This window comes from Streptomyces sp. NPDC051219 (assembly GCF_040682335.1).
Taxonomy (GTDB): domain Bacteria; phylum Actinomycetota; class Actinomycetes; order Streptomycetales; family Streptomycetaceae; genus Streptomyces.
This window is the reverse complement of the sequence record NZ_JBFBAS010000026.1, coordinates 55657-103663: the sequence shown is the minus strand read 5'-3', so window position 1 is coordinate 103663 and position 48007 is coordinate 55657. Positions and strand designations below refer to the sequence as shown.

Below are 48007 nucleotides of genomic sequence, written 5' to 3'. Positions count from 1 at the left end.
AGACGCAGAGCACTCCGGCGCTCCGCGCCTCCGGGCCAAGGACGGCCTTCACCCCCGCCCTGAAGGGCGGAGCACTGGCCAAGATCAGAGGTAGAATCGGTCCAGCGGGATCGATGAGCCCTGCGGAGCGCCACTGCCCCACGATGCGACGGGCCTCGGGCCTGCGGTGGTCAGCCGGGGGCCTCCCCCGTGACCGCCAGCCTGCGGCCGGTCAGCGCGGCCGGCGCCTCGGTGTCCGGGGTGGAGACGTCCGGGCCGTCCGCAGGGCGCCGTCCACCGTACGCGAAGAAGTCCGCCAGCGGGAGAGTGGCCGCGCCCACCGTGACCGCGTCCAGGCCGAGCCTGCCCAGTTCGATGACGGTGCGCTCGACGGGGTGGCGCAGGGAGTACGCCGCCGCGTACCGCCGTACGGCGGGCAGCAGGTGAGGGCCGAGCTGTAGTCCCGCCCACCCGCCGATGAGGATGCGCTCCGGAGCGCAGAGGTTGACCAGATCCGAAATGCCCGCTCCGAGGTACTCGGCGGTCTCGTCCAGCAGGTCCAGCGCAGTGCGGTCGGGGGTGCCGTCCTCGCCGGGGAACGCTGCCGCGATCAGAGCCGCGATGCCGGCCTCCTCGTCCGAGTCGCCGTCCCCGGGCCCGCCCGCCTCACGCCAGCGGGCGAGCATGGCCTCGGCGCCGACGTAGGCCTCCAGGCAGCCGCGGGCGCCGCAGCGACAGGTGCGGCCGCGTACGGCGACGGTGGTGTGGCCCCACTCCGCCGCGCTGCTGCGTGCCCCGCCGTAGAGCGTTCCGTCGGTGACGATGCAGGCGCCGACGCCCGACCCGAACAGCACGATCACCGCGTCGCGGGCGCCGCGTCCGCCGCCGAACCACATCTCCGCCTGGCCGAGCGTCCGGGCGCCGTTGTCGATGAAGTAAGGGGTGGAGGAGGGGAGTTCGACAGAGGTGCGCAGCAGCGACTCCAGCGGTACCGCGTCCCAGCCCATGGTCTGGCCGTGCACCACGGCGCCTTGGGCGGAGCTGCGGTCGACGATGCCGGGGACACCGACTCCGACGCCGAGCAGTCGGTCCGGGGGGACGTCCGCGGCGGCCAGCACACCGGCGATTCCATGCCGGATGTCGTCAACGACGCGAGCTACGTCGTACGTCCGCGGCGGCAACGGACGCTCGGAGCGGGCGAGTTCGGTAAGAGCGAGGTCGAAGAGCTCGACCCTGACCCGGGTTTCGCCGACGTCGACCCCGATCAGGCAGCCACTGCCCGGGGCCAGGCGCAGCAGGGTACGGGGCCGGCCGCCGTCGGAGTCGACGACACCGGCCTCCTCGAGGAGGCCCTCGCCGAGGAGTTCGGCGACGACGTTGCTGACGGAACCCGAACTGAGGCCGGTGGCCGGCCCAAGCTCCTGGCGGCTCTGCGGCCCGCCGAAATACAACTGTTGCAGTACGGCGCTCCGGCTCCCGCGCCGCAGGTCGCGCACGGTACGTCGGTTCGGCTTGGCCATGTGGCTCCCTTCCGTACGCAACATACCCTTGCGCCAGCCCTTGACGCGACCTTCTCTCACCTCTTAACTCACACTCTAAATTAAGCCGTGAGGTTGTTCAGGGACCGAACAGAGCCTCGGCGGCCAGTCCGGAAAGGGGCCCCGCGCCATGCGCAGAACCAGAGCCGCAGCCGTCGTCGCCGCAGTCACCGCCCTCGCCGCAGTCACCGGCTGCGGAGGCGGCAGCGATCCCAAGGGCGGGGACAACAGCTCGCCCGGAACGCTCACGTACTGGGCCTCCAACCAGGGACCGAACATCGAGGCGGACAAGAAGATCCTCACCCCCGAGCTGAAGAAGTTCGAGGAGAGGACCGGCATCAAGGTCAAACTCGAGGTCATCCCCTGGTCGGACCTGCTCAACCGTATCCTCGCCGCCACCACCTCCGGACAGGGCCCCGACGTTCTCAACATCGGCAACACCTGGTCCGCCTCGCTCCAGGCCACCGGAGCTCTGCTGCCCTGGGACGCGGGCAACTTCGGCAGTATCGGGGGCAAGGACCGGTTCGTGGAATCGGCTCTCGGCTCGGCCGGTGTGCCGGGCCAGGACCCGGCCGCCGTACCGCTGTACTCCATGGCGTACGCCCTCTACTACAACAAGCAGATGTTCAAGGACGCGGGCGTCGCCAAGCCGCCCGCCACCTGGGACGAGCTGGTGGTCACCGGTAAGAAGCTGTCCAGGAACGGGACATGGGCCCTCGGCGCCGAGGGCGCGAACACCTCCAACAACATCCACCAGGCCTTCGTCCTGGCCAAGCAGCACGGCACCGACTTCTTCGACGCATCCGGCAAACCGGCCTTCGACAGCCCCGGCGCCGTCGCCGCCGTGAAGCAGTACGTCGACTTCATGGCCAAGGACAAGATCATCGCGCCCGGCAACGCCGAGTACGCGCAGAACCAGTCCCTCCAGGACTTCGCCAGGAACAAGACGGCCATGGTCCTCTGGCAGAGCGCCGCCACCACCTTCAAGGCCCACGGCATGAGTGACGACGACTGGGGAGTGGCACCCGTACCCGTCCCCTCCGGCACTCCGGGCACCGGCCGGAACGTCAATTCCATGGTCGCCGGCATCAACATGGCCGTCTTCAAGAACACCAAGAACATCGACGGAGCCCTGAAGTTCGTGGAGTTCATGACCAGCGACGAGGAGAACAAGCTCCTCAACAAGACCTACGGCTCCATCCCGCCGGTCAAGGCCGCCCAGCAGGACCCCGCGTTCGCCACTCCCGACCTCGCCGTGCTCCGCGACACTCTCGCCAGGAGCGCCGCACCACTGCCCCAGGTGCCCGCCGAGTCGCAGTTCGAGACCGCCGTGGGCACCGCCATCAAGGAGCTGTTCGCCGCGGCCGCCGCCGGACGGCCGGTCACCGACGCCTCGGTCAAGGAGGCCCTGACCAAGGCCCAGCAGCAGATGCCGAAGTGAGACCGCACGCCATGACCGCAACGCCTGCCACCACCGCCGCGGACAACGAGCCGTCCCCCGGCCCTCGTGCACCGCGGTCCGGAGCGGAGAAGTCCACAGACCCGCGGCGGCCACAACCCGCCGGACGGCCGCGACGTCCCGGCCGGCTGCGCAGCGCCGGACTGCCCTACCTCCTGCTGCTGCCCGCCCTCCTCCTCGAACTCCTCATCCACCTGGTGCCGATAGCCGTCGGCGTGATGATGAGCTTCAAGGAACTCACCCAGTTCTACATCCGGGACTGGGGCCAGGCCCCCTGGTCGGGCCTCGACAACTACCGCGTCTCGGTGGACCTCGACGCCCCGGTCGGCGAGGCCCTGCTCCACTCGTTCCTCGTCACCTGTGCGTTCAGCGTGCTCACCGTCGGCCTCTGCTGGCTGCTCGGCACGGCCGGCGCCGTCTTCATGCAGGAGAACTTCCGCGGCCGGGGCCTGCTGCGCGCGGTGTTCCTCACGCCATACGCGCTGCCGGTCTACGCGGCCGTGATCACCTGGGCGTTCATGTTCCAGCGCGACAACGGCCTGGTGAACCACGTCCTCCACGACCAGTTGGGCCTGACCGGAGAACGGACCTTCTGGCTGCTCGGCGACAACAGCTTCACCGCCCTGGTCGTCGTGGCCGTCTGGAAGACCTGGCCCTTCGCGTTCCTGATCGTGATGGCAGCGCTGCAGAACATCCCCAGGGAGCTGTACGAGGCGGCTGCCATCGACGGCGCCGGAATTCTCCAGCAGATCCGCCGGATCACCCTGCCCTCACTGCGTCCCGTCAACCAGGTGCTCGTCCTGGTCCTCTTCCTGTGGACCTTCAACGACTTCAACACGCCGTACCTGCTCTTCGGCAAGTCCGCCCCCGAACCCGCGGACCTCGTCTCCATCCACATCTACCAGTCCTCCTTCGTCACCTGGAACTTCGGCACCGGGTCGGCCATGTCCGTCCTGCTGGTGCTCTTCCTCCTCGTGGTGACGGCCGGCTATCTGCTGGCCACCTCGCGCGGAAGGAAGCACGCCGATGGCTAGTACCGCCGCCCCGGACCGCACCCCGGTCCGCCGCTCGCCGACAGCTCCGCCCCGCTCCTTCCTCTGCGCTCGGCGGGTCTTCCTCAGCCTGCTCGCCGGATTCGTCCTGCTGCCCGTGTACGTGATGGCCAGCAGCTCACTGAAGCCGCTTCAGGACGTGTCGGGGGAGTTCCGCTGGATCCCCAGCGGGCTCACCTTCCGCCCGTACCTCGACATCTGGGAGACCGTCCCGCTCGCCCGGTACTTCCTCAACTCTCTGCTGGTGGCGGGCGCGGCGACGGTCTGCTCGGTGACCGTCGCGGTCTTCGCCGCCTACGCCGTCAGCCGCTACCGCTTCCGCGGCAAGCGCGTCTTCACCGTGACCGTGCTGTCCACCCAGATGTTCCCGGGCATCCTCTTCCTGCTGCCGCTCTTCCTGATCTTCGTCAACATCGGCAACACCACCGGGGTCGCCCTGTACGGCTCACGCGGCGGCCTCATCCTCACCTACCTCACCTTCTCGCTGCCGTTCTCCATCTGGATGCTCATCGGCTACTTCGACTCGGTGCCGCGGGAACTGGACGAGGCCGCGATGGTCGACGGCTGCGGGCCCCTCGGCGCGCTGTTCCGCGTCGTCGTCCCGGCCGCGATCCCCGGCATCGTCGCCGTCGCCGTCTACGCCTTCATGACGGCGTGGGGCGAGGTGCTCTTCGCGTCCGTGATGACGAACGACACCACCCGCACCCTCGCCGTCGGCCTCCAGGGTTACGCCACGCAGAACGACATCTACTGGAACCAGGTCATGGCCGCGTCCCTCGTGGTGAGCGTCCCCGTGGTCGCGGGCTTCCTGCTCCTCCAGCGCTATCTCGTCGCCGGCCTCACCGCCGGGGCCGTCAAGTGACCCCCGAGACCCATCCGGAAAGGAACCCCGTGTCCGACCCGATCGACCTCGGCGCCCTTCCCCAGGACTTCGCCTGGGGTGTGGCCACCTCCGCGTACCAGATCGAGGGCGCCGTCGCGGAGGACGGCCGCTCTCCCTCAATCTGGGACACGTTCTCTCACACACCGGGCAAGATCGCGGGCGACGAGACCGGCGACCTCGCCTGCGACCATTACCACCGATGGCGCGAGGACATCGCCCTCATGAAGGAACTGGGAGTCAGCGCCTACCGTTTCTCCGTCGCCTGGCCGCGCGTCGTGCCCGGCGGCGACGGCCCGGTCAACCGCCGCGGCCTCGACTTCTACGAACGCCTCACCGACGCCCTCCTGGAAGCCGGCATCACCCCGCACGCCACCCTCTACCACTGGGACCTGCCCCAGGTGCTCCAGGACCGCGGCGGATGGCCGCTGCGCGAGACCGCCGAGCACTTCGCCGCCTATGCCTCCGCAGTCGCCGGAGCACTCGGCGACCGGATCGAGGACTGGGCCACCCTCAACGAACCGCTCTGCTCCGCCTGGATCGGCCATCTCGAGGGGATGATGGCCCCCGGACTCACCGACATCGCCGCCGCCGTACCCGCCTCGTACCACCTCCTCCTCGGGCACGGCCTCGCCACCCAGGCGATACGGGCGGTGTCACCGGGCGCCCGCGTCGGCATCGTGAACAACCTCAGTACGGTCGAGCCCGCCACCTCCTCCGAGGCGGACGCGGACGCCGCCCGACGGATGGACGGCCACACCAACCGCTGGTGGCTCGACCCCGTCCACGGTCGCGGTTTCCCGGCGGACATGCGGGAGGTCTACGGGGTGGACCTGCCGGAACGTACCGGCGACCTGGACACCATCGCCGAGCCTCTGGACTGGCTGGGGCTGAACTACTACTTCCCCATGGTGGTGACCGCCGACCTGGCAGGGCCGGCCCCCCACGTACGCCGGGTCCGCCGGCTGCACATGCCGCGCACCGCAATGGACTGGGAGATCGACGCGGACGGCCTGGAAGACCTGCTGGTCCGGCTCACTCAGCAGTACGGAGCCCAGAAGCTCTTCGTCACCGAGAACGGCTCCGCGTACCCGGACCTGGTGGGTCCCGACGGCCAGGTGCACGACCCCGAACGGACCGCATACCTGGAGCGGCACCTCGCCGCATGCTCGCGGGCGGTCCGCAGAGGGGTGCCGCTCGCCGGGTACTTCGCCTGGTCGCTGCTGGACAACTTCGAGTGGGCGTACGGCTACGACAAGAGATTCGGCCTCGTCCATGTCGACTACCGCACCCAGACCCGCACCATCAAGAGCAGTGGCAGGCGCTACGCGGACATCGCCCGCGCCCACCGCCGGTCGGTGTCCCGCCGTGCGGCCTGAAGGCGAGATCGCGAGACGGCTCCTTCGCTCACGTGCGGTCCGGATGCACCGCGCACAGTGCCCAGATGATGAACACGTAGAGAGCGATCGCGACGACCGACCAGACCGGGTAGTAGGGCAGGGACAAGAAGTTGACGATCACCAGAAGTCCGGCGATAGCGATGCCGGCTATCCGCGCCCAGAGGGCGCCCTTGAGCAGGCCGAGACCGACCAGGATGGCCACCACGCCGAGAATCAGATGGATCCAGCCCCATCCGGTGACATCGAACCGGAAGACATAGCTGGGCGTCAGGACGAAGATGTCGTCCTGGGCAATGGCCATGATTCCCCGCAGGACATCGAGAATTCCTACGATGACCAGCAGCACTCCGGCGAAGGTCACCGCCCCTCCTGCCAGATGATCCTGCCGTCCGGTGTGTGTATGCATTTTCTGCTCCATGCCGTTCATCTCCATTGGGCTGGACGGGACTCAGGACGATGAATGCGCAGCGGGCCGCAATCGGTTCGCCGGGTCGGCCGCCCTCGGCGGGCCGGCCCGTCGCGCGTCCTCAGCCGCGCAGGATCTTCTGCTTGGCCTGCTGGAACTCTTCCTCTGTCAGGTCTCCCCGGGCCTTGAGCTCGGACAGTTTGACCAGATCGTCCCCGGTTGCGGCAGAGGTCCCCGCAGTCATGTACGCCTTGAATGCCTCCTGCTGTGCCTGCGCATGCTCGATCTCGCGCTTGCCCATTTCCCTGCCGCGCGCGATCACATAGACAAGGACACCAAGGAATGGAATCAGGACCAGGAACAGCAGCCACGCGGCCTTGACCCACCCGTTCATTTTGTGGTCACGGAAGATGTCGACGATGACCCGGAACAGCAGCAGCAGCCACATGACCCAGAGGAATATCCACATCACTGTCCAGAAAGCGCCCAGCACCGGATAGTCGTACGCCAGGTAAGAAGTGCCGTCCATCGCCGTCCTCCTGCCCTTTCTCCGCTACGGACGCAGATGTCCGTTCGCCGTCAGTCTCCGCCGGGCTTCCGGGGAAATCCTCACCCGGCAGGGGTGATAAACGCACCGCCGGCGAGGGCACCTGCCCGGCGGCCCACGCCGCCGTGTCGGTGCCGGGTATGGGCGACGGATGGCATCACGATGAGCGGGCCGTGACGTCTCGTGTACTGGTCGGTGATGCATGTTGGGCAGAGGAGACGTGACCGGAAGCAGCAAGAAGGGGACCCCATGAGCGGCGGCGGGGCTTGGACGGGTGCGGCGGTGGCGGCCGTCACCGCGGGGTACGCGCTGGTATCGCGGCGGCTGTCGCGCACCGTCGTCACCGCGTCGCTGGCATTCACCGCTTGCGGCGTGCTCATCGGTCCGGCCGGGCTCGACATCCTGGACCTCGAGCGCGACAGGGGACCGGTCCTCACCTTGGTCGAGGCTGCGCTGACCGTGGTGCTGTTCACGGACGCGATGGCCGTCCGCGGCCGGGACCTGCACCGTGGCGGCTTCCTCCCCCTCCGGTTGCTGGTGATCGCGCTGCCGCTCACGATCGCGGCCGAATGGCTCCTCGGCCGGTCGCTGCTGCCGGGCCTGGCGGGGTGGCAACTGGCACTCATCGCCGTCATCCTGGCCCCGACCGACGTCGCGGTGTCCAGAACCGCCATGACCAACCGCCGTGTCCCGGCTCTGGTGCGCCACGGGCTCAATGTCGAGGCCGGGCTCAATGACGGCCTGGTGCTGCCGCTGTTCCTGCTCATCCTCGCCGCACTGCCCGGTACCGAGGCCTCGGAGGAGGGCGTGACGGGCATCCTCTGGCGCTCGCTGGTGCTCAGTACGCTGCTGGGCCTGGCCGTGGGCGGAGGCGGCGGGCGGCTGCTGCACCTGTCGAGAGCGGCCGGCTGGATCACCCGCGAGTGGAGCCAGGTCATGCCCCTGGCCGTTGCCGGGGCGGCGTACACACTCGCCCACCTCACGGGGGGCAGCGGGTTCATCGCCGCGTGGGCAGCCGGGTTCGCCTTCGCCTACTTCATGCGCAGGGGCGCGGCCGACGAGAAGGCGGAAGACGAACCGCCGCTCGACTTCGCCGAGAACGTCGCGGGGCTGCTGACTGCCCTGAGTTTCCTGGTGTTCGGCGCTGTACTGCTCGGCCCGGCGCTCCAGCACCTGGACTGGCGGATCATCACCTACGCGCTGCTCAGTGTCACCGTCTTGCGGCTGGTAGTGGTGGCGCTCGCGTTGGCCGGGAGCGGGCTGCGGATGCCCACGGTGGCCTACGTCGGGTGGTTCGGGCCCCGGGGCCTTGCTTCTCTCGTCCTGGGCCTGCTCGTGGTGGAGGAGCACGTCCCCGGCGCCCAGCTGATGGGCCGAGTGGTGGCGTGCACTGTGGCGCTGAGCATTCTGCTGCACGGCATGTCGGCCGTGTGGCTCTCCGAGCGGTACGGGGACTGGTACGAGAGGGCCGCGACGGAACGGCCGGGACTGCGGGAGGGCCGGCCCGATTCCGAGGTCCGGGCCGGTCCGCCCGAGGGATCCGGGGGCCGGGCGGCCGACGGCGAGGAACGCCCCGGCGACTGAACGGACGGCCGCGGCAGCGTCGGCCTGCGTCTGCGGCAGGCCGACGGGCCCGGATCAGGCCGAATCGGCGGTGACACGTCCGGCACGCACAGCCTCACCCAGCGCCTGGAAGTCCTTTTCGTTCTGGTCGGCGTACGCCTCCGCGAACTCGGCGATGGCCCGGTCGAAAACATCGCTGCTGCCGAGGTACGCAGCGATGGCGATCCGGTCGCCGGAACGGGCGTGCGCACGCGCGAGGGTCTGGCCGCACAGGACGCCGAACACCTCGAGTTGCGCCGGACTCCACAGCTCCGGTCTGCCGATTCCCTTCCAGTCCCGCAACTGCCGGACGTAGAAATCACGCTGCCGGTCGTCGATGCCCGTGGCACGCTGCCAGCCGAGGAAGATGTCGCTCGCGGCCTGCATGAGCCGCTGCCCGGAGACGACCCGCTCACCCTCGTTCTCGTACGCCGCGGCACCGGAGTAGGGCTCGAGCACGGATGGGCCCGCCTCCTTGGCCTGGAGGATGAGGGGGTCTGAATCATCCCTGCCGAGCAGCAGCAGGATCCAGCAGCGGGTGCCGACGCTGCCGACGCCGACCACCTTGCGGGCGATGTCGACCAGTTGGAACTGCTGGAGCAGGTGTCGGCGTTCGGAGGAGAGACTGCGTCCGTAGCCCGCGATGAGCCTGCGGATCTGCTCTACCAGCTGGTCGCGCTCGACGGCGGGGAGCAGATCGGTCAGGGGCACGATCAGCGGTGGATCGGGAGCGAACCGTCGGCTGCCGTCGACGAGCGTGGTCAGCTTGGTGAAGGCCTGGAGGCTGTCCCTGGTCCGGGCGGCGGCCATCGCCTGGGCGAAGCGCTCGCGCGTGGCTTTGTCCAGCTGGTCACGGAAGACCTCGGCGAGTTTCTCGGCGTCCGACTGGGCGTACCAGACATCGAGGTTGCGCATGCCGGCGAAGCGCCGGACGGCTTCCCGGTACGCCTGGACGGTGCGGCGGACGGCGGCGGCGCGTTGCTTGGCGGAGAAGTCGTTGGCACGACCCGCGATGGCGAGGCTCGCGCTCAGCCGTTTGACGTCCCACTCCCAGGGCCCCGGCAGGGTCTCGTCGAAGTCGTTGATGTCGAAGACGAGATGCCGTTCGGGAGAAGCGAGCAGCCGGAAGTTCAGCAGATGCGCGTCCCCGCAGAGCTGGGCCTCGATGCCGGTGTGCGCCATGGCGCCCAGGTCCGCGGCCATGATGGCGGCAGCGCCGCGGTAGAAGCGGAAGGGCGATTCCAGCATCCTGCCGTAGCGGATCGGTACGAGCTCGGCGACCCGGTCTGCGGACTGGCGTTCGATGACGGTGACCGGATCGGCCCGGTCGTGCGGCGGGTCGAAGGCGGCATGACGGGACCGTGGTACCCGGCTCCGGGCCGCCTTGCCGTAGGCCGCCCGCTCCTGGGGGGTCGGCCCGACCGTGGGGGCGGGCGTGGTCATGACGGTGCCTCCTCGCGCTGCCGCACCGGGGGTTCAGTCCGGCAGTCGGCGCATCTCCAGGACATGCAGGCCCATGTCCTGGAAGCGGACCAGCACCCCGTACAGATGTGCCTCGTCGGTGATCGTGCCGAACAGAGCCGTCTCCTCGGGCACCGCGGCTCTGTCCAGTTCGGGGAACGCATCGGTGACGGCCGTCGACAGTCGGCCGGTGACGCGGAACTCGTATCGCATGCGAGCACTCCCCGTTGGCTTGGGGCCTCTCCCTGTATGCTGCGGGCCGGCCGGCGCGTACGCATCACCCGGATGAGGTGACCTGGCGGTAGGGAACCGTCCGGGCCCTGCCCTCGTGCGTCATAACGCCGGTCGTACGTCACAGCAGATCAGTCTCCCGTGCCCAACGGACGGCCTCACTGCGACGGGAGACGGACAGCTTGCGGTAAATGCTCTTCAGGTGCGTCTTGACGGTGTTGACCGACACATACAGCTCCTCCGCGATCTCCTCCGTCGACATCGTCTGTGCGGCACAGCGCAGAACGTCGCGTTCCCGGCGGCTGAGGTGCTCGACGAGCACCGGGCGGCCGTCGCGGGCCGGGACAGTGGAGTGGCCGTTGACGGAGCCGGGCCGTCCGGTGAGCCAGGGGTGCACGGCGGCGACCTCCGGCACCCGTGCGAGCATCTGCCGCAGCCAGGGCCCGGTCTCCAGGAAGGGGCCGCGCAGAAGCTGCGGTTGAGCTGTGGCAAGAGCCTGGCCGAGGAACGCCGAGGCCCCGGCGAGGTCGTCGTCCTGTGCCGCTGCGCGGGTCAGCACCAGCAGGGCGCGCACCCGGTCGGCGGGCCCGGCCCCGGGGTCGCGGTGCAGGCCGGTGAGCAGACGGCGGGCCCCCTCGGCATCTCCACCGGCCAGCTGGGCGGATGCCAGGGCGACGGCGTACGCGGCTCCGCCGGGACTCGCGCCGTGCAGTGCGGAGAGTGCGGCCACCGGGTCGCCCCGGGCGAGGTGGGCGGTGGAGCGGGCCACGGCGAGCCGACGTGCTGCCTCCTCGCCCGTGAGCGGGTCGTCGCGGGACGCGGGTATGTCGTCCAGCACGCTCAGGGCCGCTCCGGTGCGGCCGTTCGCCAGCTCCGCACGGGAGCGCAGAACGGCGGTCTCGGCAGCCGCCAGCGGGTCGTCGGGGGACCAGGAAGCGGTGGCCTCCCGAAGATGGCGCCGCACCCTTGCCAGGTCTCCACGGCCGGAGGCGACGGTGGCCAGCGCGACTCGGCACATGCCGGAGCGGTTCGGCAGCGGAACGCCGTATTCTTCCGCCGCTGCGAGCCCCTGCGTGGCGTGGGTCTCGGCTTCTCGCAGCATCCCGTCCACGGCCTCGGACAGGGCCAGGGCGCCCAGGCAGTGGTACCTGACCGTCTGGGCCGAGGCGCTCGTGGCGACGGAGAGGGCCGCGAGGAACGCCCCTCTCGCCTCGGCGCGGTGGCCGGTGCCGAGGAGCGCACGGGCCCGGGCGTAGCAGCGCAGCGCCTCGATCTCGGGATGCCTCTCGAGCTTGGCCGGCGGCACGTGTCCCATGAGGGTCCGTGTCAGCCGGTCGAAGGCCTCGTACGGGGCGCAACCGTCGGCCGCCACCCCCTCGCCGTCGTCAGTCCGGCCGGTGGTGAGGAACCGCAGCAGCGTGTACGTCAGCCGGTTCTCGGGCGTGACCTCACGAGCCGCGGCGGCGCGCTGGTCCCGGTGGGCCCGCTCGAGGTGGCCGCGGCCTGCCGCGGTATCGCCACGGGCCAGCGCGCAGGCAGCCGCGGCGAGCGCCGGAGGACTGCCGGGGAGATCGGATGGCATCTCGCTGAACAGCCGCTGCAGCCGGTGACTGTCCGGGCCGGTGAGGAGCCGCCCGGTTACCATGCGGTCCACGAGGAGGGTGGTGGCATACGCCCAGTCGTCCGCCGCGGCCGCGTGCTCGAACGCCTCGGTCAGCCGGTCGTGGTCGGCCGACCAGCGCGCCGCCCGCTGGTGCAGGCGGTGCACGAGCCCCGGCCGGCGGCTTCGCAAGTGAGCGCGCAGTACCTCGGCGAACAGGGGATGGCAGCGGTACCAGGGAGTGCCGCCGATCGGCTCGACGAAGGCGTTCGCGCGGGCGAGGCCGGCCAGGATCCACTCCGCGTCCTCGCGTCCTGTCAGGGCGTTGGCGAGGTGCGGATGGATGTGGCCGAGAATGCTGGTCCGGATGAGGAGATCCTGGGTGGCGGCGGGCTGGGCGTCGAGCACCTCGGCCATCAGATAGTCCGCGACGGCGCTGCGCGAGGCGGCGAACGACCGGGTGAACTGCTCGGCGTCATCGACCCGTTGCATGGCCAGGGCACACAGCCGCAGTCCCGCGGCCCAGCCCTCGGTACGACTGGTGAGGGTGTCGACGCCCTGCTCCGAAGCGGTCAGTCCATGGTGGTGCATCAACTGGTGCGCTTCGCCCGGTGTGAACGCGAGTTCGGAGCCGCGGATCTCGCACATACGGCCCTCCGCCCGGTAGCGGTGCAGCGGGAGCGGCGGATCGACCCGGCTGGTCACGACGAGACGCAGCAGAGGTCCCGCATGGGCGAGTACGAACTCGAGACCGGCGGCCACGTCCCGGGCGGCGAGCCGTTCGAGCCCGTCGAGCACCAGGACGACGGGGCGGGACAGACCGGCCAGTTCGGAGGCGAGCCGGACCAGCAGGGAGTGGTCCACGTCGCCGCGCGTCGAGGGGCTGCCGACGCCGTCGGGCAGCGGCACCTGGTGGAAACGGAACGCACCCAGGACGTAGGCCCAGAACATGCCGGGCGCATTGTCGTCGCCCTCGACGGTGAGCCAGACGACGGGGCCGGGCGCCATCCTCGCCTCGTGCCACGAGGCGGCCAGGGTGGTCTTGCCGGCGCCGGCCGGTCCGGTGATGACGGTCAGCGGGCCCTGCGCGCCCTCGGTGAGACGGTCCAGCAGGCGCTGTCTGGCGACGAAGGTGGGAGGCACGGCGGGCACCGCGAACTTCGCCGCAAGGAGCGGGTCGCCGCTCGGGTGCGGCGGCGACCCGGGCCGGCGCTGGGGTGCGGGTTCCTCACCGCCGTCTTCGGCGGCTGGAACCGCAGGGGGAGGTGGCATGGCATCTACCCTCGTTCGTCCGCTGCTCCGGCTCCCTCCGCCTGTCGCTCTGGTCGCGGGGGTGGGTTGAGCTCGTCGGAGACGTACGCACAGGGTCATGCTCACAGCATCCGCTCATGATCGCCACGCGCGGACCTGTGCCGGCCCAGAGCGGCCGGAAGCCCGGGGCGCGGGGCCGAGCGGGCCTCCCGGTCCGACCGGACCCGCCCGGTCAGGCCGGGAGGACAACCGCGGCGCGGGGTTGTGCAATGGCTGTAGGACGAGCGGTCACCGGCATGCGGACAGGGGCCGGGAGGTGCCATGGCGGACAGCAGGGTCGGACAGGGTGCGCGCGCCCAACGCTGGACCGCGCGTCTGGCCATCGCGGCGGCCGCTGCGGCGGTGATCGCCCTCGCCGTGGTGGCGGGTCTCAGAGGGGTCGCGCTCCTGGCGATGGGAGCGGCCGGTACGGCCGTCACCGCCGCCGCTGTGTGGTGGGCGCTGACGCGTAGGGGCCTGGTACGGGCGGGCGCCGTCGCCCTGGCCGCGGCAGCCCCGGTAGTGGTGCTCGTGCTCCAGATCGCCGCGGGTCTGCTCGGAGAACTACTGGCCTGCCTGGCCCTGGCCGCGCTTGCGGTCGGGGCCGGGTGGGCCGCTCTCGCCGGCGACGTCGTCCCCACAACCCCACACGCCCACCTCGTGCCGCCGCCCGAGCATCCGGTCCTCGTCATGAACCCCCGCTCGGGCGGCGGCAAAGTGGAGCGCTTCGGCCTGCGGGAGAAGGCGGAGGCCCTCGGCGCCAACGTCGTACTCCTCGACCCGGACCGGCGGACCGACGTCGCCGCACTCGCGCGGAAGGCGGTTGCCGACGGCGCGGATCTGCTCGGTGTGGCCGGTGGCGACGGCACCCAGGCGCTGGTCGCGGGCGTGGCGGCCGAACACGGCATCCCGTTCCTGGTGATCCCGGCAGGGACACGGAACCACTTCGCGATGGACCTCGGGCTCGACCGGGACGATCCCGCGGCATCCCTCGACGCCCTGACGGACGGCGTCGAGCTGCATGTCGACCTCGGCTTCATCGGCGACCGGGTCTTCGTCAACAACGCGTCGTTCGGCGCGTACGCCGCCTTGGTCCAGAGCGACGCGTACCGCGACGACAAGGTGCATACCGCCCTGCAGCTGCTTCCGGACATTCTGACGCACCGGCTCGGCCCCCGGCTGGCCGTCCGGGCGGCGGGCATCACGATCGACCGCCCCCAGGCCGTGCTGGTGAGCAACAACGCCTACCGGCTCGGGGACCGGGCCGGACTGGGCCGCCGGGACCGGCTGGACTCAGGCCTGCTCGGGCTGGTGAGCGTCACGGTCGACAGCGCGGCCCAGGCGGCCGACCTGCTGCGCGGCGAACGCGCCCCCGGCCTCACCACCGTCACCACCCGGGGGGTCGTCGTGGACGCCGACGCCCGAGAGGTGCAGGTCGGCATTGACGGAGAGGCACTCACGGTGCCAACTCCCGTGCGCTGCACGATCCGGCCGGGGGCCCTGCGGGTGCGGGTCCCACGGGTACGGCCGGGTGTCCCCCGAGCCCGGCCCCGCCTGAACTGGCGCCGTCTGGGCGGGCTCGCACTGCCGGCCAGGCGCCCACGTCCGGACTCGGCACGGTTGTAAGGGCATGACACGCATGGCTACGGCTGATCGGGACTGGCCCATCGACGCCCCTCCCGCGCCGGCCGGGAGCACGGTGCCGTGCCGTTGCCCTGTGCGGGCGTTGGGCGGTCGGAGAAGTGCCGGCCGGCGAAGCACTCACCGGTCCCGCCGAGGGGTCAGGACCGGGAATAGAGCTTGCGTACCAACCCCTTCAGGTCAGCATTGAGGTACCCCGCGCCGTAGTCGTCCAGCACGTACACCCGCAGCGTCGGTTCCCGGGGGATCAGGTCCCCGTCGACGGGACCCGGGACGAGGTCATGGTTCAACTGCGTCTTCACGGGATCGAGGACATCTCGGACGTCCGGTGTGCCTACCTCGAGCCCAATGGCAGGGTCAGCGTTCTCCGCCGGGCCGGCAGAGAGACAAACGAGCCGCCGGACAGGCCCGAGGTGCTGTGAGCCCCATGGGCGCGCGGGTGGGTCAGACGTCCAGGGGCCCGGGACCCGTCCCTGCGGTGGAGTCCTGTCGGGTGGTCAACTCCTCGTCGTCCCTGGGGCCGTCCGGGAACATCAGCCAGGCACTGCCGCTGATCAGACCCAGCGCCGTCATCCCCAGAGCGAGACGCAGCAGCCGCAGGCCTCCCTCCCACTGGTGGGGAGATCCGAAGACGATCCAGAAACCGAGGGCCGCGCCGGCCAGCAGCACGGCCACAGCGCGGATGCGGCGCCAGGAGAGAGAGTCATACGCTCATCATCCCAGTCGGGTGAAGGTGAAGGTGAAGGTGGAGGTGCGGCGCGGTCCCTTCCTGCGTTCCGGTACCCGATGTACGTGGGAGGACGAAGCGGATCGGCGGGCGGAACCCGTACGGGTGAAAGAGAGCCGGGGGAAAACCGGTCGCCAACCCTCAAGCAGCGGTGTGTCGCACAGGCAATCGGAGCATCCAAGGGACTGGCACCCCACAAACCAGTGTCCGCCGGGTGCGGGTAATCGTTTCGACAGTTATGGATTCTTCCGCTGGGGTCGCACCTCGAGCTCTGGTGCGCCGTTCTGCTCCTCAAGCGTCCGGCGTTCGGGGTCCGTCGGCCTCGGACACCGCGACGGCCGCCGGCCGATATGTCGATACGGACGCCGATGCCACGGCTCAGCAAGCGCAGGCATACTCATGGCCCTCCGCCCCGTGGGCCCGGGAACAGCCAGCGCAGACGCCGCTGTACGCGCAGCTGCTCGAGGAGTGGCGCATGCGCGGCGCGATGCTGCCGGGAGTGACCGACCCCGAGTGGGACCGGCTTGCCTCCTACCGTGCGTTCGAAAGGGAGACGCAGCGGACTGTGCGAATGCTGCGACTTGAGCGACAGCCCGCTTCCGAGCGCCACAGCCGGCGGGGGCAGGGGTGGACCCGCGTGGACGGGTGAGGGCGGGCTGAACCTCACCCGGGGCCTTCGGCGCCCGTCCCTGATCTTCGCGGGGAACCCCGGCCTTCAGGCCGGGCGGGAATGTGGTCCCTGGCCCGGAGGCGTGGAGCGCCGGAGTGCTCTGCGCTGTCAGTGGCGCCAGCTAGGTTGATCGGACTGACCGAAAGGGGGGCCAGGTGATCCGTGCGTACAAGTTCCTCATGCGGCCCACCGTCCGGCAGGGCCGGGCGCTCGGCGAGATGCTGCGGGATCACTGCTCCCTCTACAACGGGGCATTGCAGGAACGCCGGGATGCCTACCGCCATCCCTCGAAGACGAGCATCAGGTACGGGATGCAGTCGGCGCAGCTCAAGGACATCCGGGCGTTCGACCCGGAGTGTCAAGGCCGCTGGTCCTTCTCAAGCCAGCAGGCCACTCTTCGCCGTCTCGACAAGGCGTTCGCGGCGTTCTTCCGCCGGGTCAAGTCCGGCGAGGCGCCTGGCTATCCACGCTTTCGCGGGGTGAACTGGTTCGACACGGTGGAGTTCCCCAAAGACGGCGACGGCTGCCGCTGGGACTCCACCCCGCACGGCCCTGTCACCCGCGTGCGCCTGCAGGGCGTCGGTCATGTCAAGGTCAACCAGCACCGGCCGGTGGTCGGCAAGGTCAAGACGGTCAGTGCGAAGCGGGAGGGCCGCACGTGGTTCCTTGTGCTGACCGCCGAGCAGGAACAGCCCGAGCCGCTGCCCGCGACCGGCAGCGTGGTGGGCATCGACCTGGGCATAGCCCGCTTCCTCGCCGACTCCAACGGCGCGTTCGTGGCGAACCCGCGTCACGGACGCCGTGTTGCCGCGAAGCTGGAGGCCGCGCAGCAGGCACTGTCACGCTTCCCACGCCGCAAGGCCAAGGACCGCACCGCGGGCCACCAACGCGCGGTGGAGAAGGTCGCCGGGCTGCACCGCAAGGTGCGCCGCCAGCGGCTCGACCAACGCCCACAAGACCGCACTCGGCCTGGTCCGCGCGCACGATTTCATCGCGCACGAAGATCTCAAGATCCGCAACATGGTCAAGGCCCCCGAGCCCAAGCCGGACCCCGATAAGCCGGGTGCGTACCTGCCCAACGGGGCAGCCGCAAAGGCCGGGCTGAACCGTTCGATCGCTGATGCCGGCTGGGGGGTGTTCCTTGCGATCCTGCACGCCAAGGCTGAAAGCGCCGGGCGGGAAGTGATGGCCGTGGACCCCCGCAACACCTCCCGGCGGTTGTCCCGAATGCGGGCACACCGCGAAGGAGAACCGGCCCACACAGGAGAAGTTCCACTGCCAGGCGTGTGGCCACACCGCGCACGCCGACACAGTCGGGGCTCTCAACGTCCTACGGGCCGGGCTGGTCCGTCGCCAAGCCCAACTGGCATAGCGAGAAGCCCCGGCCCTTCAAGGCGGGGAGGAGTCACGCGGTCCGAGGAACATCGCCGCTACGACGCACGGGAGGAAAGCCGGCTTACGGGTTCCGACCGTGACGCCTGGCGTGTACAGCGTGAGGTGCTGCACCTGGCGGTCACCATCCGGCTCTCCCGCCGGTGGTCCGACGCGGAGTGCAGGCGAGCCGTTCCCTTTCGCCACGATCCTCGCATCAGGCAGGCTCTCAGATGCGGAACCTGCTCGACGACGCTCTCGTGATACTCGGCCCCGAGGACCCGCACACACTCGCAATCCGGAGCAGTTTGGCGTCCTTCGCCGCCCAGGCCGGCCGCAACGACGAGGCCGTGGAGGATTTTGCGCGGCTGGCGGCCGATCGCACCAGAATCCTCGGCGCCGGCCACCCCCACGCGATCCACACCCGCCTGGAGTGGACCCGTGCCCCGGCCACAGCGGGCCAGACGGACCAGGCCGCCGGCGCGCTGGCAGAACTCATCGAGGCCGCGTGCCGCGTGCTGGAGCCCGGCCATCGCCACCTCCGGAGCGCCCGGGAGCTCCTCGACCGTGTACGCGCGGCCTGAGCACCATCTGTTGGCCGCGGTCAGGCCCCGCTCTGTGGGCGGGCCGGTTCGGACCCGCCGTCCGCGACCTGTTCGGACGCCTCGGACTGCCGCGGCCGGCGAAGGGCCTGACGTGCCGACCAGAGGACGGACACGAGCGGTACGGCCACGACCGCGCCCACCACCCCGGCGGCGATGGCGCCGCCGATGACGGAGAGCGCGACGACCACGGGGTGCAGGCGGACAGCCCAGCTCATCACGATCGGGTGGAGGATGTGTCCCTCGATCTGACCGATGATCACAATCAGTGCGACGACGATCGCCGCCACGATGGGCCCCTTCGACGCCAGGGCCACCACCGCGGCGACCGCGAGAGCGACGGGCGAGCCGATCAGCGGAATGAAGGCGGCGAAGAACTCCAGGAGTGCCAGGGGCACGGCCAGGGGGACTCCGAGAGCGAAGAGGGCCACGCCGACCAGAATGGCGTTGGTCGCCGCCACCAGCACGATGCCGTGCGTGTAACCCGTGAAAGTCCGCCACGCCGCGCGGCCGGTGATGGCCACCCGGCCCCGGACGGCCACCGGCAGCTGGGCGCAGAACCAGCTCCACTGCCGGTCACCGGAGTGGATGAAGAAGACCGAACAGAACAGAGCCAGGGCGAGGACCGTCAGTACCTCCACCAGCCGGCCTGCGCCGCTGAGAGCCGTACTGATCAGGGTGGACCGGTGGTCCGACAGAAACCGTCCGATCCGTGACTGGACGTCTGAGAGCGCCTCCGGGTTCAGCCGGAAGGGCGGTTCCTCCAGCCAGCGTTCGATCCTGCCGATGCCCTCGCGGAACTCGCGTAGCAGACCGGACCGTTCGGCGGCCACTACCTCACCGATCAGGGCCAGAATTCCGAGTACGAGGAACATGCTGCCGATCAGCGTCACAGCGACGGCCATCGGCCGTGGGACCAGCCGGGTCAGCAGATCCGCCACCGGCCTGAGCATCGCGGTGACGACCAGGCCGAGGAACACGGCCACGGCGATCTCATGGAAGCGTCCCAGCACGGTGAAGGCGGCGTATACGGCGGCTCCCACCACGAGGATCCGCCATGCGTACGCGGCAGCCGTCCGCAGGGCCGGAGCCACTGGCGGTTCGGCCGCCACCGGCGCCACGCCTTCGTCCGGTTCCCGGCCGGGCGGGCGGTTCGTCCCGCGCAGTGCCTGGCGCGACGCCGTGCGGATCCGGTTCCGCCGGGCGTAGGGCGGCGCACCGTTGGCCGGGTTCCTCCGCTGCGTGACGGGTTGCCTGGGCATCCCTAGCTCGTACCACCCGTAACCCGTACCCCCACGCGCCGGGCGTCACAATCCCCCGAAGGCCTGACCAGCATATGGATCAAGCCGCCGGCGCGCCCGGCCGCCCGGCCCCCGGCCGCGCGCGCCGGCGAGGAGTGACGCCGAACTCGCGGTCATGGACTCGTTGGCCGGCTTTGTGACCCCGCGCCCACCAACTCCCGCCCTTTCCCCACGGCACTGCCCAGGCGGCCGAGCAGGAAGGCGGCGGGCATGGAGATGAGGACGACCGTCTGGAGGGGAAACCAGTCGAGGTTCCAGTCGGGGAGGAGCGCCCCAGGGCTTCCGGAGAATGCCGGGCCGGAGATCTGCAGCCCGACGGCGCAGACCAGGCCTCCGTACAGCGTCCAGAGCAGTCCGGTTCGGTTGTAGTCGCGCCAGAAGAGGGAGTACACGAGCGCCGGCAGCAGGCAGGAGGCTGCCACCGCCAGAGCGAGAGCCGACAGGAACAGGACGTTCCATCCCTGGACCCAGACCGCCAGGCAGATGCTCAGCACCCCGACCCCGGCGGACGCCCAACGTGCGGCCGCCACTTCCCGGCCCTCGGTCGTCCGCCCGCGGCGCAGGACATGCGTGTACAGGTCGTGGGCGACCGCCGCCGCAGCCGCCAGGGTAATGCTCGCCACGACTGCCAGCGTGGTGAGGAACACCGCGGAGGACACGAGGACGACGAGGAGTGCCCCGGCCGTGTGCGTGGAGGAGCCGCCGGCCAGTTCGCCGGTCAGCATCAGCAGGGTGCTGTTGCCCCCGGGATCCGCAGCCGTGATCGCCGGGGCGCCGACCAACGCGGCGGCCGCGAAGCCCATCAGAGCTGTGGTGAGGCAGAAGGCGCCGACGATGCCGATGGTGTGGCGCACCGTACGGCGCGCGACGGCCGCGTCAGGAGCGGTGTTGAGTTGCATGGCGACGTGGGGCAGGCACGCCACACCCAGCACGATGGTGACCATCAGGCCGACGAAGTCGATCGTGCCTTCGGGGTCGGTGCTGTCGGCGAACCGGAGGCCGGGGTGCATATAGGCGGCGGGGCGGCCGCTGCCCTGGCCGGCGGCCTGGATCAGGGAGTCGGTGCTCCAGCCGAAACGATGGAACAGCACAGCGGTGACCGCCAGGGCAGCGCAGAGCAGGACCACGGCTTTGATCAACTGAATCGCGATCGTGCCACGCATTCCTCCGAAGACCGTGGCACAGACGACCAGTGCGCCGATCATGATGATGGCCGCCTGTTCGGCACCCGGACCGGACACTCCCAGCAGCAGTGTGGTGGTCACCCCCGCACCGGAGAGCTGCACGACCAGATAAGGGACGCACGCGCTCAGGGTCACGGCGGCGACAGCGATTCTCACCGCGGGACCTGGAGTCCGCAGCGCGAACATGTCGCCCAGCGTGTAGCCGCCGCGCTCGTGTAGAGGGCCGGCCAGCAACAGGAGTACGCCGAGTGAGAGCACGGTGCACAGGGCGATGAACAGACCGTCGTAGCCGAAAACAGCCACGCTGCCCGTGGTGCCGAGAACCGTGGCGGCGGACAGGTAGACGCCGGACAACACGAGAGCCCCACGTAGGGGCGTCATCGTGCGACCCGCTGTGTAGAAATCGTCGACCCGGTCTCTGGCCGGGCCGCTGAGAACGCAGATGAAGAGAATAGGGACGACGAACATCAGAAAGCCCACGAGAACCAGGGCGCGCGTGTCCCTGTCCAGGACGCCGGACGCGGCGAGCGGGATGTCAGGATTCATCGGTACTCCTGCTCCTGCTCCTGCTCGGCGGAGTGGCCGCCGGCACGGCGGTCGTACCGCGCCGCCGACCACAGCAGCAGGGACCCCTGGAAGAGGAGTGCCAGCACACCGACGCTGGTTTTTCCCCAGATGCGGCTGGCCATGAAGTCGGGGGCGGAGCAGACGAGCAGCAGATGCACGCCGAAGGTCAGTCCGTTGACCACGGCGAAGGACACGCCCGGGCGATGGGGCCCTGGTCGATGATGAAGCCGGGGGGCGAGCGCTTGGGGCATGACGGTCTCCTGGCGGGGGACGGGGAGCGGGGATGCGACGGATCACCTCTGACGCGAGGCTTACCTGAGCACGCGGGTCACGGCCCGTCCATGGGCGTTGCACGGGCCGTTGACCGCTCCCAACACCGGGCACGCGTGAGTGTGCTGATGCCCATCCATGCGGGCCGCCCCAGGTCGTCGGCCAGGGCGAAGTCAGGCGGGTTCAGGTGGCCGTCCGGCGGTTCGGTTCGCCCGTGGAGCCGAATGCGGCGGCTGGTCCCAGCAGGCGGTGGGCGTCGAAGGCGAGGGTGAGTTGCACCAGATCGCGCGGACGGGTCAGGGCGAGGCCGGTGATCTGTTCGAAGCGGCGCAGACGGTTGAGCACGGTATTGCGATGGCAGAGCATGCGCCGGGCGGTCTGGACGGCCGAGCCGCCGCTCTCGATCCAGACTCCAAGGGTGTCGAACAGGGTGTCCCGGTCGGCGGGTTCCAGGTCGTACATGGGTCGCAGGACCCGGTGGGCCAGTTCGGCGGACAGGTCGGGCCGCGAGATCAGGAGCCCGTCGGGCAGGCGCGAGTCGAGCCGGGCGATCTCACCGTCCACCCGGCAGGTACGAAGGGCGAGACCCGCCATGTCACGCGCTCGCGCCAGGCTCTCCAGGCCCCGGACGACCGGGCTGATCCCGATACGAAGCCCCGGACCGGCGTGCAGGCCGTCGGCGAGTACGTCCAGGGAGCGGTCGCCCAGGTGGGCGACGAGAAGATGGCGGGGTCCGCAGGTGTGGCGCAGGATCCGGATGCCGCGAACCTCGGGGACCGACTCCGGCGCACGGCCGTAGGGCGGAGTCGCCGCTACCGCCGCCACCGCGAAACGTCCGTCCAGCGGCAGGTCCAGGATCGCCGCCGCGTCCCGGGTGAACTCGGGTTCGTTGCGCGTTTCGAGCAGGGCGGCGAGAATCAGCCGGACGCGTTCACCGTGGCGGCTGGCGACGCCTTTGGCGACCTGCCGGTAGGCGTCGGCGACCAGGACGGCGTCGCGGTCGTTGCTCTTCCACACCAGCTCGGCCACGTGGACCAGCTGGCGCATGTCGCCGAGTCCGTCCCGCTCCACCACGCTGATGATCCCGCTCCATACTTCGGAGCCGGCGACCCGGTAGGCGTGCAGCACCTCGTCGAGCGGGCGGCCCTGTTCGGCGCGTCTTATGCCGAGTTCTCTGGTGTACCGCTCGACGTCCACGATTCTGCTCGGATCCAGACCGGCTTCCAGCGCGTGGCGGATGCCGCTGCCCACGGACCGCCGCACGTCGGGCGGCGAGAGCACCGGGTCGGCGTAGTACGGCACTTCGGCACGGATCTTCTCCACCACGGTGTCGGCGAATTCCTCGCCGCGCCCCAGAAGTCGCCGGCAGGCCCGGTCGAAGAGCTGGAGGGGAGAGGCTTCCGCGCGGGCGGTGCCGGTACCCGTCCCGATGCCGTTGGTGGCGGTTACGGGGTGAACGCTGCGGGGGACGGAACTGGTGTGCATGGGCCCTCCGGTTGGACGGGGCGTGCGAGCACAGCATGGCGAGATGCCATGCGTGAGCTGCGCGGACGCAGTGCCTTTCCTCCCCGGGGTAAGCCACGGGCGTTGGGAACCGCGGCGTTCTCCTCGGGAGGGCCACCATGCTAAGCAGTTGCTTATGGCGGAGTGAGGGCTCAACCGAACCGTGATGTTTCCGCCCAGTAGGGAAGACCGGCTAGAGTTCCGCGTCCAGGACGTCGAACAAGGCCATCCCGTCCTTGCATCCGTCGGCTCCGGGCAGCGGGAGCTCCGCCCAGATGATCTTCCCTTGGTCGGTGTACCGCGTGCCCCAGCGTTCGGCCATCTGCGAGACGAGGAACAGACCGCGGCCTCCCTCATCCATGGTGGCCGCGTGGCGCAGATGGGGCGAGGTGCTGCTGCCGTCGGCCACCTCGCAGGTCAACGTGCGGTCGCGCAGCAGGCGCATGCGGATCGGTGGGGAACCGTAACGGATGGCGTTGGTGATCAGCTCACTGAGCACCAGCTCCATACTGAACGCGAGTTCGGACAGCTCCCAGTCGTCCAGCTTCCCGGCCACGGCCGCGCGCATCCCTGCCACGGCCGCGGGGTCGAACGGCACCTCCCATTCGGCGACACAGTCGGCCGGCATCGCCTGGGTGCGGGCGATGAGCAGCGCCACGTCGTCTTTCGGGCGGCCGGGAAGGAGCGCATCGAGCACCGCTTGACAGCTCTCTTCCGGCGACCGGTCGGGGTGCGAGGCCAAGGCCTGGCGCAGTAGCTCGATCCCCACGTCGATGTCCCGGGTCCGGTCCTCGATGAGTCCGTCGGTGTAGAGGACGAGTTGCGCACCGTCTGCAAGCTCGAGTTCGGCGGCCTGGAACGGCATCCCGCCCAGGCCCAGCGGCGGCCCGGCCGGCAGGTCGGGGAACGTGACGCTGCCGTCGGGATGAACGAGCGCGGGCACGGGATGCCCCGCCCGCGCAACGCTGCAGCGGCGGGATACGGGATCGTAGATCGCGTACAGGCACGTGGCGCCCGTGATCCCCGCGCCGTCGGCCGCCCAGCCCTCCTCCTGGTCGATGCGGCCGACCAGATCGTCCAGGTGGCCGAGGATCTCGTCGGGCGGCAGGTCGAGCGTGGAGAAGTTGTGCACCGCCGTACGCAGCCGCCCCATCGTGGCCGCCGCGTGCAGTCCGTGTCCGACGACATCCCCGACCACCAGCGCCACACGACTGCCAGGAAGGGGAATCACATCGAACCAGTCGCCGCTCACCCCCGACTGAGCGGGCAGATAGCGGTGCGCGACCTCGACGGCGCTCTGTTCGGGCAGGGTCCGCGGCAGCAGACTGCGTTGCAACGTCACCGCCAGGGCGTGCTCGCGGGTGTACCTGCGGGCGTTGTCGATGCTGACCGCCGCCCGGGCGACCAGTTCCTCGGCCATGGACAGGTCGTCCTGCTCGAACGGCTGGGGCTTCTCCGATCGCCAGAAATTGGCCATGCCGAGGATGACGCCCCGGGCCTGGAGAGGCACCGTGATGAGCGAATGGATGCCGTACTCGACGACCAGCTGTGTCCGCTCCGGGTCCTGGGCACGCCAGCCCGGCGCGGCGGAAAGGCTGGGCACCAGCTCCGACCGTCCGGTGCCGAAGCCCCGTGCCTGCGGGGTGGAGGGGATGAAGTCGATCAGCCGGCCCTGCTCGTAGAGGGGATGGTTGTCCCGGATGCCGTGGACGGCGACGCGGCGCATGTCGGCGCCGCCGTCGGCCGGCTCCTCCCCGTGCAGTACCGGGTCAGCCAGATCGACGGTGACGTAGTCGGCGAACCGGGGGACCGCGACCTTCGCCAGTTCCTCCGCCGTACGCACCACATCGAGCGTGGTGCCGATGCCCAGACCGGCGTCGTACAGGAGCTTCAGCCGCTCGCGGGCTACCTCCGCCCTGCCGTACAGCGCCCGCAGTTCGGTGGAGTCGCGCAAGGTCGCGACCGTCCCCTTGGGGCCACCGTGACGTTCCGTCGACCGCTGGTTCACCACAAGCAGCCTCTCGCCGGACAGGAGTACCTCGTCCGTGGCCACGCGGCCCGAGGTCAGCAGCTCCGCTGTGCCGGGGTCAAGGCCGGGCAGCTCCGAGATGTGCCGTCCCTCGGCGTCGAGCGGCAGATCGAGAAGCCGCCTGGCCTCGTCGTTCGCCAGCAGCAGGAGACCGTCGACGTCGACGATGAGCACACCTTCACGAACGGCGTGCAGCACCGCGTCGTGATGCTCGTACATGCGGGTCATCTCGGCCGGGCCCAGGCGGTGGGTCTGCCGCCGAAGCCGTCTGGCCACCAGCGCCGTCCCACCCGTGGCCAGGGCCAGCCCTGCAGCTCCGGCGCCGAAGATGATCGGCAGCTGCCGGTCCACCACGCTCGTCACGTTCTCGACCTTCAGGCCGGCGGACACCAGAGCCGCGACCTCGCCCTCGCGGTCGAAAACGGGGACGACGGCCTGTACCTCGTGGCCCAGCGGGCCGTCGACGCTCTCGGTGTGTACGCGTCCGTCCACTGAGGGCTCGATGGTGCCGACGAACCGTTGCCCGATCCGGTCCGGCTGGGGATGCGTGTAGCGGATCCCGTTCGTGTCCATCACCACGATGAAGTCGACACCCGCGGCCTTGCGACCCGCCTCGGTGCGCGGCTGGAGCACCTTGGAGGGGTCAGGAGCGTTCAGAGCCGCCAGGAGCCCGGGGGAATTCGCGAACGTCTCCGCGACGGCGACCGAACGGCGTTTGGCCTCCGTGCCGGTGTCGTGCCGGGACTGCAGCACAAGCGCCAGCACCGCGCCCGCCACGAGCAGGACCACCACGGCCACTTGCAGGGCGAAGACCTGCCCGGCGACGGTCCAGGGACGCTTATCGGTGCGTGACCGAACCGATGCGTTCCGGAATCGGCCGAAAGGGTTGGCCATATTGACCTTTCTAGCACCATAAGGTGTTCGAAGGTCAAGCAGCGCCGCCCACCACGCAGGAGGCCGCACCATCCCGTCCCGTGCGCGTCAAACCGCCCCCATCGGGCGCCGGCAGGGCCGGAACCCTCGGCGACAGCGAGTCCTGCCAATCCCGTTCTCGCGACGGGCGGTTCAGTGGCGGACCGGGCCGACTGCTCCTGTCCTGCGTCCTGGGCGAGCCGGTGGGCCCGCCGGAGTCAGTGGTCGGGCGGCCGGAAACCTCAGCTGCCTTCGGTGATCTCCGGGGCAGGCTCGTTCCGGTAGTGCGCCGCGCCGAAGTTCGCCTGCACGAACTTCTTCCAGGAGCCGTCCGCGACCATCTTCTTCAGCGCAGTGTTGATGTCGGTCTGGAGCTCCTTGTCGCCCTTCTCCAGGCCGATGCCGTAGTGCTCGTCGCTCAGGCTCAGACCCGCGAGCTGGAACTTGCCCCGGTGCTCCTCCTGCGCCGCGTAGCCCGCCAGGATGGAGTTGTCGGTGGTCAGGGCGTCGAGGCGGGTGTCCTCCAAGGCGTCCAGGCATTCGGAGTAGCCGTCGAGCTCCATGAGGTTGGCCTTCGGCGCCAGCTTGTCCTTGACGTTCTGGGCAGAGGTGGAGCCGGTGACCGAGCACAGCGTCTTCTCGTTGACGTCCTCGGCCTTGGTGATGCTCTTGTCGCCGGTGCGGATCAGCAGGTCCTGGTGGGCCAGGAAGTACGGGCCCGCGAAGTCGACCTTCGCCTTGCGCTTGTCGTTGATCGAGTAACTCGCGACGACGAAGTCCACGTACCCGTATTGGATCATCACCTCACGGTCGGAGCTGGTGACCTCCGTGAACTTGATCTGGTCCGGCTTGTAGCCGAGCTCCTTGGCGACATACGTCGCGACATCCACGTCGAAACCCGTGTACTTACCATCCGGCGTCTTCAGGGCGAGACCCGGCTGATCGAACTTGATGCCGATGGCTATCGTGGCCTTGTCTTCACTTCCACCCGTGCACGCGGTGGCGGTCACGGCGAGAACGACGACGGCTGCGGCCGCACCGGTCCTGGAGATCATGATGGTGAACTTCCTCAGTAGGGAACGTGGTTGAAGGTAATCAGTGGTGCAGGATCTCCGACGGGAAGTCCAGCCGGACGAAGGGTGCGTGCGCGGGCCGGCGTCGGCATGCCCGACCCGGACGTGCAATCGTGACCGCCCTCCCGGCGCGGGCCGGCTCAATGTCCAGCGGCGCGTGCGATACGCCGAAGTGCATGTGGCGTCGCTCAGTGCGATCAGCCGGCCGCACCCGGGACCGTGCCCTGCTAGCCCTCGGTCACCAGTACTCCGCTCATCGCCCTCTTGCTCCAACATCGTCGGCTGAAAGGAAGCTAGAGAGGCCGCGAGCACCCCGTCATCACATCTGAGCGAAACTTGAGCATAACGATCCGGCTCCCCTGTGATCTTGACCTGCTCGGGGGACCACGAGCAGGCGCCCGGCTCTCCCCGACGGCCCCACGGGCCGACGGGATGGGGCGATTGCTGATCACTCACCGCACCGTGCCGGCGTCACCCTTGCGGTCGTGCACCGGCGGCCGGCCCGCCCCCCAGCCACAGGGCTCCAACCGGCAGGGAGGCGCAGGCCACTGCGGGCGCGCACAGGGAGTGGACTGATGGATCAGAGGTGAGCCCGTTCTTCTCCTCAGCGCTGCGGCGCGGCGTTCGGCCTAGTGCCGATCGCCGTGGAGTGGCCCTGGCTTTACGTTCGATTCGCATGGTCGAACGACTAAAAGGAGGAGGTTTCCGTGAGCTTCCGCGCTACTGCGATTGCCATAGGTATAGCCATAGCCGCGGCCGCGCCGCTGTCCGGTGTGGCGTACGCGCAAGACAACCTCGACTGCCGCGACTTCACCTTCCAGGAGGACGCGCAGGACGAGTTCAACCGAAACTCCGGCGATCCGAACCAGCTCGACGACGACCAGGGCCGCCTGAACGACGGCATCGCCTGCGACGCCCTGCCCAGGAGGGACGGAGACGACGGCGGGGACGGAGGCGAGGGCGGGAACGGAGACGAAGGCCGCGACCGGGGCGAGGGCGGGGACGGAGGCCAAGGCCGGGGCCAGGGCGAAGGCGGGGACGGAGGCCAAGGCCGGGACCAGGGCGGGGACGGAGGCCAAGGCCGGGGCCAGGGCCAGGGCGAGGGCGGGGACGGAGGCCAAGGCCGGGACCGGGACGAAGGCAGGGATCGGGACGAACGGAGGGACCGGGACGAGGACCGGGACCGGGACGATCGCCGGGACCGGGACGAAGGCCGAGACATCGACATCAACATCAACAGAGACACCTCACCCACGCAGCTCGTCATCGACACACCGCTCCCACTCCCCACGCGCGGTGCCCAGGGCGGCATCGGCGGAAGCCATGGGCCCAGCGACACCGAGACGGCCGTGGGACTCGGTCTCGCCGCCACCTCGGCGGCCCTGACCGTGGGTTACGTGGTCGTCAGGCGCCATCGGCGGCCCAGGCACCGCATCGAATAGCCCCCGCCGTAAAGGCAGACCCGGCCGCCATGGGAACGTCCTTGAGCGTCGGCGCCCGCCGGCTGGTCGTCCCGATCGCCGCATCCGTCGCGTCTCTCCGAATCGCGCCACTCGCCCCCCGCCCCCCGCCCCCCGCCCCCCGATGGGCATACGACCTGCGGCGTCTCCTGACGGCATCATGTGCATGTCGGGAGGTGGTCGAGCCCGACGCCTCGAAAGGTGCGGGGGAGCGGGTAGCTCCGCTCAGGCGCTCGTAAGGTCCACCCATATCCAGGGCTCGTAGTGCCATGGGCGCAATGCAGCGACCATCAGCTCGAGCCTGCTTCCGACCGGTGGAAGATCCTCGGCCAGTCTGCGCACTGCGACACACTGCGCCGTATCTCGACGCGTACGAAGACCCACAGCAGCGCCAGACCCGCCCCGAGCAGCACGAGGACGGGGCAGGACCAGCCCCGGCCGCCCGACCGCATGATCGCGGTCACCACCGGCGCGAGACCGGCCACGGAGGTCGCCAGGCGCCCCAGCCGTCGAATCCGCCCGCCGAACCGCCTGAGCGTGCTCGAGACTTTACGGACCTCGTCATTGAATCGGCGCTTCATCATGTATGAGACGCATGCGGCGGTTTGCGGCATCTGACCGGGACGGAGATGCTGGCCCGGAGCCTCAGCGCCCTGCCCTGCTGGCCGGACGCCTTCCCACCTTGGGCAGACCGGGAGGACGACGTGGTCGTGACGGCCGGGCGGCGGGCCCGGGACTTCGCGCTGCTGAGCGGCATTGGCAGGCGACCGTGAACCGTATCGCCCCGGCGGAGCAGCGCGTGGGCGTGACCTCCGCGCTCTTCACCGCCGCCTATGCCGGCTTCTCGGTGCCGGTGGTCGTGGTCGGCGTGGCGTCGGTCCAGGTGGGTACGCTCCGTGCCACTACGGGCGCCGCCATCGGCTTCGCCCTCATCTGCGCCTGCGCGCTGTGGGTCCTGTCCCGGGCGGGCCGCAGTCGGGCTGTATGAGCGGCCGGTGGCCGCGTGCGGGCTCCGTCCGATTTCGAGGACCCCCACATGCGTGAGGCCGGATGGGGGTCGGGCCCCCCGGCCTACTGCTGGTTCGGTGTGGTGATGCGGCGCACCGCATTCACCACCGCGGCGCGGTGCCGGGCTGCCCGGTCCGCCGGCCAAGAGGCCCCGTCCGCGTCGGTGCCCGGGCCGCCCACGGCGGCGAACCAGGCCTGGGTCAGGGCCAGGACCAGGGTGAGGATGTCGACGGGGTCGTGGGCCGGGTCGAGGTGGCCGCGCCGCTGCGCCTCGGCGACGAGGGCGATCTTGTCGCGGTACGACTTCGCCTCCACTTCGGTGGTGCCCGGCCGTTCCAGCTGCTTCCAGAGGAGCAGCCGCATCAGGGCCGGGTGGGCGTGCAGATGGTCGAAGACGGCGCCTGCGTATCCGGGCAGATCCTGGGGATCGAAGGGCACGGTCTCGGCGCCGATTTCCAGCGCACGTTGCAGCACGGCGTCGAACAGTTGCTCCTTGTTGCCGAAGTAGACGTAGATGAGCCGCTTGTTCGCCTGGGCGGCTTCGGCGATCCGGTCCACCCGGGCGCCGGCGATGCCGTACGCGGCGAATTCGGTGAAGGCGGCGTCGAGGAGGCGTGCCCTGGTTGCGCTGGAATCCCGTGCCATGCCTCCCACCCTACCGATTAACTATCTGGTTATTGACATAGTGCGGAGCCCTGACTCACTATGTATCTATCCAGTTAGTTCCTACCTGAGGGGCACACCATGCGGATCCGCACACTGGGCGACCGAGGCCTGAGGGTTGCCGCTCAGGGCCTCGGCTGTATGGGGATGAGCGCACACTACGGGGCGAGCGACGAGCCCGAGTCCCTCGCCACCATCGACCGTGCCCTGGAGCTGGGGGTGACCATGCTGGACACCGCCGAGGGCTACGGCCCGTTCCGCAACGAGCAGCTCATCGGCAAGGCACTCGCGGGACGGCGCGACGCCGCGGTGGTCGCCACCAAGACCGGGGTCGAGTTCAGCGACGCGGGAGCCTTCCTCGGTCACAACGGCAGCCCCGACTACGTACGGCGCTCCGCCGACCGCTCCCTGCGCCATTTGGGCACCGACCACATCGACCTGTACTACCTGCACCGCGTCGACCCCCAGGTGCCCATCGAGGAAACCGTAGGTGCCATGGCGGAACTGGTGACCGCCGGCAAGGTCCGCCACCTCGGCCTGTGCGAGGCCGCCCCCGCCACGATCCGGCGCGCACACGCCGTCCACCCGCTCACCGCCGTCCAGACCGAATACAGCCTGTTCGAGCGCGGCATCGAGGACGACGGCGTGCTGTCCACCCTGGAGGAACTCGGCATCGGCCTCGTCGCCTACTCGCCGCTCGGCCGGGGCTTCCTGTCCGGGGCCGTCACCAACCCGGACAACTTCGCCGCCGACGACTTCCGCCGCACCGACCCCCGCTTTCAGGGCGAGAACTTCAACCGCAACATGGCTGTGGTGGAACAGGTCCGCCGACTCGCGGCCGGCAAGGGTGTCACCCCTTCCCAGCTGGCACTGGCCTGGGTGCTGCGGCAGGGCGCGGTGCCGATCCCCGGTACCAAGCGCCGCCGCTACCTCGAGGAGAACGTAGCCGCCACCGAAGTGACGATAACCGCAGCCGACTTGGCCGCGATCGAGGCTGTCGCCCCCCGCGGTGTCGTCTCGGGTGACCGCTACGCACCCGAACTCATGCAGTTCCTGAACGGCTGAGCGGAAACGCTCGCACCGGGATGAAGCCGCGGCTCCCGGCCGGCTGTGGCGGCCTTGATCGACTCCATTGGCCACTACGTGGCCGCAGAGTCTGCCCCCACCATCCCGGAGGGCCTGTGGGCCTTGGTGCTTCTGCTGCAGGCGCCTCAAGTGGTGCGACGTCACCTGGTGGCCCCGCGCGGCTCGACCCGGAAGTCGAATGCGACGGTCCCGGGGTCGAGCGCCGTCGCGCCGCCGTCCACGGTGAGCACCGCGCCGTTCACGAAAGACGCGGCGGGTGAGAGCAGCCAGGCGATCGCCTCGGCCACCTCCCGCGGCCGGCCCGCGCGGCGCGCGGGAAGCAGCCGCGTCGCTTCCCCGTACGCCGCGTCGATACCTCCTTCTCCCAGTCCTGCCTCCTCCGCGAATCGCTCCATCCGCCGGTCTGCCATCTCGGTGCGCACCCAGCTGGGGCACACGGTGTTGGCTCGCAGCCCGTGCGGTCCGTAGTCGACGGTGAGGGACCGGCAGAGCTGGAGCAGAGCCGCTTTGGAAGTCGCGTACGCCGCGTTGCCGACCCCGTTGCGCAGCGCGGACACCGAGGCGACGGCGACGACCGAACCGCGCGCCTTCAGCAGGTGGGGGAGCGCGCTGCGCAGCAGGAGGAAAGGGCCGGTGAGGTTGGTGTGCATGACAGCTTCCCAGTCCTCCAGGGACAGGTCACCCACGGCGCCGCTGCGACCGGTGCCCGCGTTGAGTACGACTGCGTCCAGCCGACCGTAAGCGGCCAACGCAGCCTCCACGAGGCCGCGGACAGCGTCGGGGTCACCGATGTCCGAAGGGTGCGCGAGGGCGCCGGTCTCCTCCGCGAGCCGTTGCAACGGCTCGGGCCGGCGCCCGGACACAACGACGTGGTGGCCGGCGCCGCGCAACAACCGGGAAGTAGCGGCACCGATGCCCGTGCCCCCACCGGTGACGATGACAACTTGCCGGACGGCCATGGTTGTTCAGCCTCCGTGGTCGGTTACGGTCCGCTTGATCATATGAGGGTGGGCCGGCTCCGGGCGGTGCGCGCTGTCCGACCTCCGTACGAAGCGCTCTCGAAGACGTCTCACTAGTGGGTGGAACTTGACCTCCGGATAGTCGCTCGTCGGGCCCGCCGGCAGCGGCTGCGGCATGCGCCGCAGATGCCGGTCGAAGAAGGCGGCAACATACGAGACGCGCTCGCGGGCGGGACGAAGGGCGCCGAAGGAAATTGCCTTCGGCTGCCCGAGGAAGTGCCGCCACGCACTGCGGCGAGCAGGCGTTGACCAACAAGGACAGGGCGGCCCACCGCAATCAGCCAACTCCCGTACAGTGGCCGCTCGTTGGTATGGACCTGCTCACAGTCCTCGGCTACGCTCCGGCGCGGGCGCTTCCTGAGAGCGCTCTCGCGTGCTTGCTGTTCCATCCCCCACGAAGCTGGAACAACGGAAGGGCCAACGCCTTGAGACGCTCGACAGGTATGCGCACGGGCTTGTCCGCACTCCTCCTCCTGGGTACCTGGGCGGCTGTCGGGCTCTCCCCGGCCTCCGCCGCAGTTCCCGCCCCCGCCCCCACTCCCGGGCCGCAGGCTTCCGCCGGCCTCCTCGCCGCCATGCAGAAGGACCTTGGCCTGACAAAAAGTCAGGCGCAGGCGCGACTGGCGGCGGAAAGGACGGCGACCTCCGTGGCGGAAAAGGCACAGCGCGCCGCGGGTTCGTCCTTCGGCGGCTCTTGGTTCGACGCGGACAGTGGAAAGCTGGCCGTGGCCGTTACCGACGAGCGGAGGGCCGACGCCGTGGCCGCCACGGGTGCCTCGGTCCGGATCGTGACGCACAGCGCTCAGCAGCTCGACTCGGTGATGAGGAAAATCGACGCGCTCCCGGCGCCGGACGGGGTCAGTAGCTGGCATGTCGACCCGAAAGCCAACCGGGTCACAGTGAACGTCGTCGCTTCCCAGCGCGACGACAACGATGTCACCTCATTCCTCGATCGCGCCCGCCAGGTAGGTCCGGTGCAGGTCGAGGAGACCTCCGAGGCGCCGATGACCTTCGCCGCCGGGACCGTGGGCGGCGATCCGTACTACACCGGCAACGTCCGCTGCTCCATCGGCTTCTCCGTGCATGGCGGCTTTGTCACGGCCGGGCACTGCGGTCAGCCTGGCGCGGCGGTCCGCGGCTGGGACGGCTCGGCGATCGGGTCGTTCAGAGGATCGTCGTTCCCCGGTGACGACTATGCCTGGGTCAGCGTCGGCAACGGCTGGTGGACCGTCCCCGTAGTCCTCGGCTGGGGCACCGTTCCGGACCAGCTGGTCCGGGGCTCTGCCGAGGCCCCCGTCGGGGCGTCGATATGCCGCTCCGGCTCCACGACGCACTGGCACTGCGGCACCGTCCTGGCCAAGAACGAGACGGTCAACTACAGCCAGGGTGCGGTCCATCAGATGACGAAAACCAGCGTGTGCGCCGAGCCGGGTGATTCGGGTGGCTCGTTCATCAGTGGTGACCAGGCCCAGGGCGTGACCTCCGGCGGCTGGGGCAACTGCAGCGGCGGAGGTCAAACCTGGCACCAGCCGATCAACGAGATCCTCGGCCGGTACGGCCTGACTCTCCACACAGCCTGAGAGAACCGCGACCCGTACGGGCAGAGCCCGTCGCGGCAGGGGGCTCGGGCCACGGATCTGATTTGGCCCCTCCGCCGCGGCGGGCTTTCACGTGCGCCGCGCCAGCCTGTGGAGGGGGCGTGCCACATGTCTGCGCATTCGGCCGGCGTGGCACGCAGCGCCGGGCCATCGCAACCTCGCGCGGAGGCGCTGCTTCCTGCCGTTCATGGCCGGGGCGGGGGCTGTGACCGTGGTCGGGACTGGTTCGCCGGTTGGGCCAGGTACTTCGCGATGCGTTCCCCCCAGGTGCCGATGTCGGCGCGGCTCCGGGAGACATACAGGTCGGCGTGCGGCAGCGACTGAGCCAGCGTCTGCGCGGTCGACATGGGGTGGCCCGGGTCATCTGCCCAGGCCAGAACCAGGCCGGGCCGGCGGAGTGCGGCGATTGCCGTGGGGGAGGGCAGGTCGGACAGTGCCAGGCCGCGCAGGACGGACGGCAGTACGTGATCGGCGGGCGTCGGCGGGTACTCGGGAACGTCGGCTACGACTGCCGGGCGAGGCTGTCTGCTCTTGGCGGCGAGCCAGGCGGTCACTCCCTCTCGTTCAATGGTGTCAGCGGATGCCAGGTTGTGCCGCGCATGCGCCTCCCGCGTCGTCCACGCAGTGGGTGGGATGAGCAGTACCAGCCGGGAGAACCGCTCAGGCGCCCGGACGGCGGCGTGCAGTACCGTCGCGCATCCCATCGACGCGCCCATGGCGTCGACCGGCTCGGTGGCGCCCAGGTGATCGAGCAGGCCCAGCAAATCGTCGGCGAGCGAAGGATAGGTGTAGTCGGTGTCCACGGCTTGGCCGGTGGACCGGCCGTGCGCCCGGGCGTCATAGCGGACCAGACGCTTCCCCGCGTCCAGGACCGGCCCCCAGTCCCACAGCCCCATCCGGTCCTCGACGGCCTGACTGACGAACCCGCCGTGCGCGTACACGGCGAGAGGGCCGTCACCGGCGTCGTCGTAGACCAGCTCGGCCCGGCGATGCCAGAAGCGCCCTTCCCTGACCGTATGTTTTGTCACTGCCCTCATAGCTGCGCGCCTCGTCCCGGCACCTCTGCGTAAATCCTACGACTGCGCGATCAGAGCGGTCCGGCCCGGAAACGGGGAGAACGGGCGGTCGCGGGCGGGTTTGGCGCCGCCGGGACCGGAACTCGGCACTGCATTGGTGAGCCGGGCGAATTGCTCGACGGATCAGTGACGAGATCCGGTCACTCGCCCGCTCGCCGTTCTGCTCCGATCTATTGTCCGCCCTTTGGTGTCAGTTCCAGCTCTGGGAATAGTGGCTGCGAAAGCTTCTGCGGTCCTGAGCCGAACGGATCGAGCGGGTGACTGTCAGCCCGAGAAGACTCACACCGATGACAACAAGGCCGGGTGTGAGGGTTCGGATATTGACGATTCCGGCCGGCGTCGTCGGAACCTCAGTTGTCCCCGGCACGAGGCCCCCGGCGTCGGCCGGTGGCGGGGCTGCCCCGGGGTCTCCGCCTTCATCAGCCGCGGCGGCCCTGGGGCCGCCGGTCACACTCACTCCGAGGGCTGCCAGCGCCGTGGTTGCCGGCTGGTAGTACGTGATACCACCGGTTGCGCAGTCGCCGTTGCCGCCGGAGGTCACACCGAGAGCCAGACCGTCTGCGAACAGCGGGCCCCCGCTGTCCCCGGGCTCGGCGCAGACCGTCGCCTCGATCAGGCCTGTCACCGTGCCCTCGGGGTAGTTCACCGTCGCGTTCAACGCCGTTACCCGGCCTGAGCGCACCCCCGTGGTGCTGCCACTGCGGAAGACCTCCTGGCCGACGACAGGATCGGCCGCCGCGGTGATCCGTACCGCCTGGCCACCCCCGATACCCACAAGGCCCCTCGCATCGGAGGCGTCACCGTTCTGGTACTGGACGAGGGAGAAGTCGCCGCCGGGGAAACTGCCGGCCGTTGTGGTGCCGACTCGTTCGGTGCCTTGCGGGTCCTGGAACCAGGTCGTACCAGGGGGACCGCAATGGCCGGCTGTCAGTATGAAGTTGCTTCGCCCGTCGGTCACGTTGAAGCCCGCGGAGCAACGTCCGTTGCGCCCAAAGATGGCGTCGGCGCCGTTGACCTTGGTGGTGAAGGAGCCCGTGGTCCGTTGCATGTCCACGAAGCCGCCGATCTGCTCCGCGAGGTCGGATATGCGTGACCATTCGACGGCGGAAACGGTGCTGTCGGCGTGCACCACGACCGTGTTGGAAGCGTAGTCCACCGCCCATGAAGTGCCGGGCACCCGAGGGGCTGCTCGTAGCGCATCGGTGGCCGAGCGGAGTTGGTGCATGCTGTGGCGGACGACTTTGGCGCGTGCCCCCGCCCGTCCCACCTCGGCCGCAGCATCGGAGTCGGTCACTGCGACCACCGGGCGCCCGTCCTTGCCGATCCAGGTGCCTGCGGTACGGGATGCGCCGAGCCGTGAGACCAGAGTGGTGCCCAGGTCGGCGGACCGAACGGTGCCGCCCGGGTCCTCTCCCCGGGCGGACAGTCCGCTCGCCACTGCGTTCGTCGTCATCAGCCCGCCACAGAGCAGTCCGCCGACGGCAGCCAGCCGCGCGATCCGCTGCAGGCTGCGCCGTGCGTGCCTCATCCATCGCCCCTCAACAGCCGTTCCTCCACGGCGTCACCAGCGCCGGGGGCCGCGGGAACCCGAGCCCACCTTCCATACGGGCTGTCCTGCCGTTGTGTTCACCTCGGCCGAACAGGCAGGCGAGGGCAAGGGAGGCGGTTGCGGGCGGTCATGCGGAAGTGGACGGCGTGCCGGGCCAGGGAAAGGTGATCGCGGCGGTGGACAAATGCTGTTGGCCGTTGCCCGCCGAGCCGGGACAATTCGCGTGTCCAGGGGAGGGGGAAAATGCGGGCCGTGTTCGCGTGTGCGGGATGCGGGGCCGTGCTGACCGCCCCTGTGTCGCAGATTGCCCTTCCCGTCCATGCCCACCATACGTACGGACACGAACTGCTCCCCGCGCTGATGGAACCGGGGGCGTACGCCGTCGACCCGGAGCCTTCCGGGCCGCCATGGCGGCCGTGGAGCGAGATCGAGGTGGACGAAGCGGAAGCCCGCGGCGTCTTCGCGCCGGTTTACGCCCTCTCCTTCGGGGCGCCGGGAGCGATCGTTGTCGCGCCGGGTGACACCCGCGGCACTGTCCTGATTCCCGAGCGGTGCGGCGGCTCCTGCTATGGGGTGGACGGGAGGGACGGTCCGAACCTGGCATGCGCGCGATGCGGTCGGCCCGTGGCGACCCGCATCGACGACTGCTCGTACTGGCAGGCGGTGTGGCTCGCCCCGCACGCCGTACGCCGACTCCCCGCCGATGGCTCCGCTCGCCGGACGGTCGACTGGGAGACGCCGGCGGAGGAGCGGGAGGGCACGCCGCCGGTCGAGCCGTCCGGGGCGTGGAGCCCACGGTGGGAGGCGGCGGTCGGGGCGGCGCTGGCCCACGTGTTGGTGGCCTCGGCGGGCGCACCCGTGACCGTCCCCGACGGCCTCGTCGCGGACACGTTCGGCCGCGCTCTCGACGCGCTGCTCCCGCCGGGGCCGCCGGCGAAGAAAGCGGCCCTGGTCGGACCTTGCCTGCCTGCCCCCGACCCCGCGCCCGGCATCGCCCTGGTTCCCCAGTGTCCGCGGACGGGGAAGGCGTGGCAGGACCACCCGTACGCACGCCCGTTCTAGTCCAGGCGCAGCTCCACAGCGCGCTCTCCTCTTCTCACCGCCAACGGCGGCGGCGGATCGTATCGGCTCGCCGCAGGGCCCTCAGCGGAACATCCTTCAGGCGGGGGAGTGCAGGGGGAAGGGGAAGGCACCCGACCCGGCGGGCCATCGCGTCAGGCGGCTGTCAGCACGACCTTGTTGCACTCGTCCTGCTTGTTCTTGAAGATTTCGTAGCCGTGCGGAGCCTCCTCGAGCGGCAAGTGGTGCGAGATGACGAAGCTGGGGTCGATCTCCTTGCTCCTGATCCGTTCCAGGAGGGGCTGGAGGTAACGCTGGACGTGGCACTGGCCGGCCTTGAGGGTCAGCGACCGGTTCATCAGCGACCCCATCGGGAACTTGTCCAGCAGCCCGCCGTACACGCCGATCACAGACACCGTGCCGCCGTTTCGGCAGGCCAGGATCGCCTCGCGCAGGGCGTGCGGCCGGTCGGTTTCCATCCGGCTGGCCTGCTTGGCGCGGTCGTACGCGTGGATCGGGCCCGTGGAGTGGTGCGCTTCCATGCCGACAGCGTCTATGCACGCGTCCGGGCCTCGCCCTGCGGTCATCTCCTTGAGCGTGTCGAGGACGTCCATCTCCTCGTAGTTGATGGTCTCGGCCCCCGCCTTGTCCCGCGCCCTCTTCAGGCGGTAGGGGAAGCGGTCGATCACGATCACACGGTCGGCTCCCAGCAGATAGGCACTGGCGACTGCGAACTGACCCACCGGCCCCGCGCCCCACACGGCGACCGTGTCACCCGGCTTGATGTCGCACATCTCCGCACCCATGTATCCGGTGGGGAAGATGTCGGAGAGGAACAGCACCTGATCGTCCGGCAGATCGTCCTCGATCTTGATGGGCCCGACGTCGGCGAACGGCACGCGCGCGTACTCGGCCTGACCGCCCGGATATCCGCCGAGCATGTGGGAGTAGCCGAAGAGGGCCGCCGGGGAGTACCCCATGAACTTCTCTGCCAGACCCGCGTTGGGGTTGGAGTTCTCGCAGAGCGAGTACAGCTTGTGCTCGCAGGCGTTGCAGTGCCCGCAGGCGATCGGGAAGGGAACCACCACCCGGTCGCCGGTTTTCAGACTCTTCACCTCTGGGCCGGTGTCTACGACCTCGCCCATGAACTCGTGGCCGAGGACATCGCCCTTCTTCATGGTCGGGATGTAGCCGTCGTACAGATGGAGGTCGGATCCGCAGATGGCGGTCGACGTGATCTTGACGATGGCATCCTGCGCGTTCAGGATCTCCGGGTCGGGAACCGTCATGACCTCCACGGTATTGCGGCCCATCCAGCAGTTGGCTTTCACAACGCTTCCTTTCCGGTCACGGTCCGGCCCAGCCCACCCGGTGGCGCACCGGGCTGTTGTCCTGTGCCACCTACGCGTGCGGTTGTGCCGGGTACTGCTTGGCCAGTCGCCCAGTGTGCGGCCCCTCCGGGCTGGCCTCGGAGCGGACAACCTCGCCGACCTCCATGACCTGCTTGAACCGGCGCAAATCATCACGCATTTGCTGCTCGGGGTGCTCACCGAGAAGCCTGGCGACGGCCGTTCCGGCCTTGCCTGCCGGCGGGGTGAAGTCGAGTGACACCCGCACTTCGGTGCCGCGGCCGCCGGGTGCGTCGCCGAAGCGGACGGAACCGGCGTTGTCCACGTCGGAGCCCTTGAGCGAGCGCCATGAGATCAGTTCGCCCGTGAGGTCCTCGACGACCTCGGCGTCCCACTCGACTTTCTTCTTCAGGGGGGCTGCGGCGACCCAATGCGAAAGACCGTCACCTTCGGTCCGCACCTCCTTGAGGTGCAACATGAAAGAGGGCAGGTTCTCGAAGGCGTGCCAGTACCGGTACACCTCGTTCCGCGGCCGGTTGACCGTGATGGAAGCATTTGTGTGCATGCTCTCGCTTCTCCTCCCACCGCCTCTACGGACTGACCGGAGCGCGGTGAAGAGGTCTACCGCGGTGATGCCGGCGACCGCAGCCGTCGTGAACGCCGCGCGGCGCTGCCTGTCGCCCGTGCGGGTACGCAGCACCCGTCCCAGCAGCGTCAGGTCGAGGGCGTCGCCGGCGACACGGGTCCAGACCCAGGGGGCGGGCCTGCGGCTGCCCAGCAGCAGGGCGCCGTGTCCAAGCTCCCGCGCTCCGATCAGGGGCATCACGGCCCGGGCGTCAGGGGAGTCGTCGACCCCGCTCAACCGGCTGAGCGCCCGGGGCGCTGTGATCTGCGCCAGACCGAGGGCGGTGCTGAACCATCCCAGGCCGCGGGCCGTACGATCCGCTGAATCCTCCGTGTGTTGGTGGGTCATGATGTGTCCTCACCTGGTCTTGCGGAAGGCAATTCGGACGGGAATGCGTCCCCACCTCGACCGGTACTCCTGCTGGAGCCTCGGTCGCCGCGGCCACCGATACCGACAAGCTCGGGGCTTAACAGCGCGCCGGAGCCCGGTGGCGGTGATGCTAGAAGAGGGTCTGGCCGGCATGCGGAGTTTCGCGTGGCCGATACGGGTTGTTCCGGATGTGCGATCGGCGACACCACACGCGGAAGCCGGCCCCCTGCTGTCGCTTTTGCCGCGGAGAGGGTAGGTGGATTTGTACCTCTTCTACCCTCTCACCACACAGACTTCTGTCAACGCGGCGCCTGTCGTCGGCCACTTCGTTGCTTCTCCGGGTGGGCAAGTTGGCTGTCGACGTCGGGAGCCCGTCCCCGTGGAAAGATTTCGCTGCGGGGCAGGCCGGCGAGCCGGAGTGCCGTCGCCGCCGACCGCCCAGACCTCCCCGACGGCCGCACTGGCTCCAAGCGGCCCCGAGGTCTCCGCAGCGTGGGACAACCAGCGATCACCCGTGTCCATCGCTCTGGCAATAGGTCGCTGCGACCGAGGCCGCTGTCTACGGCTGCTCACGCCGGGGCAATCGCCCACACCGGGGCGCGTTGCAGTCCCCGGCGTCGGCACCTCTTGTACACGGTGTCCCGCAGCTCATGGGTCGCGGCCTGACAGAGAAGCCGCCGCGCCGCCGACGCGATCTCGTAACAGCATCGAGGACGGTGGCTTCCAGTATTCAAGTGCGAAGAAACCAGGGGGATCTTGTGATCACAGCAGTCATCGCCGTGTTGGGCACGCTACTCGGCGCCCTCGAGCCGCCCGGAGCTCCGGGGTCTCCTCTTCGCCCTTCCGACGGGTGACGTGCTTCGGATACTGGTGCCGCCGGTGGTCGGTCGCTGCGCCGAGAAGACCGGCAGCGGCGGCAGCGAGCGCCTGCCGGTCACGGTCGCGGCGAGCGGACAGCGTGGTGAGGTGCTGCATGGAGCCCGCGGTGCACGACACGACCAAGCTGCGGGCTGCCTCCTGGCTTCACGACAGCGGCGAGTACCGCGCAGTATCGCTGCACGTACCCCGGTGTGCTCGTCCAGGCCTGCCGCAGCGGCCGGTACCGGCACGTCGACCTCCCGCACCCTCGGTCGCGGGCGCACCCTCGGTCGCGGCCGACGCCGAGGCCCGCGCCGCGCGTGCGTGCAGTCGCGACTCAGCGTGAGGGCCGTGCGAGAAGTCCGGTGAGCAGCACTTCGAGCGTTAGTGCGGCGATGCGGCGAAGTCGGGCCGCGGGGACGCCGGCGATGGGGCGGCCTCATAGGCACTGCCCGAGGCTGTGCCGCTCTGCTTCGTGAGAACAATTACATCCTGTCCATATTTCACCTGTAGTGATCTATTTTTTGGGGAGTCCATGCACACCTGGCTGCCTTGCGGCCCCAAGCGCCCGTCCGGCCGGTCGGCGCCAGAGGGAGAGATATGCGTAGCGCACTCAGCGGAATGGGCGACTGGCGGATCGCTCTGTCCATCACAGGCGGGGCTGTCGTGCTCGGGCTGGGCGGTCTCTACGTCACCGGGCTCGTGGCCGGCGACGACATCGCCGAGGGCACACGAGTGCGCGGAGTCGACATCGGCGGGATGAGCAAAGCGGCGGCGCAGCGGGACCTGGACCGTAAGCTCGGGCAGGCCTTCGCGGCCCCGGTCACGATGAAGATCGGTGACCGCATCGAGAAGGCGGACCCCGACGCGCTCGGGCTGTCCCTCGACACTGCCGCGACCGCCGATCGTGCCGCGAGCGAAGGATCCGACCCGGTTACCGTGATCGGCAGGCTCTTCGCCTCCGAAGGCCAGGACGTCGAGCCGGCGATACGGATGGACGAGCAGAAGACCCGGGCCGAGACCGACCGCATCGCCGCGGCCGCGAAGCGGCAGGTCCGCGACGGGGCGATATCGTTCGACAAGGGCCAGGCGAAGGCTGTAGTTCCCGTTACCGGCGTCGCTCTGATCGCAGACAAGGCTCCGGACACCATTCGTGACGGCTACCTCCGCACGCCGAATGCCGGCACCGTCGTGATGCCGGTGAAGCAGACCGAGCCGAGGATCGGCCCGCACGAGACCCAGAGGGCCATGAGGGAGTTCGCCCAGCCCGCTATGTCCGGCCCCGTCACCCTCTCCCTCGCGGAGAAGCGCATATCCATCGGCCCTGCCGCGCTCGGCAGGCATCTGACGATGAAACCCGAGGGCCAAAACCGCCTCGTGCCGGCCCTCGACTCCAAGGGTCTGCTGGCCGACCCCGCCGTCTCCGGCCCAGTACAGCAAGCCGCCCAGAGCCCGCGCGACGCCATCCTCCGGCTCGACGGCGACGACCGCGTCGTGGTGGCGCAGGAGGGACGTGTGGGGCTGCCGGTCACCGACAAGGCACTCGGCAAGGCCGTCGTACCGCTGCTGACACGCTCCGGCGCGGCCCGCACCGGTGAGATCGCAACCGTACCGGTCCAGCCGCAGCTCACGAGCGAATCGGCACAGCGGCTCGGCATCAAGGAGAAGGTCTCCTCCTTCACTGTCAACTTCCCGGCCGCCCCCTACCGCAGCACCAACATCGGCCGTGCCGTGGAACTCATCAACGGCTCGGTCGTCCTCCCCGGACAGGAGTGGAGCTTCAACCGAACGGTGGGCCAGCGCACCAAGGAGAACGGCTTCGTCGACGGCATCATGATCAACGACGGCCAGTACGTGAAGTCTCCCGGCGGCGGCGTCTCCGCAGTCGCGACCACCATGTTCAACGCCATGTTCTTCGCGGGAGTCAAGCCCGTGGAGTACGGCGCCCACTCCTTCTACATCGAGCGCTACCCCGAAGGCCGCGAAGCCACGGTCGCGTGGGGCACCCTCGACCTGCGCTGGCTCAACGACTCCGGCCACGCCCTCTACATCAAGGCCGAATCCACCGGCACCTCGGTGACCATCTCGTTCCTCGGTACGAAGAAGTACGACGAGATACGTGCGACCAAGGGGCCCCGCACCAAGATCACGCAGCCGGCCACGCGCACGGGCAGCGGCCCGAAATGCGAGGTCCAGACGCCGCTCGAAGGCTTCGACGTCTCCGTCGGCCGGGTCTTCGTGCAGGACGGGCGGGAAGTCAAGCGCGAAGACTTCAAGACCCACTACACGCCCCGCGACGAGGTCACGTGCACCCCGGAGGAACCGGCACCCGGACCCGCAGCGGCAGTCGCAGCCGCAGAGGCGGACTGACCGGACACGCCCCGGCCGACGGCAACGACACGGGGCCGCCGTCCGTGAGCGAGGTCCACCGGCGCCGGCTGCTCCCCGCAGAGAGTGTGGCTCGCGGCGAGGCATGCCCCGCCTCGCCTGACGACTCATCACGCACAGACCGAGTCCTCAAGCGCAACAGGCCATCTCAGCACTCGTGAGCGGGCGTTGACTGTCAGCCGGTCGGCTGCACGTCCCCGCTGGTGGCGTCGGGGAAGGAATGGTGCTCGTGCGCGACAACCCATCGATCCTGCTCCTTGCGCAGTCCCAAAGTGAGCCGTAGGCGGTTCTCCGGTTGCGCGACGAGCTCCTGAGGAGTCCCGCAGCGCAGCAAGGCATGGGCATAGGCGACGTCGTCCCCGGCGGTGATGTCAAGGGACACGATCTCGAACGACGCCATGACGCCGTTCAGGTCGCCGGTGTGTACCGCCGCGGCCCACCGCTCGACCAAGCTCCGGATCTGCTCATTGTCATGCGGCATGTCGGCTCGTTGTCCGTTCCACTGCAGCTCCGCCGGATCGCGGGCTCTCATGCCTCGATGAGCTTGGCCTGATCCGGCATGCGGAGATCAAGCACACGCCGCTGGCCGCCACAGGGCGGACCACTGCACGCGGTCCTGAGCCGGCGAAGTGGCGGTCGACCAACGCTGCCCGCCACGCACCTCTTCGCTGGTGGCCGGTCGCAGTCCCGGCCTACGCGGTGTCAGGGCACGATGAAGTCCACGTATCCGCCGTCGACCCTGACCGCGGCGCCCGTAGTCGCCGAAGCCTGGGGCGAACTGAGGTAGACGACCAGGTGGGCGATCTCTTCAGGCTCGATCAGGCGCCCGAGCAGTGACTGCGGCCGGTGCAGCCGCATGAACTCCCGCTGCGCTTCCTCCCAGGGGCGGTCGCGGCCCACCAGGTCGTAGACGAAGTCCTCGACGCCCGGCGTGTGCGTGGGCCCCGCGATGACCGAATTCACAGTGACGCCGCTGCCCGCGGCCTCCTTGGCGAAGCCGCGGGCGACACTGAGCAGGGCGGTCTTGGACACGCCGTAGTGGATCATTTCGACAGGGATGACGAGGGCCGAGTCGCTGGCGATGTTCTGGACGCGTCCCCAACCGCGTTGCTTCATTCCGGGCAGATAACTCCGGATGAGTCGTACGGCGCTGAGCACATTGGTGTCGAAGTACGTCCGCCACTGCTCATCGGTGATCTCGAGCGCGGGCACCGGTCCGAAGACACCAAGATTGTTGACGAGGATGTCCGTCTCCGGGATCGCCTCGCACAGCGCACCGGCCCCGTCGGCCGTGGCCAAGTCGCAGACGACGGTCACCGCCTCGGCGCCCGCCGCGGCGGTGGCAACCTCGGCCGCGGCCTTGCGTAGCTGTTCTTCGCGGCGTCCGGTCAGGACCACCTGCGCGCCGGCGCGCGCCAGACCGACCGCGATGGCGAGCCCGATGCCCTGCGAAGAGCCTGTGACGACCGCCGTCCTACCGTTAAGATCCACCAGCACCGCCGCAGCGTGTCACGCCCACACCACCACAATCGCCCGCCACGCGCCTGCCGGCCTCCGTTCACGCAGATGGCCCGGAGGTGATGACACTGACGGCTTGGGGGCGTGTCCGGCCGGTTCCGGCCGCGGCGCTCTGCACGTGTCGCCTCGGTGGGCTGCCGTTTCGGCTTCGTTGCGAGGTGGGGTCTGGGCGTTGGTGCCTCTCAGGGTCCGGTGAGGGACTGTTCGGCCCAGATGGTTTTGCCGATGGTGGCGTGCCGGGTGCCCCAGCGTTTGGCGAGTTGGGCGACGAGGAGCAGGCCTCGTCCGCCTTCGTCGAAAGTCCGGGCGCGCCGCAGGTGCGGAGTGGTGCTGCTGGAGTCGGAGACCTCGCAGATCAGGGTGCTGTTCTCGTGGATCAGCCGCAGTTGGATGGGCGGCTGGCCGTAGCGGATGGCGTTGGTGACGAGTTCGCTGACCACCAGTTCGGTGATGAAGGCGGCGTCGTCCAGTCCCCACGCAGTGAGTTGGTCGGTGGCGTGCCGGCGGGCCCGGGCGACGATGGCCGGGTCGGAGGCCAGGTCCCAGGCCGCGACCCGGTCGGCGTGCAGGCCCCGGGTGCGGGCGATGAGCAGGGCGATGTCGTCTTCGGGGCGGCGGGTCAGCAGAGCGGTCAGTACCCGGTCGCAGATGGTGTCCAGAGACGGGGCGGGGCGGGCCAGGGCGGCGAACATCTTGTCCAGCGCTTCGTCGATGTCGTGGTCGCGGGCTTCGAGGAGGCCGTCGGTGTAGAGGGCGAGGAGGCTGCCCTCGGGAAGTTCGGTCTCGATGGTCTCGAAGGGCAGGCCGCCCAGGCCCAGCGGTGGGCCGGCGGGGACGTCGAGGAAGTAGACGGAACCGTCCGGGGTGACCACGGCGGGCGGCGGGTGGCCGGCCCGGGCCAAGGTGCAGCGGCGGGAGACCGGGTCGTAGACGGCGTACAGGCAGGTGGTGCCGATGCCACCGGCGCTCTCGTCGGCGGGGTCGGTGCTGCCCTCGTCGGCGGAGAGGTGGATGATCAGGTCGTCCAGCCGGGTGAGGAGCTCGTCGGGCGGCAGGTCGACGTCGGCCAGGGTGCGTACCGCGGTGCGCAGTCGGCCCATGGTCGCGGAGGCGCGGATGCCGTGGCCGACCACGTCGCCGACGACGAGGGCGACCCGCGCGCCGGACAGCGGGATCACGTCGAACCAGTCGCCGCCCACGCCGGCCCGCGCGCCGGCGGGCAGGTAGCGGGAGGCGATCTCGAGTGCTGCCTGGACGGGCAGCTTCTGCGGGAGCAGGCTGCGCTGCAGGGCCATGGTGCTGGTGCGCGCCCGGCTGTACCGGCGGGCGTTGTGGATGCTGACGGCTGCCCGGGCGGTGAGTTCCTCGGCCAGCAGCAGGTCGTCCGGTCCGAAGGACTCCCGGCGCCGTTGGCGGCTGAAGAGTGCCAGGCCGAGAGTGATGCCGCGGGCCCGCAGCGGCACCACCATCACCGAGTGGGTCCCGTACTCGCGGATCCAGGCGGCCTCGGGATCCTGGGCCGCCCACCGGGCGATCGCGGAGTCGGTCATCTCGTACAACGCGCCACGGCCGGCGGCCAGGCACTCGGCCGGGGGTGAGTGCGCCGGGTAGACGATCGTCTCTCCGGCCGCAGCCAGGGACTCCGTGGTTCCCTCCAGGACCGACCGCGCCGCGGCGCGGCTCATGGTGACCGGCCCTTGCGACGGGGCGTGGTGCGGCTCGCCGCCGTCGGGTGGGAGGTCGAGCAGGTCGACGGCGGCGAAGTCCGCGAGCCGGGGGACGGCCGCGTCGGCCAGTTCCTGCGCGGTGTGGGTGACGTCCAGTGTGGTGCCGATGCGTGCGCCGGCGTCGTTCAGCATGCCCGTCCGCTGCCGGGCCAGGTGTTCCTCGGACCTGTAGTGCCCCGCCAGGCACACCGCGCGCACCCGGCCGTCCGGGGCTCTGAGCGGGGTGAGGGAGGCCGGCCAGCCCAGCTCCGAGCTGACACCAGTGGGGCTGATGTAGGCCTCCATGTACTGCGGCTCACCGGTCTCCAACACCAGGCGCATCCTCCGCTCGGCCTCGCTGCTCGCGGGATGCGGCGCGATGTCCGGCAGATGCAGCCCGCGCATCTGGGCCTCGCCGAGGAAGAGCGTGCGTTCCATGCCGGCGTTCGCCCGCACCAGCCGCAGGTCCGCATCGAAGACCGCCAGGATGCTGGGGGACTGGGTGAACGCCCATTCACCCAGCGCCTCGTCCCCGGGTATACGCGGCATCCCCGCCACGGCGCACACCACGAGCCACTCGGCCCTTTCGCCGTCCGGCGTCCGGCGGTGGGCGAGCAGTTCCAGTTCCTGCGTGTGGCCGTCCCGGTGCCGCAGGGCCACGGTGCCGCTCACGCGTTCCTGGCCGGCGGCGGCCCGCCGCGCCGTCTCGCCGGCGTCATCGGCGAGCAGCCCGGCGACCGGCCGCCCCACGACCTCCGAGGACATGTAGCCGAGCAGCCGGCGGGCACCCTCGCTCCACCCCGTCACGATGCCCTGCTCGTCGACGGTGGCCGTGGCCGTGTACGTCGGCTCCGGCTCCACCGGGGCATCCGTCTGGGAGGGCTGTTCGCCGGGAGGGGTGGTGAGCCGTTCCGTCTGTTCGGGCCGCTCACCGGGAGGGGTGGGAAGTCGAACCATCGGCGCTCATCTCGCCTTCTCTCGCTTCGCCTCGCCCTTCGCCCTCGCTGGTTGCTTTCCCCGCTGTTTCACGGGAACCGGCACCGCCAGGGCTCTCCTGACAAGCATGATCCTGCGGGGCACGAAGCACCAACGCAGCCGCGGGGTCGGAAGGATCTGCACAACGTGTGCAACGGGGTCACCGGACCCCGGCCTCCGTGCCGGGGAACAAGGCAAATGGCCCCATTCGGGCGGTGCGTATCGTGCCGCATCCGCCATCCCCGCAGGGGCGTCACTCGGGAGCGGGTTCCGTGCGCTGCAGGCGGCTCGCGGAGTGGGGAAACCCTTGCAGCGAGAGCGGATCCCTTGACGCTGAGCGAGGACGACCGACGCATTGTCGGTGTGCGGGCCGCCGACTGTGCCGAGCGGACACTGGCGCTGTTTG

At 69.8% G+C, this 48007-nt stretch carries 38 protein-coding genes and 1 pseudogene; 15 read left to right on the top strand and 24 right to left on the bottom strand.

Annotation, left to right across the window (positions count from 1 at the left end; all coding sequences use genetic code 11):
• Nucleotides 1-170: 170 nt before the first annotated feature.
• Nucleotides 171-1499 (bottom strand): ROK family protein, encoded by a 1329-nt coding sequence (locus AB0M62_RS25680; RefSeq protein WP_366076642.1) that lies wholly within the window; start codon nt 1497-1499, stop codon nt 171-173.
• Between the two features lie 148 nt (nt 1500-1647).
• On the opposite strand from AB0M62_RS25680, the gene AB0M62_RS25675 reads away from it, so the two are divergent.
• The 4 genes from AB0M62_RS25675 to AB0M62_RS25660 are packed head-to-tail and all read left to right on the top strand — an operon-like array spanning nt 1648 to nt 6287.
• Nucleotides 1648-2958: a sugar ABC transporter substrate-binding protein gene (locus tag AB0M62_RS25675; RefSeq protein WP_366076641.1), complete on the top strand. Its 1311-nt coding sequence runs from the start codon at nt 1648-1650 to the stop codon at nt 2956-2958.
• 11 nt (nt 2959-2969) lie between these two features.
• Complete coding sequence (locus AB0M62_RS25670) at nt 2970-4010, top strand: sugar ABC transporter permease (protein WP_366076640.1); 1041 nt, start codon at nt 2970-2972, stop codon at nt 4008-4010.
• Nucleotides 4003-4890 carry a carbohydrate ABC transporter permease gene (locus tag AB0M62_RS25665; protein ID WP_366076639.1) on the top strand — a complete coding sequence of 296 codons (888 nt, stop codon included), beginning with the start codon at nt 4003-4005 and terminating at the stop codon, nt 4888-4890. Before AB0M62_RS25670 ends, AB0M62_RS25665 begins: the two co-directional genes overlap by 8 nt.
• A gap of 29 nt (nt 4891-4919) precedes the next feature.
• The gene (locus AB0M62_RS25660) at nt 4920-6287 is read left to right on the top strand and encodes a GH1 family beta-glucosidase (protein WP_366076638.1); all 1368 of its coding nucleotides are present in this window, start codon (nt 4920-4922) and stop codon (nt 6285-6287) included.
• 28 nt (nt 6288-6315) lie between these two features.
• Here AB0M62_RS25660 and AB0M62_RS25655 read toward each other — a convergent pair whose 3' ends face one another.
• Nucleotides 6316-6726 (bottom strand): hypothetical protein, encoded by a 411-nt coding sequence (locus AB0M62_RS25655; protein WP_366076646.1) that lies wholly within the window; start codon nt 6724-6726, stop codon nt 6316-6318.
• 109 nt (nt 6727-6835) lie between these two features.
• Nucleotides 6836-7243, bottom strand: coding sequence for an SHOCT domain-containing protein (locus AB0M62_RS25650; protein ID WP_366076637.1), 408 nt, complete (start codon nt 7241-7243; stop codon nt 6836-6838).
• Between the two features lie 267 nt (nt 7244-7510).
• Here AB0M62_RS25650 and AB0M62_RS25645 point away from each other — a divergent pair, with 267 nt between their 5' ends.
• Nucleotides 7511-8845: a cation:proton antiporter gene (locus AB0M62_RS25645; RefSeq protein WP_366076636.1), complete on the top strand. Its 1335-nt coding sequence runs from the start codon at nt 7511-7513 to the stop codon at nt 8843-8845.
• Nucleotides 8846-8899: 54 nt separating this feature from the next.
• Here AB0M62_RS25645 and AB0M62_RS25640 read toward each other — a convergent pair whose 3' ends face one another.
• The 3 genes from AB0M62_RS25640 to AB0M62_RS25630 form a co-directional block, all read right to left on the bottom strand.
• Entirely contained in the window at nt 8900-10306 is a 1407-nt protein-coding gene (locus AB0M62_RS25640) for a DUF2252 domain-containing protein (protein ID WP_366076635.1), read from the bottom strand.
• A gap of 33 nt (nt 10307-10339) precedes the next feature.
• Entirely contained in the window at nt 10340-10537 is a 198-nt protein-coding gene (locus AB0M62_RS25635) for a hypothetical protein (RefSeq protein ID WP_366076634.1), read from the bottom strand.
• A gap of 139 nt (nt 10538-10676) precedes the next feature.
• The gene (locus AB0M62_RS25630; protein WP_366076633.1) at nt 10677-13427 is read right to left on the bottom strand and encodes a LuxR C-terminal-related transcriptional regulator; all 2751 of its coding nucleotides are present in this window, start codon (nt 13425-13427) and stop codon (nt 10677-10679) included.
• A gap of 300 nt (nt 13428-13727) precedes the next feature.
• Here AB0M62_RS25630 and AB0M62_RS25625 point away from each other — a divergent pair, with 300 nt between their 5' ends.
• A complete protein-coding gene (locus AB0M62_RS25625; RefSeq protein ID WP_366076632.1) occupies nt 13728-15071 on the top strand; it encodes a diacylglycerol kinase family protein in 1344 nt (447 codons plus the stop codon).
• 155 nt (nt 15072-15226) lie between these two features.
• On the opposite strand, the gene AB0M62_RS25620 is transcribed toward AB0M62_RS25625, so the two are convergent.
• Nucleotides 15227-15388, bottom strand: a complete 162-nt coding sequence (locus AB0M62_RS25620; RefSeq protein ID WP_366076648.1) for a hypothetical protein — start codon at nt 15386-15388, stop codon at nt 15227-15229.
• Between AB0M62_RS25620 and AB0M62_RS25615 the strand changes: the two genes are divergently transcribed.
• Nucleotides 15368-15508 (top strand): YetF domain-containing protein, encoded by a 141-nt coding sequence (locus tag AB0M62_RS25615; RefSeq protein WP_366076631.1) that lies wholly within the window; start codon nt 15368-15370, stop codon nt 15506-15508. The two genes, AB0M62_RS25620 and AB0M62_RS25615, sit on opposite strands and share 21 nt — an antisense overlap.
• Nucleotides 15509-15530: 22 nt before the next feature.
• Here the strand turns inward: AB0M62_RS25615 and AB0M62_RS25610 are convergent, their stop codons facing one another.
• A complete protein-coding gene (locus AB0M62_RS25610; protein ID WP_366076630.1) occupies nt 15531-15761 on the bottom strand; it encodes a hypothetical protein in 231 nt (76 codons plus the stop codon).
• An 877-nt stretch (nt 15762-16638) separates the two neighbouring features.
• On the opposite strand from AB0M62_RS25610, the pseudogene AB0M62_RS25605 reads away from it, so the two are divergent.
• Nucleotides 16639-17855: pseudogene (locus AB0M62_RS25605) on the top strand (transposase).
• A gap of 232 nt (nt 17856-18087) precedes the next feature.
• Entirely contained in the window at nt 18088-18438 is a 351-nt protein-coding gene (locus tag AB0M62_RS25600; RefSeq protein ID WP_366076629.1) for a tetratricopeptide repeat protein, read from the top strand.
• A 20-nt stretch (nt 18439-18458) separates the two neighbouring features.
• Here the strand turns inward: AB0M62_RS25600 and AB0M62_RS25595 are convergent, their stop codons facing one another.
• From AB0M62_RS25595 to AB0M62_RS25570, 6 genes are all read right to left on the bottom strand, one after another.
• Nucleotides 18459-19718: an AI-2E family transporter gene (locus tag AB0M62_RS25595; RefSeq protein ID WP_366076628.1), complete on the bottom strand. Its 1260-nt coding sequence runs from the start codon at nt 19716-19718 to the stop codon at nt 18459-18461.
• A gap of 152 nt (nt 19719-19870) precedes the next feature.
• Nucleotides 19871-21487 (bottom strand): cation acetate symporter, encoded by a 1617-nt coding sequence (locus AB0M62_RS25590; RefSeq protein ID WP_366076627.1) that lies wholly within the window; start codon nt 21485-21487, stop codon nt 19871-19873.
• Nucleotides 21484-21702 carry a hypothetical protein gene (locus AB0M62_RS25585; RefSeq protein ID WP_366076626.1) on the bottom strand — a complete coding sequence of 73 codons (219 nt, stop codon included), beginning with the start codon at nt 21700-21702 and terminating at the stop codon, nt 21484-21486. Before AB0M62_RS25585 ends, AB0M62_RS25590 begins: the two co-directional genes overlap by 4 nt.
• Nucleotides 21703-21961: 259 nt before the next feature.
• Nucleotides 21962-23263: a helix-turn-helix domain-containing protein gene (locus AB0M62_RS25580; protein ID WP_366076625.1), complete on the bottom strand. Its 1302-nt coding sequence runs from the start codon at nt 23261-23263 to the stop codon at nt 21962-21964.
• A 211-nt stretch (nt 23264-23474) separates the two neighbouring features.
• Nucleotides 23475-26204, bottom strand: coding sequence for a SpoIIE family protein phosphatase (locus AB0M62_RS25575; RefSeq protein ID WP_366076624.1), 2730 nt, complete (start codon nt 26202-26204; stop codon nt 23475-23477).
• 260 nt (nt 26205-26464) lie between these two features.
• Nucleotides 26465-27277 carry a glutamate ABC transporter substrate-binding protein gene (locus AB0M62_RS25570; RefSeq protein ID WP_366076623.1) on the bottom strand — a complete coding sequence of 271 codons (813 nt, stop codon included), beginning with the start codon at nt 27275-27277 and terminating at the stop codon, nt 26465-26467.
• A gap of 725 nt (nt 27278-28002) precedes the next feature.
• Here AB0M62_RS25570 and AB0M62_RS25565 point away from each other — a divergent pair.
• Nucleotides 28003-28737 (top strand): hypothetical protein, encoded by a 735-nt coding sequence (locus tag AB0M62_RS25565; protein WP_366076622.1) that lies wholly within the window; start codon nt 28003-28005, stop codon nt 28735-28737.
• A 308-nt stretch (nt 28738-29045) separates the two neighbouring features.
• Here the strand turns inward: AB0M62_RS25565 and AB0M62_RS25560 are convergent, their stop codons facing one another.
• Nucleotides 29046-29240 (bottom strand): hypothetical protein, encoded by a 195-nt coding sequence (locus AB0M62_RS25560; protein ID WP_366076621.1) that lies wholly within the window; start codon nt 29238-29240, stop codon nt 29046-29048.
• Nucleotides 29241-29524: 284 nt separating this feature from the next.
• On the opposite strand from AB0M62_RS25560, the gene AB0M62_RS25555 reads away from it, so the two are divergent.
• Nucleotides 29525-29743 (top strand): hypothetical protein, encoded by a 219-nt coding sequence (locus tag AB0M62_RS25555; protein WP_366076620.1) that lies wholly within the window; start codon nt 29525-29527, stop codon nt 29741-29743.
• Between the two features lie 83 nt (nt 29744-29826).
• Here the strand turns inward: AB0M62_RS25555 and AB0M62_RS25550 are convergent, their stop codons facing one another.
• Nucleotides 29827-30408 (bottom strand): TetR family transcriptional regulator, encoded by a 582-nt coding sequence (locus AB0M62_RS25550; protein WP_366076619.1) that lies wholly within the window; start codon nt 30406-30408, stop codon nt 29827-29829.
• A 99-nt stretch (nt 30409-30507) separates the two neighbouring features.
• Between AB0M62_RS25550 and AB0M62_RS25545 the strand changes: the two genes are divergently transcribed.
• Nucleotides 30508-31491 carry an aldo/keto reductase gene (locus AB0M62_RS25545; RefSeq protein ID WP_366076618.1) on the top strand — a complete coding sequence of 328 codons (984 nt, stop codon included), beginning with the start codon at nt 30508-30510 and terminating at the stop codon, nt 31489-31491.
• Nucleotides 31492-31652: 161 nt separating this feature from the next.
• Here AB0M62_RS25545 and AB0M62_RS25540 read toward each other — a convergent pair whose 3' ends face one another.
• A complete protein-coding gene (locus AB0M62_RS25540; protein WP_366076617.1) occupies nt 31653-32471 on the bottom strand; it encodes an SDR family oxidoreductase in 819 nt (272 codons plus the stop codon).
• 503 nt (nt 32472-32974) lie between these two features.
• On the opposite strand from AB0M62_RS25540, the gene AB0M62_RS25535 reads away from it, so the two are divergent.
• A complete protein-coding gene (locus tag AB0M62_RS25535; protein ID WP_366076615.1) occupies nt 32975-34111 on the top strand; it encodes a S1 family peptidase in 1137 nt (378 codons plus the stop codon).
• 203 nt (nt 34112-34314) lie between these two features.
• On the opposite strand, the gene AB0M62_RS25530 is transcribed toward AB0M62_RS25535, so the two are convergent.
• Complete coding sequence (locus AB0M62_RS25530) at nt 34315-35157, bottom strand: alpha/beta fold hydrolase (protein ID WP_366076614.1); 843 nt, start codon at nt 35155-35157, stop codon at nt 34315-34317.
• Between the two features lie 238 nt (nt 35158-35395).
• Nucleotides 35396-36733 (bottom strand): S1 family peptidase, encoded by a 1338-nt coding sequence (locus AB0M62_RS25525; protein WP_366076613.1) that lies wholly within the window; start codon nt 36731-36733, stop codon nt 35396-35398.
• 264 nt (nt 36734-36997) lie between these two features.
• Between AB0M62_RS25525 and AB0M62_RS25520 the strand changes: the two genes are divergently transcribed.
• A complete protein-coding gene (locus tag AB0M62_RS25520; RefSeq protein WP_366076612.1) occupies nt 36998-37816 on the top strand; it encodes a hypothetical protein in 819 nt (272 codons plus the stop codon).
• Nucleotides 37817-37968: 152 nt separating this feature from the next.
• Here AB0M62_RS25520 and AB0M62_RS25515 read toward each other — a convergent pair whose 3' ends face one another.
• Nucleotides 37969-39144 (bottom strand): zinc-dependent alcohol dehydrogenase, encoded by a 1176-nt coding sequence (locus AB0M62_RS25515; protein ID WP_366076611.1) that lies wholly within the window; start codon nt 39142-39144, stop codon nt 37969-37971.
• 70 nt (nt 39145-39214) lie between these two features.
• Nucleotides 39215-40135: an SRPBCC family protein gene (locus tag AB0M62_RS25510; protein ID WP_366076609.1), complete on the bottom strand. Its 921-nt coding sequence runs from the start codon at nt 40133-40135 to the stop codon at nt 39215-39217.
• Between the two features lie 1479 nt (nt 40136-41614).
• Between AB0M62_RS25510 and AB0M62_RS25505 the strand changes: the two genes are divergently transcribed.
• Nucleotides 41615-43384 (top strand): VanW family protein, encoded by a 1770-nt coding sequence (locus AB0M62_RS25505; protein ID WP_366076608.1) that lies wholly within the window; start codon nt 41615-41617, stop codon nt 43382-43384.
• A 193-nt stretch (nt 43385-43577) separates the two neighbouring features.
• Here AB0M62_RS25505 and AB0M62_RS25500 read toward each other — a convergent pair whose 3' ends face one another.
• The 3 genes from AB0M62_RS25500 to AB0M62_RS25490 all read right to left on the bottom strand — a co-directional run bounded on the left by AB0M62_RS25500 (nt 43578) and on the right by AB0M62_RS25490 (nt 47583).
• Complete coding sequence (locus AB0M62_RS25500; RefSeq protein WP_366076607.1) at nt 43578-43883, bottom strand: nuclear transport factor 2 family protein; 306 nt, start codon at nt 43881-43883, stop codon at nt 43578-43580.
• 221 nt (nt 43884-44104) lie between these two features.
• Nucleotides 44105-44899, bottom strand: coding sequence for an SDR family oxidoreductase (locus tag AB0M62_RS25495; RefSeq protein ID WP_366076606.1), 795 nt, complete (start codon nt 44897-44899; stop codon nt 44105-44107).
• 203 nt (nt 44900-45102) lie between these two features.
• Nucleotides 45103-47583, bottom strand: coding sequence for a SpoIIE family protein phosphatase (locus AB0M62_RS25490; RefSeq protein ID WP_366076605.1), 2481 nt, complete (start codon nt 47581-47583; stop codon nt 45103-45105).
• Nucleotides 47584-48007: the final 424 nt, after the last annotated feature.

Bases quoted from the DNA above. Each gene is read 5' to 3' on its own strand.
- AB0M62_RS25680 (WP_366076642.1), bottom strand. From the start codon at position 1,499: ATGGCCAAGCCGAACCGACGTACCGTGCGCGACCTGCGGCGCGGGAGC.
- AB0M62_RS25675 (WP_366076641.1), top strand. From the start codon at position 1,648: ATGCGCAGAACCAGAGCCGCAGCCGTCGTCGCCGCAGTCACCGCCCTC.
- AB0M62_RS25670 (WP_366076640.1), top strand. From the start codon at position 2,970: ATGACCGCAACGCCTGCCACCACCGCCGCGGACAACGAGCCGTCCCCC.
- AB0M62_RS25665 (WP_366076639.1), top strand. From the start codon at position 4,003: ATGGCTAGTACCGCCGCCCCGGACCGCACCCCGGTCCGCCGCTCGCCG.
- AB0M62_RS25655 (WP_366076646.1), bottom strand. From the start codon at position 6,726: ATGGAGCAGAAAATGCATACACACACCGGACGGCAGGATCATCTGGCA.
- AB0M62_RS25650 (WP_366076637.1), bottom strand. From the start codon at position 7,243: ATGGACGGCACTTCTTACCTGGCGTACGACTATCCGGTGCTGGGCGCT.
- AB0M62_RS25645 (WP_366076636.1), top strand. From the start codon at position 7,511: ATGAGCGGCGGCGGGGCTTGGACGGGTGCGGCGGTGGCGGCCGTCACC.
- AB0M62_RS25640 (WP_366076635.1), bottom strand. From the start codon at position 10,306: ATGACCACGCCCGCCCCCACGGTCGGGCCGACCCCCCAGGAGCGGGCG.
- AB0M62_RS25635 (WP_366076634.1), bottom strand. From the start codon at position 10,537: ATGCGATACGAGTTCCGCGTCACCGGCCGACTGTCGACGGCCGTCACC.
- AB0M62_RS25630 (WP_366076633.1), bottom strand. From the start codon at position 13,427: ATGCCACCTCCCCCTGCGGTTCCAGCCGCCGAAGACGGCGGTGAGGAA.
- AB0M62_RS25625 (WP_366076632.1), top strand. From the start codon at position 13,728: ATGGCGGACAGCAGGGTCGGACAGGGTGCGCGCGCCCAACGCTGGACC.
- AB0M62_RS25615 (WP_366076631.1), top strand. From the start codon at position 15,368: ATGGTTCAACTGCGTCTTCACGGGATCGAGGACATCTCGGACGTCCGG.
- AB0M62_RS25600 (WP_366076629.1), top strand. From the start codon at position 18,088: ATGCGGAACCTGCTCGACGACGCTCTCGTGATACTCGGCCCCGAGGAC.
- AB0M62_RS25595 (WP_366076628.1), bottom strand. From the start codon at position 19,718: ATGCCCAGGCAACCCGTCACGCAGCGGAGGAACCCGGCCAACGGTGCG.
- AB0M62_RS25590 (WP_366076627.1), bottom strand. From the start codon at position 21,487: ATGAATCCTGACATCCCGCTCGCCGCGTCCGGCGTCCTGGACAGGGAC.
- AB0M62_RS25580 (WP_366076625.1), bottom strand. From the start codon at position 23,263: ATGCACACCAGTTCCGTCCCCCGCAGCGTTCACCCCGTAACCGCCACC.
- AB0M62_RS25575 (WP_366076624.1), bottom strand. From the start codon at position 26,204: ATGGCCAACCCTTTCGGCCGATTCCGGAACGCATCGGTTCGGTCACGC.
- AB0M62_RS25570 (WP_366076623.1), bottom strand. From the start codon at position 27,277: ATGATCTCCAGGACCGGTGCGGCCGCAGCCGTCGTCGTTCTCGCCGTG.
- AB0M62_RS25550 (WP_366076619.1), bottom strand. From the start codon at position 30,408: ATGGCACGGGATTCCAGCGCAACCAGGGCACGCCTCCTCGACGCCGCC.
- AB0M62_RS25545 (WP_366076618.1), top strand. From the start codon at position 30,508: ATGCGGATCCGCACACTGGGCGACCGAGGCCTGAGGGTTGCCGCTCAG.
- AB0M62_RS25540 (WP_366076617.1), bottom strand. From the start codon at position 32,471: ATGGCCGTCCGGCAAGTTGTCATCGTCACCGGTGGGGGCACGGGCATC.
- AB0M62_RS25535 (WP_366076615.1), top strand. From the start codon at position 32,975: ATGCGCACGGGCTTGTCCGCACTCCTCCTCCTGGGTACCTGGGCGGCT.
- AB0M62_RS25525 (WP_366076613.1), bottom strand. From the start codon at position 36,733: ATGAGGCACGCACGGCGCAGCCTGCAGCGGATCGCGCGGCTGGCTGCC.
- AB0M62_RS25520 (WP_366076612.1), top strand. From the start codon at position 36,998: ATGCGGGCCGTGTTCGCGTGTGCGGGATGCGGGGCCGTGCTGACCGCC.
- AB0M62_RS25510 (WP_366076609.1), bottom strand. From the start codon at position 40,135: ATGACCCACCAACACACGGAGGATTCAGCGGATCGTACGGCCCGCGGC.
- AB0M62_RS25505 (WP_366076608.1), top strand. From the start codon at position 41,615: ATGCGTAGCGCACTCAGCGGAATGGGCGACTGGCGGATCGCTCTGTCC.
- AB0M62_RS25500 (WP_366076607.1), bottom strand. From the start codon at position 43,883: ATGCCGCATGACAATGAGCAGATCCGGAGCTTGGTCGAGCGGTGGGCC.
- AB0M62_RS25490 (WP_366076605.1), bottom strand. From the start codon at position 47,583: ATGGTTCGACTTCCCACCCCTCCCGGTGAGCGGCCCGAACAGACGGAA.